Here is a 57,671-nt window from a genome sequence, read left to right on the forward strand (position 1 = left end):
TATAGTCTACCTGCCCATATATCAGCGTTTTTCTATCCTTCTCCCATTCAAAAGCAGATAATGTAAGTCCCTTTTCTCCTGCATCCCATAACTTGCAAACCTGAATTTGACAAGTACCTTATAGCTTCATATTTTCAAACCTATTATATCAATTTTTTCTTGATTTAATCATAAAAAATGCTATACCAGCAACTATTATGTATCCGAACAATGAAATAACAGATGATTCAATTCCAAATTCTCCACCTGTGATGGCGAAATCTTTTGAATTAAGTACATATGTCATTATAGAATATTTATCCATTTTTTCCCCAATAGCTAATCCTCCACCAATAATCACAACGTTCCAGATAGCATGAACTATTCCACTATTCCAAACTGAACCACTTTCTATTGCAATCATCGAAAACATAACGCCTACCATCGTTCCGGCGATAATTACTAATAAACAACTGCCTATTGAAAAATCCTGTCCAAGAACATGTACAATACCAAATAACATTGATGGAACAATTACAGCCACCTTAATATTCCATCTTTTCTTTAATGCATTAAGTATAACTCCTCTAAACACCATTTCTTCAACAAATCCAGCCGCTATTCCGGTAAATGCAACCCCTGCACTTAAAGTAATGAACATCTGATTTCCATTCATATTTGAGGATACATACTTACCGTTGAATATTAAAAGATAACTTCCTTTTATAACAAATGGTAATAATACAGCTATTAAAATCCATCTTATTTTAATAGCAAATTTAGGCATTCCGAAATCCGAAGTCGGCAATTTAATAATTTTGCTAATAAACATTTTCAGAATAAGATATGTCAATCCAGCATATATAATTCCAGCGATAATATTACAAATGCCAGTTGGAATTTTTATTATAACAAACATACTTGCAATGGATTGTGCAATAATCTGTGTGATTATTAAAATAAATATGGCAACAAATGATGTGCTAATTGCTTTTTTTGTACTCATTTTATTTCTCCTTTATAACTTTCGATTTTCTCAATTCTCCAAACTTGAATTTGTAAATATCATTTTACATTTTTATATGAAATCACAATATGACTTGGTGCAAATAATACTGATGCAATAATCAATAGCACTGACCTACTCATAATCCCACTAAATAAGAACAACATTGAAGGAATAATAGAAAGTGCTAATGCTCTGAAAACGCTGTTTTTCTTAAAACATATAATCCAAATAGCACAATAAAGCATTACCAATATGGTATCTACAATCAGATATAGTGCAAATGCTTCGTCAGACCACCACCCGAACCAAGTTCCCGGAATATTGATTATCATGAATCCGAAACAACCCAATCTCCCTACTTGTTCTGTGACCTCAACATATTTATTATTCCACTTATTATCAAATCCATCTTTGCACTTAATCGCAAATACAACATTGGGTATCATAATGACTGCAATAAAAATCAGCCCAAAAACATTAAACCATTCCATATTATCTACCATCACAAACTCTGATTTGTATTTCTGTTTGTTTTAAAAATGGGCAACTCCGATTGGAATTGCCCACTCATTGCACTAATTATGCGATTTTTTCTTGCTTGCACCGATTTCTGCATCAATTGATGTAAGTTTGATGTAAATCGCTGTTTTTTTAGTTTTTTATCAAATGAAGTACGTCCCGTCTATTCGGTAAAACGGTACATCTTTACATCATCTTAATAGAGCTTTGCACCTGCTGGAATGTGGTCATCAACCATCAGAAGATGGAGCTTTTCTTCGCCTTCTTCTTCGTGGATAGCACTGAGGAGCATACCGCAAGAGTCAATGCCCATCATAGCTCTCGGTGGAAGATTTGTGATAGCAATAAGAGTCTTTCCAACCAGTTCTTCCGGCTCATAAAAGCTATGAATACCGCTTAAAATGGTTCTGTCTGTGCCTGTTCCGTCATCAAGAGTAAACTGTAACAGTTTCTTTGACTTCGGTACTGCAACACACTCTTTAACCTTTACTGCACGGAAATCTGACTTGCTGAATGTATCAAAATCAACAAATTCCTCAAATAAAGGCTCTACCTTTACCTTAGAAAAATCAATCTTTTCAGACTCAGTTTTTACATTTTTTTCAGGTGCTTCAGAAGCTGTATTATTTACATCATTTTTCTTATTTACACCATCTAAGGACTTCATTGTCGGGAACAGAAGCACATCACGGATAGCCTCAGCTCCTGTCAGAAGCATACACATACGGTCGATACCGAATCCGATGCCTCCTGTAGGCGGCATACCAATCTCCAGTGCATTCAGGAAGTCTTCATCTGTATGGTTTGCTTCCTCATCTCCGGCAGCAAATGCCTCTTCCTGTGCAGCGAAACGCTCTCTCTGATCAATTGGATCATTTAACTCAGAGTAAGCATTTGCCATCTCCCAACCATTCATAAAGAACTCAAATCTCTCTACATAGTTTGGATTTTCCGGTTTCTTCTTTGTAAGTGGAGAAATCTCTACCGGGTGATCCATAACGAATGTAGGCTGGAGCAAATGCTCCTCTACATACTCCTCGAAGAAGAGGTTCAGGATATCGCCTTTCTTATGTCTCTCTTCGAATTCTAAATTATGCTCTTTTGCAAGTTCTCTTGCCTGCTCCAGAGTCTCAACTTCATTCCAGTCAACTCCGGCATATTTTTTAACTGCGTCTACCATCGTGATACGCTCGAATGGTTCTCCGAGATCCATCTCGATTCCCTTGTAAACAATTTTCGTTGTTCCAAGTACTTCCTGTGCAACGTGACGGTACAGATTCTCTGTCAGATCCATCATTCCGTTGTAATCTGTATATGCCTGATATAACTCCATCAGAGTGAATTCTGGATTGTGTCTTGTGTCAAGACCTTCGTTACGGAATACACGTCCGATTTCGTAAACTCTCTCAAGTCCACCAACAATCAGTCTTTTTAAGTAAAGTTCCAGAGAAATACGAAGCTTCAAATCCTCATTCAGTGCATTAAAATGAGTCTCAAAAGGTCTTGCTGCAGCTCCACCGGCATTTGCAACCAGCATCGGAGTCTCAACTTCCATAAATCCCTGTCCGTCCAGATAACGGCGAACTGCACTGATAATTCTGGAACGTTTAATAAATGTGTCACGAACCTCCGGGTTCACAATCAAATCTACATATCTCTGGCGGTAACGTGTATCTGTGTTTGTCAGTCCGTGGAACTTCTCTGGAAGAATCTGCAGACTCTTAGACAGAAGTTTTACTGCAGATGCATGGATAGAAATCTCACCGGTCTTAGTCTTGAATACTTCACCTTCAATACCGATGATATCTCCGATATCCAGTTTCTTGAAATCCTTATATGACTCTTCTCCGATACTGTCTCTTGCAACATAAGACTGAATATTTCCACTGAGGTCTAAAATGTTACAGAAAGAAGCTTTTCCCATAACACGCTTCTGCATCACACGTCCTGCTACGGATACGTGTTTTCCTTCCATCTCCTCAAAATTTTCTTTAATATCTGTTGCATGACAAGTCACATCATACTTTGTGATCTCAAATGGATTCTTTCCGTTTGCCTGTAAATCTGCAAGTTTCTCACGACGAACCTTTCTAAGCTGATTTACGTCAGGTTCCTGTGTATTCTTCTGCTGATCTCCCACTGCGATTCTCCTCTCTTCCTTTTCTTATACTGTACGTGTAATATCCAGTACTTTGTACTGCATAACTCCAGCCTGTGTCTCCACTTCTACAACATCTCCAATCGTCTTGCCGATCAGGGCATGTCCAACTGGTGACTCGTTTGAAATCTTTCCTTCCAGACTGTTAGCCTCTGTTGAACCTACCAATTTGAATTCGATTTCTTCGTCAAATGTGATGTCATATGCCTTTACTGTACATCCTACGTTAATCTTATCAAAATCAACTTCATCTTCTACAACGACTTCAGCGTTCTTGAGAATTGCTTCCAACTCCTCGATACGAGCCTCAATATCACGCTGCTCATCTTTTGCAGCATCATACTCCGCATTCTCTGATAAATCTCCCTGTTCTCTAGCTTCTTTTATCTTTGCAGCAACTTCCTTACGCTTAACAACTTTCAGATTCTCTAACTCCTCTTCAAGTGCTTTTAATCCTGCATAAGTAAGTAATTTCTTCTTTGCTTCCATGGTATTCTTTTGCTCCCTTTCTTGAAAATAAAGATACTTTCACAATTTCATTATTATACAAAACCAGCCGACTATTGTCAATCATTTTGCACGATAAAGTATACGCAGTCTATAGTCTTTTTATGATGTTGCAATTACAAATTCTTTCTATTTTATTAACATCTTCAACAATTCTTCCAGCTCTTCGTAAGATTCTACCTGATTGATCTGTGCGCGGAACTTCGCTGCACCTTTCATTCCTTTTACATACCATGCCACATGCTTACGCATTTCCCGGATTCCAAGGTACTCTCCTTTGAATTCCAACTGCATTCTTGCATGCCGAAGCATCATATTCCGAATTTCTTCTTGTGTCGGTCTTGGTGGAATTGTTCCGGTTCTGTCATACTCAGCCAGTTCTCGGAAAATCCATGGATTTCCCTGAACACCACGTCCTATCATCACGCCGTCACAGCCTGTGATCTTCCGCATTTCCGCTGCCTTTTCGGCAGACGTCACATCTCCATTTCCAATAACCGGAATATGCACTGCCTCTTTCACCTGACGGATAATATCCCAATCCGCCTCGCCGGAATAATACTGTTCTCTTGTTCTTCCATGAACTGCAACTGCTGATGCCCCAGCTTCCTCTGCAATCTTCGCGATTTCCACCGCATTTATATGATCATCATCAAAACCTTTTCGAATCTTAACCGTCACTGGTTTTTCAATCGCTTTCACAAGCTGTGATACGATTTCAAACACCAGCTTCGGATTCTTCATGAGCGCAGACCCCTCTCCATTCTTCACGACTTTTGGAACCGGACACCCCATATTAATGTCCAGAATCTGAAACGGCAGGTCTTCAATTCTCTTCGCCTGCTCGCTGATAATCTTAGGATCTGAACCAAATAACTGTAATGATACCGGATACTCCTGCGGGTGGATCGCAAGTAGCACTTTTGTATTTTTATTCTTATATTGCAGTGCTTTCGCACTGATCATTTCCATACATAAAAGCCCCGCCCCCTGTTCTTTACAGAGCAAACGAAAAGGCAGGTCTGTCACGCCTGCCATAGGAGCCAGAATGTACGGATTCTCTAATTTTAAATTTCCTATTTCCAATTTGAGACACCTCTTTAATTAATTAGGGACACCCTTTTACTAATTGGGGACGTAGTACTTTGGCATTTTACTACGTCCCCCATTATTATTTTAACGTTTATTTTTCTCGTAAATCATCCGTAATCCTTTTAATGTAAGCTGTGGATCGTATACGTCGATGATATCTGTCTCATTTGCAATGATCTTACCGAGACCGCCGCTTGCTACAACTTTTGCATCTACATATCCAGACTCTTCTTTTATCTTCTTGACGATATACTCTGTCTGCCCAATCTGTCCGAATACAATTCCGGCCTGCATACAGGAAATGGTCTCTTTTGCTAAAATTGATTCTGGTTTCTTAATCTCGACTGCCGGGAGCATTGCTGCCTGATTCCACATTGCCTGTGCAGAGGTGCGGATTCCCGGAGCGATAACTGCTGCCTCAAATGTTCCATCCGCTCCTACTACATCGTAAGTTGTAGCAGTTCCATAATCAATCACGATGACTGGTCCGCCGTGAAGTGTATATGCTGCCACTGCATCAACAATACGGTCTGCTCCGACCTGTTTTGGATTTTCAGTCTTTATCTTCAGCCCAGTCTTGATTCCGGCGGAAACTACGATTGGCTTGATTCCGAAATATTTGATCATGGCACTTCCAAGAGAATGCATAATGTCTGGCACAACTGATGCTACAATACAGGCATCAATATCTGACTTTTCAAATCCTTGATGCCAGATCAGTTCATTTAACGCAATTCCATACTCATCAGAGGTCCTCTGTATCTTCGTAGTCATGCGAAATGTTGCTGACAAATTCTCACCGTTAAATACTCCTAATGTAATGTTTGTATTTCCAACATCGATAACTAACAGCATCTATTCAATCTCCTCTCCCAGAAAAAATACTCGGTAATACAACTGCAGTGCTTCTAACAGATCCTGCTTTTCTCTCTGGATCTGCTTGATTTTCAGATGGCTTCCGATATCATCAAATGTTGGATCAAAGTCCTCGGAAGTCACTTCGAAACACAATTCTCCGTCTTCTTCAAATACGAGTGTCAGAATCCCGCCTACATCATTTACATACAGTACGCACATGATCTTCAGCTCATCCTTTACATGATCCGGAAGTCTGTCAAAATCCGGGTTCAGATAATATTTTTCTTCATATGAATTCGCGCCACAAAGCACGACCTTATCCTGATACATAAACTACTCCTTTTTTATAATTTCTAAGCCGTGTAACACCAGGCAAAATCCTGTCAGACTTCTCACGTCACACAAGCTTATGTCCTGGGATTATACGTACCCATAAATCCCTCTTACAGATACTTCTCCTGCAAATATATGTTTTTCTTCGCCTTTTTGTGTGCGTACGATTAATTCTCCTGTCTCGTTGATTCCATATGCATGGGCATTATATTCATTTCCCGGCTCCAGAATCCGTACTTCTTTTCCCCGGTTTACAAGCATCTCATTATAACTCTCCTGTAATCCGGACAAATCACCATTTTCCATAAAAAGTGCATAATTTTTTTCAAAATGCTTCATGACAGCTGCAATCAGTGCGGAACGTTTTACCGGTGCCCCTGTCTCAATCATAAGGGAGGTGGCTTTCTCTTTCAGTTCCTCGTCAAATACTTTCTGATTGACATTGATTCCTACACCGATGACCACATAGTTGATATAATCAATCTCCGTGCTCATCTCTGTCAAAATTCCGCAGACCTTCTTTTTATTCATAACAATATCGTTCGGCCATTTGATTCCAGTCTCCATGCCGGTCACTTCCCGGATACCTTCTGCCACACTCTGTGCCATAACTAATGTCAGCATCGGTGCCTTTGTCGGTATCAGATCTGGTCGGAGCAGAATTGTCATATAAATGCTGATTCCTTTTGGGGATTCCCACACACGGCCTCTTCTCCCTTTTCCAGCCACCTGACGATCTGCCACAAAAAGTGTTCCATGAGCACCGTCTTTCTCACCCAGCTCTTTTGCCCGATTATTCGTAGAATCAATCTCATCAAAATAAACGATATTCTTTCCTGCCCATTCTGTATCCATAAGGCTTCGAATCTCCGCCTCCGACATAATATCCGGACTTTCGAGAAGGCGGTACCCTCTATTGCGCACCGCCTCTATCTCATAACCTTCTTTTTTTAATTGTTCTATCGCTTTCCATACAGCCGTTCTGGACACATGGAATCTGTCGCACATCTGCTGCCCGGAGATGTAATCATCACTTTCTTTTAATAAGCGTAATATTTCTGATTTCATCTTTTATCTCTTCTTATCTTTTTCTATATTCAGACATTTCTCGAATGCCTTGTCATTTCATTGATCTTATGCTTATCTCTCGCCGAGTGTCGCTACCATAACTGCTTTGATCGTATGCATACGGTTCTCTGCCTCATCAAATACTTTTGACTGGGAAGACTCGAATACTTCGTCTGTAACTTCCATATCTGTCAGACCATATTTCTCGTAAATCTGTTTGCCGATCTTTGTCTTCAGATCATGGAATGCCGGCAGGCAGTGAAGGAAGATTGCTTTCTCTCCTGCATTCTCCATAACTTTCTTTGTTACTTTATATGGTGACAACTCGCGGATACGCTCCTCCCAGACTTCGTCAGGCTCTCCCATAGATACCCATACATCTGTGTAGATAACATCTGCGTCTTTTGTTCCGCTCTCTACATCTTCTGTCAGAGTGATGGTTGCTCCGCTTTCCTTTGCATATCCCTGGCAAGTTTCAACAAGCTCTGCATTTGGGAAATAATTCTTAGAGGTACATGCTACAAAATGCATTCCCAGTTTCGCACATGCGATCATAAGAGAGTTACCCATATTGTATCTTGCATCACCCATGTACACCAGTTTTATTCCTTTTAAATGTCCGAAATGCTCACGGATCGTCAGCATATCTGCCAGCATCTGTGTCGGGTGATACTCATTTGTCAGTCCGTTCCATACTGGAACTCCTGCATATTTTGCAAGGTCTTCTACAATCTCCTGACCAAATCCACGGTACTCAATTCCATCGAACATTCTTCCGAGAACTCTTGCTGTGTCTTCAATACTTTCTTTCTTGCCGATCTGTGATCCTGTCGGATCAAGATAAGTTGTTCCCATGCCCATGTCATGTGCTGCCACTTCAAATGCACAACGTGTTCTTGTACTTGTCTTTTCAAAAATCAGCGCTACATTCATGCCTCTGTATTTATCGACCGGAATACCTTTTTTCTTCTTATCCTTGAGATCTGCCGCAAGATCCAACATGTATGTGATCTCCTCTGGTGTAAAATCTTTCAGTGTCAGAAAATTTCTTCCCTTTAAATCCATCTCTCTTATGTCCTTCTTTCTGTATATTTACAAGCCGTCTCTTATCCGGCTTGCCGTCATTCTGTCATATTTATTATTTCTGTGTATCATCAACTGCGACTTCTTTGATGCTCTTCACCAGTCCTGCGATTCCCTGGATCTCAGATGGAATAATAATCTTTGTAGCCTTTCCATCTGCAGCTTTTTCAAATGCTTCCAGGCTCTTCATTGTAAGAACTGCCTCGTCTGCTCCTGCTTCTTTCAGGAAGCGGATACCGTCTGCATTTGCCTGCTGTACTTTCATAATCGCCTCAGCCTGACCTTCTGCCTCACGGATCATAGCCTCTTTCTGCGCCTCTGCACGTAAGATTGCAGCTTGCTTCTCAGCCTCAGCATCCAGAATTGCAGATTCTTTATGTCCCTCTGCAACAAGAATCGTAGATTTTTTCTCTCCCTCTGCACGTAAGATTGCTTCACGTCTCTCGCGCTCTGCTTTCATCTGCTTTTCCATGGCATCTTGAATAGCTGCCGGAGGAATGATATTCTTAAGCTCTACACGGTTCACTTTGATTCCCCATGGATCTGTTGCCACATCCAGAGATGCCCGCATCTTCGTATTAATCGTTTCGCGGGAAGTCAGTGTCTGATCCAGCTCCAGATCTCCGATAATATTACGAAGAGTTGTCGCTGTCAGGTTCTCGATCGCCATGATCGGATTTGCCACTCCATAACAGAACATCTTCGGATCTGTAATCTGGTAAAATACAACGGTATCGATTCTCATTGTTACATTATCTTTTGTGATAACCGGCTGTGGCGCAAAATCTACAACCTGCTCTTTCATATCCACTCTTCTTGCAACACGATCCACGATCGGAAGTTTAAAGTGAAGTCCGGTTCCCCACGTTGCCTGGTATGCGCCCAGTCTCTCAATCACAAGTGCCTGCGCCTGTCTTACGATCTTCACACAGGAAATCAGTAATACCATAACAATAATTAAAATAATCACTAAAAATGTTCCCATTACTGCTGCCATCATATCTTCGTCTCCTCTCCATTTCTTACAATCAGTTTCACTCCCTGAATACCTTCAACTACTACAATTGCATTCTTTGGGATCTTTCCTTCCGGGGCATCTGTCTTCGCAGCCCACTCCTGCCCGCGCACCTCCACACGTCCTTTTGACGAAAGTGTGTCAATCTCTTCAATTACAAGTGCTTTCTGTCCGATCAGAAGCTCTGCTCCGGTCTTTTGTCTCTCCTGGTTAAAGTACTTCATTGCAAGCGGTCTTGTCACTGCCAGAAGTGCCAAAGATACAATTGCAAATATTATAATCTGCACTCCTAGTCCCAACCCCAGTACTGCCACAAGAAATGCAACTAATGCTCCTCCTGCGAACCAGATAGTCGTAAGCCCCATCGTAATGATCTCGATAACCAGAAACAGTACAAATAAGCTTAACCAGATAACCGTCGTCTGCATAATCTGACCCTCCTTCATTCAAAATTCACAGCACATAGTACTGACACAAATCCTTCTATCACTCTATGCTTTCCAAAGCTGTCCTTTTCCATATCATTTTCCATGTCATTTTGAGGAAAATCCCAGCTTAACGGCTTAGTATCATATTACTATACTTTGCATAATAAAGCAACGAATCCCTCTCGGCATTCGTTGCTTTTTTTCTCATCATTTATTTATCTTATCGTCTCTGTCTTGCTGCCTCGAATGTCAGAATTGCCGTAGCCACTGCCGCATTCAGAGACTCTACCTGTCCCTTCATCGGAATACGGATATACACCTGTGCCTGATCTGCCACCTCATCACGGAGACCATTTCCTTCATTTCCTATCAGAAATGCACTGGCTTTGCGATAATCCTCTTCATCGTAGGAATTTTTCCCTTCCAAATGGGCCGCATAAGTGCAGATTCCTGCTTCTTTCATCTGCTTTACTTCCTCTGCCAGATCATCCACATAGCAGAATGGTACACGATAAGCCGCCCCCATCGTAGAACGGACTACCTTCGGATTGTACATATCTACACAGTCCTGACTCATTACAATCCCCGTCACTCCTGCGCCCTCTGCTGTCCGTACAATGGTTCCCAGATTTCCAGGATCCTGGATCTGATCCAATACAAGAAGAAGTGGTAATTCCCCACCTTTTTCCTTCACAATCTCAGTGATGCTGTATTGTTTCTGACGCACCAGGCAAAGAATCCCCTGCGGCGTCTTCGTGTCAGACACATATTCAAAAACAAAATCTGCCAGAATCTCCGGCTGCACTTTCGTTCCTGCCAATACCTGTTCTACAGCCTTACGCTCCCGATTCCAGAACTCTTCCGATGCATAGACTTCCACCAGACGGTCTTTTGGCACTTCCCGGAACATGCGGATACCTTCTACAAGGAAGACACCTTCTTCATCTCTGAGCTTTTTCTTCTTTTTTAAATTCACCAGTCGTTTGACTTTCGCATTCGACGTACTCGTAATCATATCATTTTCCTCTTAATTCAGAATACTCTGAACCGCTTCATCATTCAGATTCTGCTTTGTTACCCACACATATCCTGTATTGACAAATGCTTCATTTCCCATATTCAGCGCTGCTCTTGCAGAAGCAATCGTTGCCGCATACCCCATACCGAACGGATTCTGTACAACAAGTCCGTCAATCTTTCCTGCTTTCAATGCTTCCATCGAATCATCATTCACATCATATCCGACTATGAATGGTGATACATTCTTTCTCTCCATCTCATCGAGCACCAGTTCCATAGCGTCACTGTTACTTGCAAAACATCCCTTTACATTCGGGTGTTTTTCAAACAAATAATCAATCACTTCCTCTTCCGTAATATCCGCTGCCTGCTTGTCCGTTGCTAACTCCTGTATCATCTGGTTTTTGTAAGTGTCAATCTGATCCATATGGTATGTCTCTACAATCGTGATATTCGGATATGTGCTCTGAATCTGGCTTACAAATGCATTTTCCCTTGTCTGGGCTACCTGCGATTTCGAGTCCTGCATAAAAAGCATGACTTCTCCGGATTCCCCCATTGCCTCCGCCAGTCGGTTTGCTGCTTCTGTTGCACTTGCACTGTTATCTGTTGAGACAAATGCACTGATTCCCGGATAATCACTGCTTGAATCAAATGTTACAATTGGTGTCCCATTCCAACCGGCTTGATCGAACTGCACTTCGCATGCTTTGGCGTCTGCAATAGAAATTGCCAAAGCTGCCGGATAACGGGATAACTCCTCATCCAGAATATTAACCTGCTCATCCACATTGTCCTTATCAGATGGGCCGCTATACACGACCTTGACTGCTTTTTTCCCTTTGTAGCCAAGCTGCTCATTGATATCTTTACCTGCCTGCTCGGCACCTTTTTTTACCTGCACCCAGAAATCGTCATTTGTCCCTTTTCCAATAATGGAAATGTAAGCGCCTTCTTCAAGCGATAATCCTCTGGCATCTCTGTATGCAGAAGGTTCGATCATGTCCAGCTTTGCCTGATATTCCTTCGTCTTTTCTGTCTCCGTATCATCTTGTGCCGCATCTTTTGAAGTATCCTGCGTCTTTGTATCATTTGCCTTATTGCTATCTGTGTCTGATGTATTTTTCGCACATGCAGTCAGCACCATAGCTGCACTAAGCAGTGCGATGATCATCTTGCATCTTTTCTTCATAATACCAATCCCCTTAACAATTGTCATGCATCTTATTTTCCACTTAAACACTATACACCATATTTGCGAAAAAAGCTTGAATTTTTTTTTAAAGAATTTCTTAAATATTTCTCTCACATGTCTTATTGATTATTTTTTTCACAATATACTGCTTGTATAATTGATTTTTTTGTATTATGATAGTAGCAGACGAAAATGTCTATGTCTATTCAACATATTTATTAAAAAGGAGGTAATTACCCATGGCACACGTAATTGGAGACGATTGTATTTCATGTGGAAGCTGCGAAGCAGAATGTCCAGTAAGCGCTATTTCTGAAGGAGATGGCAAATACGAGATCAACGCTGATGCTTGTATCGACTGTGGTGCATGTGCAGCACAGTGCCCAGTAGGAGCAATTTCCGAGGCATAAGATTCCACACATATAAGATTTAAACGCAAAAAGAATGTTCCGGTTCAGGAACATTCTTTTTTCTTGCCCCACGTTTTGACTTTTTTTGCACTTTTCATATGCTATTCTTGGGACAGGCAAAGGGAATCTATCCTTTTGCAAAGAAATCTTAATTGAATAAGGGGGTTTTATTATGGGCAATGCTCTGGAACAACTAAGAAAAGAGACCCGGGACGATGCCAGGCTTTACGGCTGTATTAGAGAACTCTATGAACAAGGAGTCCCTTTTGAAGAACTAAAAGCCGTCATTCCTGATATCCGGCGCACTCGTGAGCAGTTACATATGAAAAGAATGCTGGAAAACAATAACGAAGTCTTGATGCAGATGTTCAGTCGGGAAATGTCTTTTCTGTTGGATGCAAAGGAACGGCAAGAGGAAGAACAGTTCAAAAAAATAGACCAGCTCATCAGACAACAGCAATCCTATCGGAAAGCTGCAGCTGAAGCTGGTCCAATCGGCAAATTAAAACGGCTATTCCTGCCTGCTTAAATTTGCAAACTTCGTGTATTCACCAAGCCAAGCCAGATTAACGGTCCCTACCGGACCGTTTCTCTGTTTTGCTATAATAATCTCGGCCTGTTTCTTAAATTCGGAATCTTTATTATAATACTCATCACGATAAATAAACATTACAACGTCGGCGTCCTGCTCGATAGCTCCGGACTCACGGAGGTCAGAAAGCATCGGGCGTTTATCCGGTCTTGACTCTACCGCACGGCTGAGCTGTGACAATGCAATGACCGGTACATTTAACTCTCTTGCAAGAGCCTTTAGTGAACGTGAGATTTCAGAAATCTCCTGCTGTCTGGACTCGGATTTCCCACCTACACTTCCACTCATCAACTGCAAGTAGTCAATGATGACAAGCTGAAGATCCTGCTCCAGTTTATATTTCCTACATTTTGAACGAAGTTCGGATACGGAAATACCTGGTGTATCGTCAATCACAAGGTGTGACTTTCCGATAATTCCGGCTCCTTCGATTAGCTTCTCCCACTCGGAATCTTTTAGATTACCGGTTCTGAGTGCCTGTGCATCTACCTGGGATTCCAGAGAAAACATACGGTTCACCAACTGTTCCTTTGACATCTCAAGACTGAAAATGGCAACACCTTTATTTTTCTTAAATGCAACATACTGGGCAATATTCAGTACGAACGCTGTCTTACCCATAGACGGACGGGCCGCTACAAGAACAAGATCTGACGGCTGAAGGCCGGATAATTTGTAATCTAAATCAATAAATCCTGTCGGGATTCCTGTAACAGTTCCTTTATTCTTTGAAGCTTTCTCGATTCGTTCCAGCGCATTTAATACAACATCTTTGATTGGAACATAATCTCCGGTATTGCGGTGCTGTAATAATTCAAATACCGATTTCTCCGTCTGTTCCATAATTACCGGAAGAGATTCTTTCCCGACATAACAAGTATTTGCAATTGACTCGGTCAGCTTGATAAGTTTTCGCATCATTGCCTTATCTGCCACGATCTCCGCATAATATTTTACATTTGCAGAGGTCGGTACTGCATTGACCAGATCCCTTACAAATTCCAGACTGGAAATCTCCGGCGGTACATCTTTTTCTTTCAGACGTTCCTGAAGTGTGACCAGATCGACCGGCTTTCCTTCATTAAAAAGTTCCACCATGGAATCAAATACCACTCCGTAAGATGTCTGATAAAAATCCTGACCACTGATGATCTCTGATGCAGTGGTAATCGCATCCTTGTCCATCAGCATCGCTCCGACTACTGACTGTTCCGCTTCGACACTGTGGGGCATGACCCGCTTAATGAGTGCCTCTTCCATGTACGGTTTCCTCCTAAGCTTCCTCTGTAACTACAACTTTCAGCTCTGTAGTTACTTTTGGATGTAATTTAATCGGCACATTGTGTGTTCCAAGAGATTTGATCGGATCTTTTAACTGCACTTTCTTTTTATCTACTTCCAGCCCAAGCTGAGATTTTACCTCTGCTGCAATTTCTTTGGAGGATACAGAGCCAAATACTTTTCCGCCTTCTCCAGTTTTGATGGAAACCTGGATCTTACCTGCCTCGATCTTCTTTCCTAATTCTACAGCAGCCTCATAGTGTTCCTGTGCTACTTTATCATCATTCGCCTTCTTAAGTTTCAAATCATTTAAATTCTTACCATTAGCTTCTACACCTTTTCCTGTCTTCAGGATAAAGTTTCTTGCGTATCCGTCACTTACCTCTACTACATCCCCTTTTTTCCCAAGGGCTTTTACGTCTTCTTTCAAAATAACCTTCATGTCTATATATCTCCTTCTTTTATCATATTATCCAGAACCTGCTTCAGACATGCAACAGCCTCGTCCATATCCGTATGATTGAACTGCGCTCCCGAAGCATTCATATGACCGCCGCCTCCTAACTTTTCCATAATGACCTGAACATTAACTTCATCGATGGAACGGGCGCTCACATAAATCTTTCCATTATATTCTGTCAATACAAAGGACGCTTTAATCTCACTGATATCCAAAAGTTCATTTGCCGCCTGTGCTCCGATGATCGTCGGACTCTCCACCTGAAGATCTATACCTGTCGCAATGGCAAATTTTTTCTGATATACCTCTGCGTTGCTGATAATTGCAGCTTTTGCGCGGTATCCTTCCATATCATCCCTGAACATCTTACGCACAAGTGTGATATCTGCTCCGGATCTTCTGAGAAATGCTGCCGCTTCAAATGTACGCACTCCGGTACGATTCATAAAACTGTTCGTATCGATCATGATACCGGCATACATACTGCTTGCCTCCAGATTCGGAATCTGAATATCATCTACAATGTACTGCAGGATCTCAGATACCATCTCACATGCTGACGAAGCATAAGGTTCAATATAAGACAATAATGCCTTATCAATACTATCACTGCTCTGACGGTGATGATCCAGTACGACAATCGTCTTTGCCAGATACAAAAGTTCTTCACATTCTACCATCTTCGGGCGGTTCGTATCCACAACTACGACCATGGAATTCTCATCCGCCAGGTTCAATGCCTGTTCTGATGTCAGGAACAGATCGTCCGGGTAAGACGGATTATCAATATACATATTATAGAGCGGCCTAAGAGATGCTGACACCTCATTGATCACCACATTTGCCTTTTTTCCAAGAGCATTTGCCGCTCTGCAGATACCGATAGCTGCACCAAAAGAATCTACATCTGTCAGTGTATGTCCCATGACAAATATCTTGTCATTGACTGTAATATACTCTCGCAATGCTTCTGCTTTAACACGGGCTTTGACACGCGTGTTCTTTGCAGTCATCTCACGCTTGCCGCCATAATATGTAATACCATGGCAGTCTTTGATAACAGCCTGATCGCCGCCTCTGGCAAGAGCCAGATCAATGGCAACACGGGCATAATTATAACTTTGGGAATAATTACCCGCACTGAGTCCCAGGCCAATACTCAGTGTCAATGGAATCTGATTACCGATATTGACTGTTTTTACATCCTCAAGAAGAGAGAATTTGTCATCCTCCAGTCTCTTGAACTCTTGCTTCTTCAAAGCAATAAAATATTTGTCCGTCTCGGTTTTCTTTACGATTCCGTCTGCTTTTGCAATATACTGGTTGATCTTGCGATCCACCAGCGCAACTAAAAGTGACTGTCTGACTTCCTCTACACTATTCATGACTTCATCATAATTATCAATATAGATCAAGCCTGCAACCAGCCGCTGCTCTTCATTTTCCTTAATATACCGGTTCAGTTCCGTCACATCCTGAAGGTAAACCGCAATAAAATACTCTCGCTCTGCCGGCAATTCCAGGAGTTGCTCTGTCTCGCTGAATCCTTCCACAGACACACGTCTTAATTCCGCCTTATACTCACGGTCCTCATAGTAGACATCCATCTCTACCACGTCATTTTCTTCTTTTGGGAAAATGCTCCGGTTCAACTCTGGTATATATCTGCTCAGATACTTATCTTTCTGCGCTGTATCTCCAAACAACCGTTCAAACTGATCATTCATCCACAAGAGCTGTCCGTCCTCCAGAAGAATTGCATATGGAACAGACAATTCTTTTAAAAGCGTATTCTGTACAACACCATACTGAGCTGCAAATTCAATCAGATCTTTCATGATCAGTGATCGGCTGTATACATACAAAATCCCAATGCCGACTATATAAATCAGCATAAATATCAACATGAGTGTACCGGCTTTGATATCAATGCAATAGATCCACAAATTCAATAAGAGAAGCATGATCGCCATCGCGATCGGCCAACGCATGTAGTTCTTCAGTCTGCCACTGATATGCGCCCCTCGCTTCTTGCTCAAGCCTTCATCCATAGTCTTTATCCTCTATAACCCTCCGGGTTCTGTGACTGCCAGCGCCATGCATCTTCGCACATCTGTTCCAGACCTCTCTCAGCCTTCCAGCCAAGTACTTTCGCAGCTTTCGAAGGATCCGCATAGCACATTGCAATATCTCCTTCACGTCTCGGTTTGATTTCATATGGAATTTCTTTTCCACATGCCTTGCTAAATGCTTTTACCATATCCAATACAGAATAACCAACACCTGTTCCCAGATTGATGATATCCAGTCCCGGATTCGAGAAAATGTATTTGATTGCTTTTACATGACCAACTGCCAGATCCACAACGTGAATGTAATCACGTACTCCTGTGCCGTCCGGTGTATCATAATCATCACCAAATACTCCTAATTTTTCAAGTTTTCCAACTGCCACCTGAGAAATGTATGGCATCAGATTGTTCGGGATTCCTTTCGGATCTTCCCCGATCCGTCCGCTCTCATGTGCTCCGACCGGATTAAAGTAACGGAGTAATACTACATTCCATTCCGGATCAGCAGCCTGAACGTCTGTCATGATCTGCTCCATCATAGATTTTGTCCAGCCATATGGATTCGTACACTGTCCTTTCGGGCAGTCCTCTGTAATCGGCATTGTCTCCGGATTACCATATACAGTTGCAGAAGAACTAAATACAATATTCTTCACGCCAACTTCGCGCATGACTTTCATAAGTGTCAGTGTTCCTGTAATATTATTTTGATAATATTCCAGAGGCTTTCTTACAGATTCTCCGACTGCTTTAAGCGCTGCACAGTGAATAACTGCATCTACCTGCTCTTTTTCAAACATGGCTTTTAAAGTTTCAGCGTTCAGAATATCTCCCTCGTAAAATGTGATTGTCTTACCTGTAAGCTCTTCTACGCGCTTCATAGACTCCTGGGAGGAGTTGCAGAGATTATCATATACAACTACCTCGTAACCCTCCTTCAAAAGTTCCAATGCAGTATGACTTCCAATATATCCTGCTCCACCTGTAATTAATATTTTTGCCATCTTAATCTCCTCCATATAAGAATTGATATCTTACCTTCCATTACTTTGTAATGATTTTTCCACTCAATATCAATGCCTGCTTTGTGAACTGATATCAAGAAGTTTCATTTTTGTCTTATTATAGCACTTCCCAATTGCTTCGGCAACTTTACATATTTTAAGCCGGGTACAATCCTTCTTCTTCCATCTTGCGGATTGCTTCCATAACAACCGGTTTGTCTTCTTTGTATGTAACTCCATACCATTTGTCTGCTGATTTCAGAACTGCAACTGTCGCACGATTCTCTCCTAACAGGTCGCTGACTACTCCCGGCAGATAATATTCACATTTCATAGGGTTCTCTTTCAGTCCCTTCTCAAGGAATGCCGGGAATCCTTTCTCGATCTCATCAAGAATACTTTTTGAGAATCCCCACATATTCATAGAAACCGTTGTGTCATCGTCTAGATGTGTCCATGTAGCACCGTCATCTTCTGTAAATGCTATTCCGTTCTCATGATGCTCAATACGTGTTCTTTCACGAATTCCGATCAGTTCCCCAGCCTCGTTCATCTCACACACACCACGGGATACATATCCATTTTCTGTAACAGTGTTGCAAAGCTTGTAGCCTACCATAGTGTAACGGAACTTATCATCATCTTCATGGCTATTCAGATAATCATAAATGAGCTGGAATGCCTCTCTTCCATAATAATCATCTGCATTGATAACTGCAAACGGGCCATCGATCATGTCCTTACAGCTATAAACGGCGTGTGCTGTTCCCCATGGTTTCACACGTCCTTCCGGCACCTGAAAACCTGCCGGAATATTATTGATTTCCTGATATGCATAAGACACTTCCATGTATTCTGACACACGGTCACCAACTGCCTCGCGGAATAAGTCTTCCTGCTCTTTCTTAATGATAAAAATTACCTTCTCAAATCCAGCGCGTTTTGCATCAAAGATGGAAAAATCCATAATGATGCGTCCTTTCGCATCCACCGGATCAATCTGTTTCAGTCCACCGTAACGGCTTCCCATTCCTGCCGCCATAATTACTAATACTGGTTTCTTCATAATTTATTACATACCTCCTGTTTGAACTTTCGTAATTACGATATTCTTTTTGACATAACAATACCCACTTACAGAAATCATACCATACTTTTGAAGTCACGTCTATTTGTATATATTTCTGTCAGAAGCTTTTTGTATAATACTTTTTTGCATAGTAAAAAATAAAATTTTCTACTATGCAAAAACCGCCACATCCTTATGGATGTGACGGCAAATATTAACTACTGATTAATCCTGCACGTATGGCATTAATGCAACGTGACGAGCTCTCTTGATTGCTACTGTAAGAGCTCTCTGATGTTTTGCACAGTTTCCTGTAATTCTTCTTGGAAGGATTTTTCCTCTCTCAGAAACATACTTTCTTAACTTTGCTACATCTTTGTAATCGATCTCGTTATTCTCTTTACCACAGAATACGCATACTTTTTTTCTTCTGCGTCCTGGATTTCTTCTTTTGAATCCGCCCTCTGGACGAGCTGCTTTATCGTAAGCCATTTTATTTGCCTCCTAATACTTTGAATCTTCTAAATTCAACGAACCTTAGTTAAATGGGAGTTCTTCATCAATTCCATCTGGAATATTCATGAAGCCGTCACCTGCATCAGCTGCCGGCGTCGGAGCCGGTGCCTGCTGGAAACCACCTGCATGGGAAAAACTTCCCGCGTTGGCATCACTTGTAGCTTTGCTCTCAGCAAATTCCTGTTCTTCCACTACAACGTCTGTTGTATATACCTTCTGTCCATCTTTGTTCGTGTAGCTTCCTGTCTGGATACGTCCGGTCACAACAACCTTCAGTCCCTGACGAAAATACTTCTCAGCGAACTCAGCGTTTCGTCCAAACGCAACGCAACCGATGAAGTCAGCAGTCTGTTCATCACCATTACGTTTGAATCTTCTGTCTACTGCCAACGTATATCTCGCAATTGCCAGAGAATTCTCTCCACCCTGTGAATATCTCACTTCTGGATCTCTGGTCAGGCGTCCCATCAAAATAACTTTATTCATATAATTACCTCTTCTTCCTGATTATGCTTCCTGTCTTACGCATAAATATCTGATGACATTGTCCATAATGCGGATTCTCTGCTCGATCTCGCCTGGAACATCAGCCTCAGCATCGAAGTGGATGAAGTAGTAATATGCTTCTTTCATTTTCTGAATCTCGTAAGCTAATCTCTTCTTACCGCTCTCATCAACGTCAGAGATCTTGCCACCGAAACGCTCTACTAAAGCCTTTACTTTCTCGATAACCTGAGCTCTCTCGTCATCTTCGATTTTTGCACTGACAACAACAGCTAATTCATACTTATTCATGTCGTCCTGCACCTCCTTCTGGTCTTTTGGCCCCCGCCCGCTTATGTGGGAGCAAGGAATTCCACCCTTAAATGGGCAGAAAAATATTGTATCACGGTTATCTACTATATCATATAAGATTCCCGATTTCAAGCCTTTTTCTTCAAATCTTTTGTATTTTTTTCGACCAGTTTCCGTCCTGTCATAATCTGATGTCCGCATCCCATGCATTTCAATCGGAAATCCGCACCTACACGTAATATCTCCCACTCTTTGCTTCCACAAGGATGTGGTTTTTTCAGTGTTACTATGTCGCCGACTTCATAATTATATCCCATGCTGTCCCCTCCCTTGTAATCTGCCGGGTCTTCAACTTTTTCTATTTTCTGTTCCATTATACTGTTCAGACATTTCTTAAATAAATTACTTTGTCTGTCCCATTTGATTTTCTTGTTCTTTTACTCCAATCACTACAAATCGGTGCTCGTCGCTGGCGCTTGTACATGTTGATAGTGTCACAACTGAATCTGCAGTCGTCACTTCCACACCCGTATCATAAATCGCGATCCGCTTCGTCATATCCAGGTAAGACCGATATGCTTCGTCGTTCTCGAAGCCTGTCAGATACACATCGTCTGTATCCTTGACTGTCGCCGCACTGTAAATATGATATACAATCTCTCTTCCGTCCGGCGTGTAAATGTAAAAATACGGGTTTGCTTCCCAGAAAGATTTATCTTTATATTCATCTAACTTTCGAAACATAGAACCGTCCTTCATACGATGCCCATATATGATTGAATTACGATCATTGAAATTTGCATTATTGTCCGCATTCAAAAAAATCGTTCCAAGTGTATTATCATTTTCCGAAAATGTTTTGTGTAAATATTTTTCATTATCCGTTGTCTGAACAATCGGATAATTAATAATTGATGGCTCCGGGTAAAAACGGATCCACCCGACTGTATCCGGATTGATTCCTTTTAATTCATCAAAATCAACAGAAAAGCCTTTTTCCGGCTCACTGTCTTCTTTATTGATTGCAATGCTCTGAATCTTCTTATATTCATCACGGCCTTTTGCATAACCTCCGACAATCTTCACAAGTTGAAAGGCTGAAACGCAAAATACAGCCAGTGCCACGATCAGGATGATATTGGATAACATGCCGGCTTTCTTTTTCTTTTCTCTGCGGCCACGATGTGGTCTTCTTCTATTCTTACTCATACGCTGCTCCTTTTCTATTCCTCTATAGTAGCACATCTGCGTTACCTGCTTCAATTATTTTATAATTTTTTAATTTGCAGTTTATTGACTTTCTTTTGCCTGCGCGTATGATATTTACATAGGAGGACGATACTGATGAAAGAAAAATTACAACGCTTTATGTATGGAAGATATGGATTAGATTCCTTTGGGAAATTTACAATTATAGTCTCTTTAGTACTGATGCTTTTGGCGAACTTTGTACCTGCAAGACTGGGAAGTGTATTATCCCTGCTGTGCTGGGCACTTTTGATCTACACATATTTCCGTATGTTCTCAAGACAAACTTATAAACGTGCCTGTGAGAACCAGGCTTATCTGGCAAAAACAGCGAAAGTTCGACATTTCTTCGCCTCACAGAAAAGTATAATGGCACAGAGGAAGACACATCACATTTACAAATGTCCGACTTGTAAACAGAAAATACGTGTACCAAAAGGCAAAGGCCGTATTGAAATCCGCTGTCCGAAATGTAACACAACATTTATCAAGAAGAGCTAAGTAAAGGGGCTTTTTATGTTTGGATATATTGCAATCAACAAAGCTGAAATGAAATTCAAAGACTACGATGTGTACCAGGCGTACTATTGTGGTCTTTGTCGTCGTCTGAAAGAATGTTACGGAAAGCGTGGTCAACTGACACTGTCCTACGACATGACATTTCTCATTGTCCTGCTCACCGGGCTTTACGAACCAAAGACTATAACCGGTGAGATTCGCTGCATTGCGCACCCGCTTGAAAAACATCCGACAAAAATCAACGAATATACAGATTATGCAGCTTCCATGAATCTCATTCTTTCCTATTATAAATGTAAGGACGACTGGACCGATGAGCGAAAGAAAAAAGGATATATTGCTGCAAAAGCGCTGGAGCCGAAGATCAAAAAGATTGAAAGTAATTACCCGGAAAAAGTCCGGCTGATCCACTCAAAATTAGAAGAAATCAATCAATATGAAAAAAAAGGTGAGACAAATCTTGACCTTATGGCAGGACTTTTCGGTGATATCATGGCTGAAATCTTTGCCTGGGAACCAGATGCATGGGAATTATCTCTTCGAAAAATCGGATTCTTCCTTGGCAAATTCATTTACCTCATGGACGCCTATGAAGATGTAGAAAAGGATATTGAAAATAACAGCTACAATCCGCTAAAGGAAGCATTTTTGCAAAAAACTCCAGAACAGTTCGCCACAGAATGCCGCACTCTTCTGACCATGATGATGGCCGAATGTTCCAGAGAATTTGAACAGCTTCCGATTCTGCTTCACGCAGATATTTTAAGAAACATCTTGTATTCCGGGGTGTGGTGCAGGTATACTATGGTTACGTCCAAACGATATGAAAACCAGAATAAGGAGAACAATCATGAATGATCCATACAGCGTCCTTGGCATTTCCCGCGGCGCTACTGATGACGAAATAAAAAAAGCATACCGGGCACTAAGCCGAAAATATCACCCGGATGCAAATATCAATAACCCGAATAAAGATCAGGCAGAAGCCAAATTCAAAGAAGTCCAGCAGGCTTACCAGCAGATTATGCATGAACGCGAATACGGCACTACCGGTTCCTATGGAAATGGTTACGGAAGCTCTTCCGGCGGTTACGACGGAAATAATCCTAATGGCGGCTACGGTGACTTTGGAGGATTTGACTTCGGCGGATTTGACTTTGGAGGATTCGGAAACTTCCGCGGTTACTCCGGTCAGTATCAGCAGAGACGATCCGGCGCGACCAGTAACGAAGGTGACCTTCATATGCAGGCCGCTGCCAATTTCATTAATAATGGCCGCTATCAGGAAGCAATCAATGTTCTAAACGGAATTGATAACAAGACTGCGCAATGGTATTACTACAGTGCCATCGCTAACTCTGGTATCGGCAATAACGTCATTGCCCTACAGCATGCACGCGAAGCAGCTCGTATGGAACCGAACAATATACAGTACACCACCCTCGTACAACGACTGGAAAATGGCGGAAACTGGTACCGCCAGCAACAAGGGCCTTACCAGACAACCTTCTCAAGCAGCGGCGACTGGTGCGTAAAACTATGTATCGCCAACCTCGTCTGTAACCTATGCTGCGGCGGAAGCGGACTCTGCTGTGGTGGAAGCGGAATGAACGGCGGACATTACATATAGAATAATAATTGGGGACGTAGTAAACCTTCAAGGTTCTACGTCCCCATCATTGATTTAGGGTGTCCCTTTTTTACTTTTCTATTTTTTTCAATGCTTTCTTAAACCGGTTACTGAACAGGATCATGGTGAATGTTACTGCGAAGAAATCGGCGATTGGTTCTGCCAGATATACTCCCATAGTTCGATCTGCACTCCAGATGTGTGGAACAATATAAATCAGTGGAATCAACAGTACGAATTTCCTCATTACTGCTACAATAATGGATTCTGGTGCGCAGCCAAGAGAGGTAAATCCCATCTGGCATGCGATCTGGATTCCAAACATAAACATTGCTGCCATATATACACGAAGTGCTGTCTTGCCAAATGCAAGCAGTGCTGCGTCTGATGTGAACATGCTGACGAAAATCTGTGGAAAAAGTTCTACACATAACCACAGAATCACTGCATATCCAACGCTTACCTTTAACAGCAGGCGAAATGTTCCCCGAACGCGGTCTACATTTTTTGCTCCATAATTATAGCTGAGTATCGGCTGTGCTCCCTGTCCAAGTCCCTGTAGTGGCAGCATCGCAAACTGCATTACACTGGTCAGGATCGTCATGGCTCCAACTGCAATATCCCCGCCATATTTTAACAAAGATGAGTTGAAGCACACCGTGATAATACTTTCACTCGCCTGCATAATAAATGTTGCGAGTCCCAGCGCAAGACTTGGTAATATAATTCTTGCTTCCAGCTTCATATTCTTTCTTTGTATCTTTAAAAATGTCTTCTTTCCAAATAAGAAGCTGACGACCCAGATACAGGAGCATGCCTGTGATATGATTGTTGCAAGCGCTGCGCCTCGCACGCCCATATGTAATCCAAAGATAAAAATCGGGTCAAGCACAATGTTGATCACTGCACCAATCAGCACAGATAACATTCCTGTCTTTGCAAATCCCTGCGCAGTGATAAATGCATTTAACCCAAGTGTCAACTGCACAAAAATCGTTCCCACTGCATAAATGTTCATGTAGGCTGCCGCATATGAAATCGTATTCTCACTGGCTCCAAATGCCAGTAGAAATGTGCGATTGCCAAGAAGCAGCACAATTGTCAGCACGATTGCCACCAAAATCTGTGTTGCGAAGCAGTTGCCAAGTGTCTTCTCCGCATCTTCCTTATTATTCTGTCCCATATAAATAGACGCTCTCGGCGCGCCACCATTTCCTACCAGCACTGCAAATGCTGACACGATCATAATAAGCGGCATACACACGCCGACACCCGTAAGAGCCAAAGCTCCTACCTTCGGGATATGACCGATGTAAATTCGATCCACCACGTTGTACAGCATGTTAATAAGCTGCGCTGCCAGCGTTGGGATTGCCAGCCGGAGCAGAAGCTTTCCAATCGGTTCTGTCCCTAAGAAATCTTTATCTTTTTCCATAATTTTCACACCTTTTATTCGTAATAATAACGTTGGAGAAAAGTCCAACCATAATGTCAAAAGACTGCCTCGTGACATCAATATTACAAATTATACTATCTGTAACGCCATTGTCAATAACGTCAAATTATGAAATTTTTCGAAAGTCTTTTTGCCGATAATTTTAATGATAATCCTGACTACTTCAAATTGATTCGAATTTTCGAAATATTTTTTCATTTTGGGGTTGACGAAACCGGAAATCTTTGTTATTCTAAATAAGCATTCGATATGGCGCCATAGCCAAGTGGTAAGGCAAAGGTCTGCAACACCTCTATCACCAGTTCAAATCTGGTTGGCGCCTCTAAAAAAGAAACCTTGATTACAAGGTTTCTTTTTTTTGCGTGTATGGCAGGAATAAATAAGACTTCCATAAGATTTCCTTAAGAAATTTTCGATTTCTTTAAGACCACGCACATACTTTAGACACATTTCCTCTGTATACTTAATGACAGATAGTTGAGAGAGACATCCATCAATATCAACTATCTCCCCCTCATAAAGTGCAAAACGCACTTAACTCTCATTCCTTTAGATAACTATAAAAACAACGGCAAGAAGCCCACAGGTCGCATGACCCGTGGGCTTCTTACGTTGCCAAGCATACGACAAAAAGGTCCGGTGGACCTTTTTTAGTTACCTTTATCCGTGATATTCGCCATTATACTGAATCAGCGTTACATCATCCACATTTTCAATCTTACGGATTTTTTCCGTAAAGTCCATCTGATTCTGTCTGCAGAATACTTCAACTGCCATCTCTGTCTTTTCTTTCCGCATCGTCTTTGATTTGATAAAATAACGAATTTTTCCAAAGTTGCGTATGATTTCATCTCCGGCATCATCTCCGGTATAATGAATTACTACAATATAAATCTTCCCATTCTGCTGTCTGTGATAAAACAAATAAATCATAACAATCATGATCACTGCCGCCAGTACCGCAAGCACATACATACCTGCACCGGCTGTAATTCCTGTCGTTATCGCCCAAAACAGATAAAGAAGATCCATCGGGTCTTTGACTGCTGTACGAAAACGTACAATAGATAATGCACCAACCATACCAAGGGAAATCACAATATTCGTACTGATTGCCAGTGTGACCATACATGTAAGAACCGTCATTCCTACAAGTGTGATTGCAAAGCTTCTGGAAAAAATCACTCCTACGTAAAATTTTCGATAGACCAAGTAGATTACTCCGCCAAGGAGCAACGCTATGGCAAGTGCCGTAAGCATTCCCGGAACATCGAATTTATCGAATACACCGGATTCCAGTACTGATTTTTTTATTACATCCTGTACACTCATTCGTTTTTCTCCTGTATTTTAATTTTCTGCCCAATATTCAAATCCATTCAGATACCGGGTCTTTTCATAACACAATACGTATTTTGATACTGCTGTAAACTCTGCTGACTGCGGTGGCAGAAGATCTCGTATGATTTGCGGAAGCAGCTCTGTAAATTTCACTTCCATTACAAGCTTTCCAGGCTCCAGAACCGGCAGTGTAGCAAGTGTCGGATCGAATATATCATACCCTCCCACAGCTGCCCGCACGTCGCAGTCAAACGTAATCCTCACCGTTCCTGTATCCATGATCCACGGCACCCGGTCATAATCTACAATAGTCCGAGGCCTCATCATATTACTGACACATTCAATATAAAACTCCCTGCACAGAGAATATGGACTGTGCAGCAAAAATTCATATTCCCCCTCCAGGATTTTTTCCACCTCTTCTCTCGTAAGTGGTGCGCTTTCCTTGTAAATGTAACTGCCGAATTTCTTTTTTCGCTCCAGCTTGATGGAACGGTCGCTGTAATCATAGATTCGGATCCGGTACTTTTTACGCATCAGTACGCCGGATTCTTTCTCCTCATAAGCACTGTTCCAATAATCATCAAAGTACAGGCTCCGGATCATATAGCCCCCATCTGAAGCATGTGGATCTTTTTTCAGTAAATGTTTCATACGGAGTTCCAATAATTCCTTCTCACTCGTGCTGATCAAATATTTCCATTCATTCCGAAAATGTTCTGCCGTTCCGGCATGCTCCGGTAGCTCAGCATTTTTTAACAGCTTCATATGTTCTGCAATCCTGGCATGACTGATATTCTTAATTTTCTTCATAAATATCTTCCTCAATACGTTGGTCTGCTGTCACATAGAAGCATTTCATACCATAATTCTTGCCATTGTCGGTTACATAATAATCAAATGCGTCCTGTGTCTTTCCAGATGAATCAGTTGCACGTACCCGTACAAAGTACTGGCCTGCTGCCGGAACACTTGTCTGTACTTCCGGAACTGCCACTCCTTCCTGCCGGAAGATCACATTCTGGAACTGGTAGTCTGTCGCAAGTTCTACGGTATAAGTAATATCTTCAGCATCAAAATCATAAGACACATCCCAGTTCAGATTCAGCGCATTATCCTGAATAGCCGGGGTTCCAATGTAGAATGGCTGTGGTTTTTCCAGACTTTCCAGATACAATTCATAGTTCTTCTCCACTTCTTCCGGAATTCCTGCTTCCACTGTATCATACTGGGACTGTGTCAGAGGCGCATTCATTTGATCCGGCATGGAATAAAGATATGGTCTCACCACATTTTCATACTGGCTGATCATCGTGCTCAACCGTTCTTCGCTGAGATAATCCTTCATCTCAATTATTGCCTTATCTAATTCTTTCCGAAATGAATCTGATTTCAGACATCTCTGGAACAGTACATTTCCCCAGTAATTACTGACTCCACACTCCCAGCTGCCCTGGTCGGACCAGCCGCGGAGCCCGTATTCCGATCGCATGAAAAATCCATCATTGTCCCAGTCGATAAAATACCATGTATCTGAATTTTGCGGACTGTACAGATACATATTCCGGCTCTGAGTATCCACATTTCCAGTCAGAATCTGGAACGCCATCCAATATACGATATTTTCCTCGTCAAAATACTGTTCCAGCACCTGATTAATAGGGATCGAATAATCATTTACTGCATCCAGCATATGAATCAGCTTTGTGTGGTCGGAATCACCTTTAATCTCCAGCCGCTCTTCAAATGCTTCCTGGTTATATCCCGGATCGTCTGTCGTTTTGATCACATCTTCTTCCCGGTAAAACTCAAAGAAATTGACTTTATAAAGCTGACCTTTTGAATCCAGACCATGCGTCTTAAGCGCTGTCTTATTCAACTGTTCCACCTGCGTGTAAAGGCCATAATCCTGAAAGGCATCGGAACTTCCATCTGTGTTATCTTTGACATACAAATGTACGAACTGCGTGCGAAGTCCCATCATCTGAGGAATGCCCTTGATCAAATCGTAAGCCATCTTATTGCGGAAACGCATTCCTTCTCCTTGATGCTTATTCAGGTTGATGACCCGCTGTCCACGCCACGTTCCTTTATTCTTTTTTAACTCAATCTTATAATTTTTCTGCGCATTACTGCTGGAGGTCTGTCCGCGGATCTGAACCGTTGCATTGGGAACTTCTTCTGCATATCCCACATTTCCACTGGTCGGTCCATTCTCATCCCCGACTTGTAAAAGTCCTGCCACCTGATAACGGTCCACTCCCATATTTTCATAATCTTCTACTGAATAGCTATTGATCTCACTCCAGGAGTGATCTGTATTCTCTGAAGCATTTCCCCTGGAGACAGTAAGATACATCGTCACTACACTGGTCTCATCATCGTCTGCATACAGCGTGTCCTTATCCCTTAGATGCACACTGTTAATATCTTCTTTCTCCGCCTTTTTCACTGTCTGCGTTTCTGTCTTAATGCCAGAGGTTGCTTCTTCTTTTTTCTCTGAACAACCGCCCGCACAAAGTGATAAAGCAAGCGACAGTACACATACTGCCGATATGAGTCTATTTCTTTTCACCTGGGTCTTCTCCTCCTTCTAGTTTTTCTTCCAAAAAAGTCCCCAATCGTGTAAATCGTCCTGACTTATCTTCCTCTACAATTGGCTGAACACTTAATATGTAGTAAGGAAGCCGTTGGGTAAAATATCCGAGCCGCAAAGCAGTAATCAGGAAAAACACTGCACTTCCCAGCAAAAATCCAAATCCATAATACACCTGTGGAAATAGTAGTGACAATAGGGTAAATACGGTTGTACACCCGGCAAATGCTGCGGACGCTGCAAATGCCCCTTTATAATCCGTAAAATATAACAATAAAAGAAGCATGGTATTGGCAATTGCATAGATTCCATAGCCGACACACAAGGTCCGGAAATACCCTTCCATCAGATCATTAAATCCGAGAGGCAGATATTTTAATAAAATCCCTCCGATGGAAATAGCAAGCGCCGTTGTCAGCAGTTGTTTTACCGCCGTGTACTTCAACTCCATATTCAGCACTTCCCGCATTTCATTTCCTGCCTGCATAATATCCTTAATCGCACCTTTATCGTTGAACAGGCTGTAATAATTACGATACTTTGGATAGAAATTCACTTCTACCGAAACGACAAAGTTTACTGTCGTGATCAGAATCGTAAGAAATGCGATCAATGCCGGCACATCATGGTACGGCGCTCCGTAAAATAATCCTTTCACCTGCACCCCAAGTGGTCCTGCCCACATAATCACTAGGTGGGTAAACAATCCCAGATTCACAAATAATCCAGTAAATGCCAGTGGCTGAAATTCATCTACCCACCGCAGAAATAAAAATGCACTGGTATCACTAGATGGAAAATACCGGTACAAAAGCACCACGTCCCATAGAAGCATGATCCCATAACCGACACAGACTGCAATCATCAATGCTTCTATATGTGGCATACCGATGATAAGCAATAAAAATCCAACGACAAAAGAAACAACAAGTGCTGCACTAAATGACAGTAGAATCCCTTTGTAATCTTTGATTGCGGTCAGGTAACTCATAGCATTCCAGGTTACGATCAATTCACCAAACAACCCAAAACACAACAGTTTATCCACAAGTCCCACACCGGAAAAGATTAAAAATATTCCGTACAGAATTCCTCCGGCTATTAACATAATTCCAGTAGAACCCCAAAAAGAAGGAAGAATTGCCTCAAGCTTCTCTTCATATAACATATCTGCCAGAAATCTGGTCACGACCATAGAAAGAAAACTGGTCACAGTCAGGGAAGCCAGTAACGAGTATGTAACCATACAGATCAACAGTTCCCTCTCAAATCTCGTTCCACCCGTCTGATTGCACAGGAACATGATTCCAAGAAGCAGTACGATTCCAAGGATCATCGGTCCGGCGCAGATAATACCGGCATATCCGTAAGCTCTTGCGGTTGCAGCAAGACCACTCTTTTTAAACAGCTTTTTCAGTTCAAATCCGATTCCAGCCATAAGCAGTCTCCACCTCCCCGTACAATTTTTTATATTCCTTCATCATCCTTTCGTGGCGGTAATATTTATTTACACGGTTCTGTCCGTTTGCTCCCATACGAAGTCTTAAGCTTCTGGATTCACACATCTTATCCATAGCAGCTGCGAGTCCCTGCCGGTACATCGGCGGCACACAGTACCCTGCCGGTCCAAAAAAATCTCCTTCTTTTCCTTCCAAAAGCTCTCTGCAGCATCCTACATCCGTTGTTACACATGGTCTTCTTGCCGCCAGTGATTCAAGAACCGACAACGGCTGTCCTTCCGAGATACTGGTCAGAATCGTAAAATCCAGTTTTTCCATATATTTTACAATATCAACTCGTCCTGTAAAAATAACATTTTCAAGCTTTAATTGTTTCACAAGCGTGTAACATTCCTGGGCATATTCTTCATCATCCACACCACCCATGATATGTAATCTTACATTTTTCCGCCTTGCACATAGTTCAAAAAAAGCATAGATCATTGTCTTGATATCTTTAATCGGTGCCATTCTGACCACTGCCCCAATATCTACCTGACCATCCTCTTCTTTCAGCGGAATCTGGGACAGGCGCTCATAATTAATTCCATTTTCAATCACTCTGCATTTCTTCTCATCGCAGCCCATCTGTATCTGTGTCCGCATGGCATTCGTAAACAGCGCCGTAACCTGAAATGCCCGGCTGTATATAATGTCCGACAGCATATAGAAAAATGAAATCCACTGCTTTTTGTATGTAGCCATGACCCATTTTGCCCGGATAATCTCTTCTTCTCGCTCTCTTGTGTAAATCCCATGCTCTGTAAGAAGCACTTTTTTCTGATAAACATAACCGCCAAGACATGCCAGCATGCCGCCATAACCAGTACAGATCGCATGGTAGACATCTGCCTGTGGCACTTCACTTCCAAGAAGATACAGTACCGGAAGCAGCATAGACCGCATCGTGTGAAATGCATCTGCAAACGCAGTATACGGATATTTCTCCAGACAGCTTTTTTCCAGAATCTCCAGGAATTCTTCACTTTTTAAAAATGACATTGGATTGATCTTCTTATCGTGATACAAGCGAAACAGTACTTCCCAGTCCGGTCTCCCACAATCCATCAGCTCACGAAGGCTGTCTTGTTCTTCCCTGGTAAATATATGTAGAAGTTTCCCGGTATCTTTCACATGCAAAGCATCATCTAAGAATACTTCCTTTACTTCCACCACATTTTCCGGGAGTTCATACACAAACTTTCCTTTATCTTCGGCATGTGCTCCAATGACCCACAAGACAAATTCATGCTCTTTCATCTCTTTGATATACTGATGCATCCATGTGGATACACCTCCGTGCACATATGGATAACACCCTTCCAAAATCAAACAAATTCTCAACGTAATGTCCTCTTATTTCTTCTCAATCGTAACTTCATCATTCACTGCATGCAGCAGATAAAGATTTCCTGTTACATGCTCCAGTTCTCCACCTGTAACTTTGCCCGGTATCCCATTGTTGAACCGGAGCATCAGATATGCTTCATCATAAAAATGATTCAGCTTCAGTTCCACACTTTTATCTGTCACATTTTTCTCATACGTCAGTGCACCATATCGTTCAATCGCCCCGGACAATTCTGATCCGGTCAGATTGCGAAGTTCTGGTGCTGAATCATAGAGCCAGTCCATATACTCCTCCAACCGGTTCTTTAATTTTTCCCAGCCAAGTTTTGCCCCACGGTCTTCATCCAGCAAGTCATCCGGATGCATAAAATGACTGTTCACAAAATGCATATTTAATTCAGACACTGCTGCCATCTGCATATAATCATCAAGGATGGCTCCGGAAATGATTCTTGGCTGTTCTACAATACCGTCATCTGCCACTTCAAATTCCTGTGTATAAGCACATTCTCCGGCAAAATAATTACTAGCTATCGTCTTAATCTGCGGAAACTTTTGCGCCAGCATCTTCCGCCCCTGCTCTGACAACACATTTGACGGAGGAACATAGACCGACATCTGCGTTCCCGGGAACATTTTTTTACCAAACCGCATAAGTTCTGACATAGCAGACTCCATTGCTTTTTCATTCTTCCATGTTTTATACGGAAGAACATCTCCATAATCTGTATCACCCAGACACAATGGCTGATGGTTGTAACCGTGATAACCTAATTCACCACCCTGATGAAGTACCATATTTCCAAAATATTGAAAACGCTCATTGTCCGTCTGCTTCGTGATCTCTCCGTCAGTTTTATCTTCATAGTTCTCAATCATCACTCCAGTATACTTAAGTCCATATTTGGATGCAAGATTCAGCATATCCGGCCACCAGATATTCGAATAAAATTCTTGAATACTTGTCCCATAATCTCGTTTGACATATGTCCCGTCACCACTTGGTACCGGCGATGGAAAATCATCCAGATAAAAGGCCGATCCATTGATCACCGGATAGACTCCTATATCTGTCAGGAGACTGTAAGACGCTGCATAAAAGCCTCTTACCGCTTTTTCATATAACCCAAAATTATCTACTACAAACTTTCCGTCGCCGTATGTATTTTCCCATATTAAAGGAATTCCTCCCGGCTCTTTTGCCCACGCATAGACCTGTGCCTTCTCGCTTAACTCAACCTGTCTCGCAGAATCAAATCCATCCGTGATTGCATAGCTTTTTCCTCCGCCAATCAAAAAATCCGAATCAAAATAAATGCTGTCCACAAAACTATTTTCATATCCAGAAGAGAGAATTCCCAATTTCTGCTCAATCAGTGACGCATACGTGTCCTTTTGCGGTGCCATGGCAAACATGGCACTTCCGCCGCTTTTCACCCAATTGCTGATTTCAATAATACCTTCCTTTAATGGCTCCAGGTCGCTCATCAGTACAACCACTGTCTCATAGGAATCCAGATTTGGAAGCGTGTCGGTCTTAAGATCTGCCACATCTGTTCCTACTTTCATATCCTGAAAAATCCGCTCAAATTGTTCCCACGCAAGCTGGCTGCTCTCCTGCTGGCTGTCCATAATGACCAGGCAAGTCTTTTTTAATTCTTTTACTGCTTCTTTTTCCGTCACAATCTGGTTCTCACTTAGATATGCACTCTGGCTTTTGCTTCCTTCATAATGGATGCCAGAGCGTTCCGCAAAAAGCACAGCCCCCATCAACATGAATATTCCCCATATTACCAGCATTCCTTTAAATGGAAATGCTTTCATACTCTTTATGAATCGATCCAAAGAGCCAGATCCTCCCTTCCTTTTGAAGAAAGATAAATGTGCTCTTTCTTCATCTTATCTAGTGTTCTTTTCAGTTCTTCTCCCTGCTTCTGTTCTACGCAATATTGAACCTTCAAAATCCAATACGCTTCGTGTCGGTGCCATTTTTTCTCTATAATTTGTAAAATCTCATGTGCTTTTTCAAAATCTCCAAGCTTCATCAGATTCTTGACCATGCATACGCAAGTGTGCAAATCTTCCTGATGTTTTAACTTCTTTTCCAGAAGCTGTTCATATCGCTGCCTCTGTACTCGTTCTATCTGTTCTTCCAGAAGTCCCTGGCTTAAATATTCCTCCATAAATTCGCAATACTGCTCCATAACTTCCGGATCTTCCGGCGAAATCTGATGAAGCCTCTCCAACTCCTGAAGCTTTGAATCATACTCTTTCGACAACTCTACCATGGCAGTGATGGCATAATGTACAACCTCCACGTCTTCGTTCATACGCGCCTGTTTCAAAAGCTCCACATACTCCTCTGGATTGTCATTTAGAACATTCATGATCAACTCTCTTCGAAGTTCCGGCTCATTTACGATCAGCGCTTCCTCCAGCGGAACAATATTTCCCTCCTGTTCCGTCCCGGACTGAAAGATATTTTTGTAAATTTCTTCATTTACCTTCATCTTCTCTACGCCTACTTCTTTTCTCTGATCTGATTGTATCCAGATTTGAAAATGCAGGATAAACACACACAAAACTCCCCACACCGGAACAAAAACGACCGGGAACATGAGATATTTCTTTACATTTATAATATGAGTACAGATTCCTACCCATACAAGAATACAACAGATGATGTGCAAAAGAATCAGTACTATTCCAACTACAATCTGAATCATACTTCTCCTCCACCTCGTGCAATCTGGGCGATACCGGTCTCATAGGTGATGATTCCGGCTTTTTTAAGCCGCCCGCTTACAATTGGAAGTGATTCCTTGTCCGTCTGAGACAGAATCAGGTATAATTCTCCTTCTTCAGAAATCCCCCATACGTCATTCGCACGGATCAGGTGCTGCAGGATCTGATCTGCCTCCTCTTTTGACTTGCCTGGATGTTCCAGCCGCAACAGAATATAGGACGCCACCATCTCATCTTGCATCGCATGAAATGTTTCCAATCGTTCCATAAAATAGGATGTCTTCAAAATATGTGTTCCTTCCACATACTGCATATTCTTCGCAGCCTCCTGATACTCCAGTGCACGAAGCAGTGCCACTTCCACCAATCCACAGAGAATTTTGAAAAGATTCATATAATAAAGCGTCATCTGATCACTGCGGACTTCCTTAATACAGACAATCATCACAAGTTCTTTGTTTTTCCTGATTCCTGCCATGTAAGCCGGATAATCCGGGAGAAGCTCACGATTTACCCACACATTTCCATCTTCCAGCTCCGAAATAGCTGCCTGATACTTACTGATCCGTATAGAATTCGGAAACTCACTTCTAATTTCTTTCGATGCAATCTCCAATCGTCCAAACTCACTGTTTTTTCCAAGGGAGTACACAGCAACTGCATGGTTCTCCAGCATATCCTCCATCACATGTATCGTTTCTATAAAAAGCTCCTGTGGAAGCACCGTATCAAGCTTTCTTGTAATATCAAAAATCTTTCCAAAGCTGTCCCGGCTCCCCATAATCTGCTTCTTGTACGTTCTCTTGTCATAGAGCGAATCCTGATACATATCTCGCATGAACAAAAACTTTTCCTGGATCAGTTTATTTTCATCCGTAACAAATTCTATATTTTCTTTATTTTTCATCCGTACATATCCACAGATTGCTCCTACTGCAAAATAAAAGATAAATGGGATCCAGTTGGACGGTTCATAGAACAATGTTGTCCACCCTACCCCTTCTCTTTCATAGGCTGCCAAAAGCGAAATCGTCTCAAGAGCTGCAGCCGCAATCCCGTAGTTAATTCCGTACAAGCTTCCAAAAAGCACAATAAATACAAGCCGCAGATCAATCATCTTAAACTGCGCCTGATTTCCGGCAAGATGATTCAAAAATTCAAACAGAAAAAATCCAATGACCAGTTCTACTATTTTTACTATTGGTCTGTGTTTATCAAGCCAGATTTTCCAGCGATCGATCCGCCGCTCCTTTTCTCCGATAGAGTCCAGATACTGATCATAGATGTCGGAAAAATCCTCCAGAAGTGAAATCTTTGGAAACCAGCCATACTTAAAACGTACGACTTTATCATCCGGTGGAATTTTTTCAACCGGGGTAAGTCCTCTATTCTCGATCCGTACACTTGCATCTATCTCTTTTATTTTCTGTTCCAGCTCCCGAAAAGTATTTGAAAATACATTTGGTACATTCAGATAGTGATATTCCTCGTCCCAGTTATCACTCATTTTCTCCAAAAGTTCTGCCAGATCCATGGAGTTCAAAAACTGGAGTGGCTGATCAGGTGATTCCTGAATCTCCACCGGCTCCCCACTACGGATAGCTGCAAACATTTTATAAAAATAATCTTCCTTATAAACTCCGGAATACAGATACGGAATTCTTACGATTTTGACCGGAATCTGGTACATTTTCCCATACTGACAACACAGATTCTCGGCTCCACGGACAAGAAGTGTCTTTCCGGTCGTAGCTGCATACCCCGCCTCCGGACCAGTTAGATAGATTACATGGATCTCTTTACTGCGTTTACAATAACTTAACACTTTTCGAAGCTTCTCTGCTTCACCTTCCATCGTTCCATGAAATGTAATATAATTAGAAAAATAAACCATAAGTTCAAAATCATAAGTGCGGAAAATATCTTCCAGCTCTTCATCTCGCTCTGGAAATGGGCGCACGATCAAATGCTTTTTCCGCTCTGTCTTCAACAAGGAATTCCCCATTATAAATACTTCGCTCTCGGGGAAAGCTTCCTGCACAAATTCTTTTGTTATGTATCCGGTATTCCCAACTAATAGTACTCTCATATCTTTTCTTCCTAACGTTCCCTGATATATTTTTCATTATACCACGCTGTTTTTATTCTGCCACAAAAAACATATTCTCATATACATTTCCATATATCTTTTTTATATAATCGAAACCCACAAATTTAATAAGCATGCTTATTATTGTCTTGCAAACCTTTTTCAGATGTTTTACCATAGAATTAACAATTAAGTATTTTCAAAACATTTCTCAATAGCACGAAAGCATCCCGAGAGGAAACTGTTTTTATACTTATCATAAAGGAGGTTTTTTCTATGCGGTTTTGGACAAGACAACATGAAGCTGTCTGGGATGAGCTTCAAAAAACAGGTCAATATATTGTAAAGAAAGAATATATCGAGGAAAAAAATGATACCATTTCCGAATTCTATCTAAAATTGTATGAATGGTACACAAAAGCTGCAAGAAAATATATTGACATCCCAGAAGATCTGAAATATCCAGTCTGGCTCAGTGTTAGTGAGGATATGATGTTACAGCCGACCGAACACGCAATCATATTCGAAGTCGAGATTCCAGAGGGAGAATACCTGATCTGCAATTTTGACAAATGGGGCTATCGCGTCAATTATTTCTATGTGCCGCTGGATGAGGCCGATGAAAAGGCCCACATGGAAGAGTTAAAAAAATATGGAATCGCCTCCGAAGATTCATTAGTTACAACCAGTAAAGGAAACTTCTACCCGCTGCTCAGGCAGAAAATTATCAAAAGCTGGGATCGAATTTTTACGATTCAGCCGGATGATCCGTCCCTCATGGTCGGAACCTGCTGGAAGTTAAAGAAAGAGTGGATCAAGGAGGTACGTTTTTATGACGAAGAATAATATATCATCAGCCTCAGACACTATCACGATGTATTGCACGCAGCCTGACCTTGTCTGGGATATTGTAGATAAAGATGGCGTAAACTATGTAAAACAGGCTTATATCACAAAGAAATATCAAGACACTGCCTGGATTTTTGACACTGCTTACAAGTTTTTCCGCCAGAAAGCTGTAAAGATCATTCCAAAGCCACAAGAGGCTGAATCACCAATCTGGATGTACCGTGATAAAAAATGGGCAGTTCCGAATGCTGGCTGCCGACGTATGCACCTGGAAATTCCCAAAGACGAGTTGATTCTTTTTGACCGGAGAACATGGAATAAAATTCTGAACATGGAATATGTTGGAACTGATGAAGAAATCGCCGCCTTTGAGCAGGAATATAAGCGTCAGGGCGTCCGCGACCCACTGGACATTATGAAGTCCTCATTTTATCCGCTTCTGGCTCAGAAAATCAAGAAAAGCTGGCAGCATCTTTTTACGGATCCACTTCCGGAAGAGACTTACTGGCAAGGCGCTGTCTGGTATCTGAAAAAAGATTGGGTAGTCGGGGAAGAATAATGTTATACTATAAGCAAGAGCTTTACTTGCAAACTGTGCAGCAGAGATGGATGTGCTCTGCTGCATGTTATTTTTTATATGGAGGTGACCTGCCATGGCAAAAGAGCAGCTTGCTGTGATTGAAATGATCACAAATATGATTCTCGGCAAGACCAACGGGGTTAGTAAAGTTGATTTCACACCACAGAAAATCCCGTTTCCGGAAAACCTTCCGTATGAACAGGCTTTCCTGCGCGCTACACCGGAGAGCCAGGGTGTCTCTTCCGAGAAACTGATACATTTACTAAGTAACTTATCTGCATCTCCATACACGGATATGCATCACTTTCTTGTACTGCGACATGGAAATGTAATCTGTGACTGCAGCTTTGCGCCTTACCGGAGCGGCATATGGCACATTTCCCATTCCCTGTGTAAGAGTATTACCAGTATGGCAATCGGATTGCTAATCGATGAGGGGAAACTTTCTTTAGATGAAAACATATACAATATCTTTCCCGGAAAAGTCAATCCACTGATTAAAATCTTCCGACCGGAAGTCACAGTACGGCATCTACTGACAATGACAAGTGGTGTAACATTTAACGAGTCTGGGATTGTCTCTGGTAATGACTGGCTGGAAAGTTATCTGAATGCACCTGTATCAGGGAAACCTGGCACAGAATTTCAGTATAACAGCCTGAATACTTATGTATTATCTGCAATTGTCAGTGCACGCACGGAGATGACACTGGAGGAATACTTGCGGCCACGTCTATTTGAGCCTCTTGGCATCACCCGCTATCTTTGGGAGACCTGCCCAAAAGGCATCACAAAAGGCGGCTGGGGACTTTTTATTTGTCCGGAAGACATGGCAAAATTAGGGCAGCTCTATCTAAACCACGGCATATGGCACGAAAAGCAGATCATTCCGGCCGACTGGATCCGCGAATCGACCACAAAACAGGTTGACAGTATCGAAGGAACTTACGGATACGGATACCAGATCTGGATGGAGAATCGTCTGAACAGTTTTGAATTCAATGGTATGCTCGGACAGAATGTGATCGTGTATCCTGACCTTGACATGGTCATTGTCACCTGTGCGGGAAACAATGAACTCTTCCAGAATAACGTCATGCTAGATCTGATACGTGATGCATTTCCACAGGAATATCAGGCATCTGAATATGCTCTCCCTGAAAATCCTGCCGAGTATCACAAACTGACACACCTGGTTCACTCACTTTCCCATGGACCTTCCTGCATGCCGCAGATCCGACGCGGCGGCTGGGCAAAGAAAAGCGGATATTCCAGAAGCCATGCAATATATCCCAAATATGTCCGGTTGCTAAAGGATTTAGACGGAAAATGCTACAATATAAATCCCGCAAGTGTTGGCCTGTTTCCACTGATTATTCAGGTATTCCATAATAATATGACAAACGGAATCAGACAGATTTCTTTTCAATATGACAAAATCAACTGTCCAGACAAATTTTATATTCACTTTCTGGAAGGAGAAGAACATTGTACGCTGACTGTAAGTTTTGATCGTTATATCGATAACCTAATTACACTTCATGGAGAAACTTACCTTGTAGCTGTAAAATGTGAGTATACTACTGATGCAGATCACGCTCCGGTTCTTGTTCTTGATATGGTCTATCTGGAAGAAGCCATGAGCCGAAAGCTTTATTTACATTTCAAAAGCAACGAATTAATGGCACATTGGTCCGAGTCTCCTGGGAAAGAGCTTATTTTAGAAGGTCTGTCTTCCATCACAGGGGAGATGACGAAGCTTCCACTTTACGGGCGCTTTCTCGAAGGAAGCGGAATGCAGTTCCTGGAACATATAATGGCCGATACCATAGAACCAACTGTACATGGAACATTAGCTGCATCCGATACTGAAGACGTGGATATTTGATATCTGACATACCATTCCTTGAAATTGTAGCTGTTCTGATTATTATCTCATACAAAAACGCCTCGCAAAATGTGAATATTTTACGGGGCGTATATTATGCATTCCTGTTTTATTAAATTATGAGGTTATTATCTTCTTCTCTGTCTTCTGATTACTCTGAGAGAACCTACGATACAAACAGATGCTGCTAATAGGATGAACCATGCAATCAAGTTACTGTTGTCTCCTGTTTTTGCTGATTTAGAAGCTGGCTTCTTTCCTACGTCAGTCTTACCTGTATCTTTTGTATCTTTCTGTGCTACTGTCAGAGTTGTCTCTGTGGAACCATCTGTGAAGTTCACTTTAACAGTATGCTTTCCTGCTGAAAGGCTGCTCATATACTTCTTTGAAAATGTGATGATTGTGGAACCACTCTTACCAAATTAATTATCCTAATCCCACCTAACATTATACCCATTTTCCTGTCCTATTTTTGTCTCCGGCGCGAGTTGTCATTTATACGGCGCGAACTGCAATTTGATTTTATTGAAAGAAAAGTGTTTCTATATTAAAATATATTTATAGAAAAATGAACTGGAGTGAGAATATGCTGAAAATAGGCATCTGTGATGACAGCAAGATGTTCCTGATCTGTGCTGAAAAATTAATTCGGAAATGGTCCGATGAACGCCGAATCCCGGTAAAGATATACACTTTTAATAACGGTGATAAGCTAGTCGCTGCCAATACAGAAGAACGGCTAGATATTATTTTTTTGGACATTATCATGCCTCTTTTAAATGGTATGGATGCTGCCAGGGAACTTCGTCAGCGGGATAAGTCCGTTAAAATCATCTTTCTGACTTCATCACCGGAATTTGCCTTAGAGTCTTATGAGGTCAAAGCTCAGGGATATGTGCTGAAACCAATTGCCTATGATAAGCTCAAGGAACTTTTGGACGAATGTGCCCAATCATTTGCAGAAGAACCAAAGAACATGGTAATCAAAACTGTCACCGGTTATCAGAAACTGTATTTTCATGAAATTGAATACGCAGAAGCTCAGAATAAGAGAGTTTTCTTTCATCTGCGCTCCGGCAATATCATAGAGTCCGCAGAACCATTTCATTCCTTTGAGGAGCGTTTCTCTTCGCAGGATGGATTTTTCAAATGTCATCGAAGCTACCTTGTGTATCTGCAAAATGTAGATCATTTTACCGCAGCTGAGATTACTACGAAATCCGGGCGGAACATTCCGGTTTCCAGAGGCTACGCAAAAGCTTTCAAAGAGGCCTATTTTGCCCAGATGTTCCAGGACTCCTGATATATAGATATGTTTTCCACGATTTGTACACCGGATCTGGATTTTATCCACATATTTTCGAACAAAAGAGGAAACTACGATGCTTGTAAATATTTTAAGCCTGATTCATAACACAACTACATTATTGTTCGGTGTCTACGCATCTGCTGCATTTCTCGGCATCCGCATGAACCGGAAGAATATCCTTGCCTTGTTAACTTTTTCGTGTATTACAGGTGTTTTTTATGTGCTTTCTTTTGTATTGCATGGAACCAGTTTCACGAAACAGGTCTATCCTTTCATTATTCACATTCCGCTTGTATTGTTTCTTACTTTTTATTACAAATATAAAATGGCCAACTCCATTTTGGCTGTTCTGACTGCATACCTCTGCTGCCAGATCAGTAACTGGACTGGAATTACAGCAATGACATTGACCAGTCAGGAATGGATCTATTACAGTGTCCGTATCTGTGTGACCATTATCGTATTTATCCTGCTTGTCCATTACGTTTTCGACATTACTGCACAGCTTCTGCAGAAGCCGGCTCGTTCACTGGCTATCCTCGGATTTATGCCTTTTGTCTATTACATCTTTGATTATATGACAAGTAAATATACTTTACTTCTTTATTCCGGCTCAAAGGTAGTTGGCGAATTTCTCGGATTCGTGCTCTGCATCACTTATCTGATGTTTTTGTTTCTTTATTTCAAGGAATACGAAGCCAATAAAGAAGCAGAACAGCGCAACCAGATTATGGAAATGAAGCGGATCCAGTCTGAAAAGGAACTGGACGCAATTCGTCGCTCCGAACACGCTGTCTCTATTCTGCGCCATGATATGAGACATTTTTTATTAAGCATTTCTTCTTATATTGAAAATAACGACAATGAAAAAGCATTGGAATATATTAACGAAGTCATCCATACTTCTGACAAAACCGTAACACAGCGATATTGTAAAAATGAAATTATAAACTTAATTCTATCTTCTCATGAGAGTGAACTGGAACATAACTATATTCATTTTGAATACTCTATACAACTTCCGGAGACTCTTGCAGTCTCTGACGTGGATATGACTGCAATTCTTTCCAATGCTTTGGAAAATGCAATCCATGCAGTCCTGAAACTTCCGGAAGCGAGACGTAAAATCAAACTGGATATGCGTCTGAATGAAGAAAAATTATTGATTTCTCTGAAAAATACTTATGCAGATAAGCCGGAATTTATGAATGGACTTCCATATACTTCCGAAGCCGGACACGGGTTTGGAACAAAAAGTATCTGGTATGTTGCTGAAAAACTGAATGGAAGCTGCCAGTTTTCGGTGACAGATACTTACTTTATTCTGCGCGTTATTCTATAACACATGATTTGCGTTTTTTATTGGATTTTGCTATGATACAAACAACAAAAACATATCCATCAGAAGGTGGGCATATGCGAGTCGCTTTTATTGATGATGATCCAAATGAATTAAAAATACTTCATACATATTTTAATGACCTGACTGATTCATCTACAATTTCCATTGATGATTTCTCAAGTGGAGAAGAATTTTTGTCCCGCTTTACTGCCGGACTTTATGACCTTGTAACCCTTGATATTTTCATGGGAGATCTGACCGGTGGCGATGTTGCCCATTTGCGCTTCTCTGATGTCACAACCGCCATCCTGATTGTTCTGCTTACAATTGTTCAGATATGGCTTGGTATTTGGGCTGCCTTTTTCTCCCACGGAAATACCGAACTAATCAGCGTTGCCAGCACAGCACTTTATGCCATCTTTTACTTTTTTGCAGTAAATGTGCCGGTGCATTTCTGATTTACTCAGTTGTATCTAAGCTTGTACTGGAACAGCAGAAAATTATAGAATTACAGACTAGAAACCATCAGCTGTCCACCCAGACTCTCGATAATACATTTTCCGGTTCCCTGGATATCGATCAAGAAAGACATTTCGTTTCCTCCAAACATGAGGGCCTTGGTCTTGGAACTGAATCCATCATATGGATCAGTCTGCGGCTGATTGCCAGACCTAATCCTGTTTCCTGCCTTCTTGCTATCTCAGATTCATCTGCCTGCTCAAAATTCTGGAAAATGAGTTTTTGCTTTTCTTCCCCGATGCCAATTCCATCATCCTGCACTGAAAAGTAGAGGCTGATTTTTCCTTCTCGTCACAGATTTCCAACATATTTTTCCGAACCTTCCCATGGAGTATATACAAGGTGGAAGGGGCTATTATCTGTTATTATAAGTTTATACCATGGACTTCGCAACATATTAACAAACTTTCACGAACTGAAAAAGTCTACTAAAAAAGGTCCACCGGACCTTTTTATCGTATGCTTGGCAACAAAAAAGTCCGCCATTTTTGTACTCTTACAAACTGGCGAACTTTCCTACATTTATATTTATGAGTTGGGGCAAAAGCCCCAACTATGATGCCTACGGATTGTTCCGTGCTTTGCACTCCCACAATCCTAGCATCATATTTACAGTCTTACACCATCTTTTACGACTGCCTGCAGATCCAGATTATCCTTCAGAAGTACAATATCTGCCTTCTTACCTGCCTTAATCGAACCATACTGATCATCAATTCCAAGACTCTTCGCCGGATTAATAGTTGCGCAGGCAATAGCTGTCTCAAGTGGAATCTGCATTTCTTTTACAACTGTTCTCATACAATCCGCGAGGTTCGTTGCTGAACCTGCTATTGCACCATCAGATACTAATGTCGCACGTTTTCCTACGACCTTGACATCCAATCCGCCAAGTGTATACTGTCCGTCCGGCATCCCGGTCGCACGCATGCTGTCACTAATCAGAATCATACGGTCAGCCCCCATCATCTCAAACGTTGCTCTGACCATAGCCGGATGAATATGTATCCCATCACAGATGATCTCTGCCATCACATGCTTACCATCATAAACAGCACCAACCACTCCCGGTGCGCGATGATTAAATGCCGGCATCGCGTTATAGAGATGTACTGCATGGTTTGCTCCCGCGTCAAATGCTTTCTTCGCTGTATCATAATCAGCATTCGTATGAGCCAGAGAAATGTTAACTTTCCCTTTCATTTTCTCGATAAATTCCAGATAATCTTCATTATCTTCCGGAGCAATTCCAATAAATTTCACCAGTCCGTCGGAAGCTTCCAGAAACTGCTCTGCAATTTCTACATTACACGGAATAATATTTCTCTCATCTTGTGCTCCTTTTTTTACTTTACTGATAAAAGGACCTTCCATGTTAATTCCCACAAGATCTGCTGCTTTTGGGCTTGTCCCGTTTTTCTTATATTTTGCTGCAACACTTAAGATCTGTTTCAGTTCTTCCACCGGAAGTGTCATGGTCGCCGGAGCAATAGCGGTCACACCAATGGAGGCCTCATACTGTGCGATCCTTTCAATCGCCTCTTCATTTCCATCGCAAAAGTCATCTCCTTTACAGCCATGAAAATGAAGGTCAATCAGGCCCGGAATTGCATATGCACCATCACCGTCCAATACCTCTTCCTCACCAAACTGTGGCTTTTCCTCTTCTGCATATACTCTCCGGATCTTGTCCCCGTCAAGCATAATTCCACCTTTTACAAATGTCTTCTCTTCCGTGTAAACTTTCACATTATCTATGATCATATTTTCTTTCCTTTCTATTCAAGAATGCCTCAGCTTATTTAACGCTACCTGCCAAAGTGGGAGTTATCTCACATCTGATATAGTTTCTTTTCCCTGTTTTCTCTTTCTTCCAGTGCTCGAAGTGTACTGTCATGCATCTCTTCTCTTAAGTACTTATTCTGTTCCATGTAATATGCATAGATGATATCCAACATAACAAGAATCGGGAACTGAGGTGAAATTACATTTCCATGATTCAGATGTTTCAGAGATGGTAATAACACGACCTCCGTACAGTAATTTTCAAAACCTTCCCGATTATTTGTCGTAAACAGTACCGTCTTGGCACCCCTCTTATACGACTCTTCCAGCAGATATGTCACTTCCTCTGTCTCCCCACTGATACTGAATCCAAATACAAGGCATCTTTTGTCCTGAAATACCGATGACATACGCATCATATCTGAATCTGTCATAGAGTCCACATTTACACCGATTCGCATAAAGCGGATTTCCATCTCTTTTGCTGAAAATCCTGAACTTCCGCGCCCACACACAATCACCTTTTCAGCCTTATTCAGATAACCTATAATCCGGACTACCTGACTTTCATCCACCAGACTATATGTTTTATTCAGAAGTTCCTGATATGCATTCAGGACCATACGTGTATTCCCGGTAATCTTTTCCTGTTTCTCTACAAATGTCTCCTCATATTGATAAATGAATTCTTTGTATCCGTGATATCCACACTTTTGTGCAAATCGTGTCAGTGTTGCTTTTGAAGTATACAAAAGTTCTGCGATATGATTTACAGAAAAGTCCATCTTTTTCTGATTGTGAATAAAAAAGTCTGCAATGGTCTTTTCTGTTGTCGTAAATTTGTCATAGTTTGATTCAATAATCGGAATTACTGATTTTACATAATATTCCATCGACACTCATCTCTCCTACATCAGATGTCTCACGTTACAGAAATGATAAAATGCTCCCAACATTCCCGCATCATTTTGATGTTTCGCAAATGCAAGCTTTGTGTGTTTGGCAATACTGGACACAAGATACTTGTCCATAGCTGCCTTAATCCGGTCTTTTAAGAATTCTTCCTGTGCCATAATGCCACCACCTAGTACAACAATTTCTGGATTAATGACATAACAAATGTTAGCAATTCCTTTTCCAAGTACATCGCACATCTCATCAATTGCACGATTACACAATTCATCACCTTTTTTTGCTTCTTCAAAAATGTGATAGCCATCCCAGATATCTTCTTGCTCGCCTTTCCATTCTGCTACCTTCTTTGTCAGTATACTTGCTGCTCCAAGTGTCTGAAAATCGCTGTCATCCATATGCATATATCCAACTTCACATGCACTATTGCTAAAACCATGAAATACTTTCCCGTCAATCACAATACAACCGCCAATTCCAGTACCAATCGTCAATACCAGTGCTATTTTTGCTCCTTTTGCTGCACCAGAACGGTTCTCGGCAAGGCCAGCACAATTTACATCATTTTCTACCTCACACGGAACCTGAAACATCTCTTCCAGTGTCTTCTTAAACTGTGTTCCTGCATAATTAGGAATCAACGGCGCTGAATAGAAGATGGATCCCTCTTTGGTATCTACCATTCCTGCTGTCGAGATACAGATTCCGCTAATCTCCTCCTGCGCCTCCTGCTTCATTTCTTCCACGATTCCTGTTACTTTCTGCAAAATGGCCGGACCACCCTTCCATGCTTCTGTCTTCATAGATCTTTTACATATAATCTCTGCATCTTCGTAAAGGATTCCATATTTTATTGCAGTTCCACCAATATCAATGCTTACATACTTATTCATCTTGCAATCCCCGTTCACATTTTTATGACATCTCTATTCTGTGATATCTATTATATCTGATTCGCTTTATCTTCTCAACTTTCACATTGAAAATCCGTCAATTCTTTGCTTTCATACACAATAGTCTGCAAAAAGGGCAAACCAGCCATTTTCTGCGGTTCACCCTTCTTGTCCACAGGTCATACGACCTGTATTGTTGTTATATTTTCACTTTGAAAATAGCCTTTTTAATTGTCTCAGGCTCTCCCACCTGTACCGCTGTTCTATGTCCGTCACTTGGATAACAGATCAGGAAATCACCTTCTCTTAAGATAACAGATGCATTTTTTTCTCCGTCCATTGGAAGAAAATCATCTTTCTCAACAAATTCCTTAAGTTCCATGTTCTGAATAAAGTTCAAATCAATCTGCTCTGTTCCCTTTAACATTACATGAATATCGAGATAATTCTTGTGAGCCTCCCAGAAACGCTCCTCTGGTGTCGTTGTTGTATACTCTACCACATTTACAAACAACCTGTCTCCGTCAATCTCGTGACATCCTTTTTCATAAGAAAGAATATCGTTATTTTTTGCATATTCAAAGCACTCTTTTACAGCTTCCTCGAGATATGGAAACTCTTCTAACTGATTGATATTTCCAAAAATCATAGTGATTTCTCCTTATTTGTTATAAATTGTTGTATTTGCAGCCGGCACACTTGTGTCACCTTTTACTTTTCTCCAAATCATACTTGCCGGAATACCTATTACAAGTGATACAGCGATAGAGATAATCGAATAGCTCCAAATTGTTACATGGTCAGCAGGTACGAAATATTTTACATAGACCATAACTCCTGATGATGCAATAAATGCTGCAACTGCTCCAAATGTATTGGCAACTTTTGTGAATGCTCCAAGGATAAATGTTCCGATCAAGATACCAAGTACCAGTCCCATGAATCCATTGAACCACTCGTATGCTGATTTCACTCCACCGTTTGCAAGTACCATTGCAACGACAATTGCAAAGATACCAACGAGGAGAGATACTCTCTGTCCAATCTTAGTCTCTTTCTCAAATCCAAGCTCTTTCTTAGAAAGATTTGCCTGAATATCCAGCGTCCAGCTTGATGCTACAGAGTTCAATCCTGTTGACAGTGTAGACTGTGCTGCCGCATAAATAGCAGCTAACAGAAGTCCTGTCACGCCGACCGGAAGCTCAAATGCAATGTAGGATGCGAATATCTGATCCTGTGCTGCTGCCGGTGGAAGTGCATTCTGCTGATAAAATACATAAAGTCCTGTACCAATCAGATAGAATACTGTTGCGATAAAGATAGATAATGCTCCGTTCGTAAGCATCATTTTATTCAATTTCTTTGTATCTGTTGTAGTTGTAAATCTCTGTACAATATCCTGACTTGATACATAAGATCCCATTGTATTAAACCCTGCACCAACAATCATGATAAATACACTGTCTTTAAAAATATTTGCATTGAAGATTGGCTGATCTACTGCAAGGAATTTGTGCTCAGCCGTAAATGCGTGCGCAATCGCGCCAAAACCTCCATCCAGATGCACAAGAAGGAAGACCAGGGCAAATGTTACACCGATCAGAAGGACAGAACCCTGAATAAAATCTGTCCAGAGTACGGACTTCAGACCACCTGTGTAAGAATAAATAATAGCGATCACACCCATAATGATAATCAGTAAGTTTACACTGATTCCAGTCAGGCTTCCAAGTACCATACATGGCAGGTACATAATGATAGACATACGTCCGATCTGGTAAACAATGAACATCACTGCTCCCAGTACACGAAGTCCTTTACTTTCAAATCTCAGTTCCAGATAATGATAAGCTGTATCAATGTCCAGTTTACTGTAGATCGGCAGGAAAAATTTAATCGTAATCGGGATTGCAAGCAGCATACCGAGCTGTGCAAACCACATGATCCATGTTCCTGCATATGAGTTTCCTGCCAGTGACAGGAATGAAATCGGGCTTAATAAAGTTGCGAAAATAGATACGGAAGTAACCCACCACGGCACGGTTCCGTCACCTTTAAAATACTCTTTTCCTTTCATTTCCTTCTTAGCGAAATGAAGTCCGGCAAATAATACTGCTGCCAGATAAACTACTAAAATAATCAAATCAATATAGGTAAATCCCTGCATCCTTTCTTCCTCCCTATGTTCCTTTGGGCAACGATGTTACGACTTATAAATATTTCTTTTTCGCATCACAGATCATCTGTGCAGCTTCTTTTACAATGTCCATATCAGCATCAATCAATGCCGGAAGCGGCTCTCTGACTCCGCCGAGTTCCAATCCTTCATTAATCTTGAGAATAGCTTTGATCACTGCATACATGTTTCCATGTGCAGAACACATTTTGTAAATAATCTCATCACATGCATACTGGATTTCTCTTGCCTTTTCCATCTCGCCTGCTTTTACATAATCATCCAGTTTCAAGTATAACTCAGGCATAACACCATAAGTTCCACCGATTGCTCCTTCTGCTCCGATGACACGTCCGCTCATGAACTGCTCATCCGGTCCGTTGAAAATAATGTAATCAGGACCTGCAGCCTGTTTGAACATCTGGATATCCTGAACCGGCATAGAAGAATTCTTTACACCGATAACATTCGGATTCTTTCTCATCTCAGCAAACAAGCTCTGTGTAAGAGCAACACCTGCAAGCTGTGGAATGTTGTAAATAACGAAGTCTGTATTTGGTGCTGCTGCACTGATATCATTCCAGTACTTGGCAATTGCATACTCTGGTAAATGGAAATAAATCGGAGGAATTGCAGCGATTGCATCTACCCCAAGGCTCTCTGCATGTTTTGCAAGTTCCTGGCTGTCTTTTGTGTTATTGCATGCAACATGTGCGATAACTGTCAGCTTTCCTTCTGCAGCTTTCATTACATTTTCAAGCACAATCTTGCGGTCCTCTACGCTCTGGTAAATGCACTCTCCTGAAGAGCCATTTACATACACACCTTTGACGCCTTTTTCAACAAAGTATTTTGTCAGTGCCTGAACAGCCTCCGGACTAATGTTTCCGTCTTTGTCATAGCATGCATAAAATGCCGGGATAACACCTTTGTACTTATCAAGATTTCTCATAGTTACTTGTCTCCTTTTTCTTTTTTGATTTTTGATTTATGTGTGAATTAATTAAGCTTCCAGTTTTTTCATCTCTTCTACAAAAGATTTTGTGATAAGTTGCGGTCTTGTAATAATTGAACCAACTACTACGCTATATGCTCCAAGCTCAATCACATGTCTTGCTTTTTCAGGAGTATTAATATTTCCTTCTGCAATGACACGATGCTTTGTTCCGGCAACAATCTTTCTTAAAATTTCAAAATCATTTGCTTCAATCTTGTCACCTTTGCTTTGCTCTGTATATCCGACCATCGTTGTTCCGATAAAATCAAATCCAAGTTCATCTGCATGAATTGCTTCTTCAACAGTAGAACAATCCGCCATCCAAAGCTGATCCGGATATTTTTCTTTTGCTTCTTTGAAGAATTCATCCAGTGTCTTATTTCCCGGTCTTTTTGAAATGGTAGCATCCATCGCAATAATTTCCGGCTTTACTTCCATCAGTTCATCAATTTCTTTCATGGTAGGAGTAATATAAATGTCACTGTCTTCGTAATCTCTCTTCACAATACCGATAATTGGAAGATCTACCTGTGACTGAATCTCTTTAATGTCCTCTTTTGTATTTGCACGGATTCCAAATGCTCCACCTTCTTTTGCAGCCAAAGCCATGCGTCCCATAATGAAAGAAGAATGCAACGGCTCATTTGACAATGCCTGACAAGATACAATTAATTTACCTTTCAGGTTTTCTACCTTCTGATTCATCTTTAATGTCCTCCTTCGTTCTAGTTGCAGTATAAGTTCTTCTGAAACTTTTTTCAATATGTTGTGTGTATTTCGAAACTAGTTTCATATATTTTGACTGAAACTCAATTTTTCACAAATTTTATGCATCTTCTTTTGTAAGCATTGCACAAACCAATGGTAATTTTTTCAGACCTTGAAACTAGTTTCTATATTTGCTTATAATATTGAAATAATGAAACAAATCAGTATACTTAATATCAGAAACAGGAATTTTACATTACAGAAAACACATTTTATAACAACAAAACAAATGCATCTGAAATTTATTTATCAGAATGTAAAGTAAAAAAAGAAAAGTGAGGTATAGCTATGGTTATTTACAAAGCAAAAGATTATCAGGACATGAGTAGAAAAGCTGCAAATATTATTTCAGCACAGATTATTATGAAACCAAACTGTGTGCTTGGACTTGCCACAGGTTCTTCCCCAGTCGGAACTTACAAACAATTGATCGAATGGTATAAAAAAGGGGATTTAGATTTTTCACAGGTAACGAGTATCAATTTGGACGAATATAAAGGTTTAAGTCCGGAAAATGATCAAAGCTACCGTTACTTTATGAATACCAATCTGTTCAATCATGTAAATATCAATAAATCCCACACATTTGTCCCTAATGGTCTGGAAGCAGATTCTAAAAAAGCGTGTGATGATTATAATGAAATTATCCACAGCCAGGGAGGTATTGACCTCCAGCTTCTTGGACTTGGTCACAACGGGCACATTGGTTTTAACGAGCCTGGAGCTGCTTTCGAAAAAGAAACTCACTGTGTTGATCTGACAGAAAGTACAATTGAAGCCAACAAACGCTTCTTTGCTTCCGAAGACGAGGTGCCACGCCAGGCATATACCATGGGCATCAAGAATATCATGCAGGCAAAGAAAATTTTGGTCGTAGTCAGTGGTAAGGACAAAGCTGAAATCTTAAAGAAAGTACTCTATGGAGCAATCACTCCGGAAGTACCGGCTTCCATCCTTCAGTTACATAATGATGTAACAATCGTTGCTGATGAAGCTGCACTGAGTGAGATTGATAAATAATATCTACTGGACACCGGACATTGCAGTGTAACTTATAAAATGCATTTAGCTTTTGTTAAAAAAGGGAAGCTGTGATACACATCCATGTACCACAACTTCCCTATATTTTCATCTTCATTTAATTTTAATCAATTGTCCATTTAAGCAGCTGCTCTTTCACCTTTTCAAATATCTGCATTACAACTACTAACACAATTACCATAAAGATAAATCCAACCCAGGTATTGGCAAATACACCAAGTTCAGAATTCTTTTTTACAAAATAGCCCATGCCTGAACCGCCACCATACATTTCGGCAAATACAAGCATTACAAAAGAACTTCTCAGTGAATTTACAAAACCGGCCAGAATAGATGGACTTGCTGCCGGCAGAATTACTTTCATGAACCGCTTTACACCTGTCAGTTCCAATGTAGCTGCCTTGTCCAAATAGCGCTTATCAATGGTCATGATTCCTGTGATTGTAGCAAATAATGTTGCCCAGACAATATTATATACAACCAAAAATATGGAAGCTGATAATAATGTTGGTGACAACAACAGTACAAACGGCGACAATAAGGCAGATAACAATTCTTGTTATCTGTAAAAGTATCTATATTAACTTCATTCATTTTCGGAGCCTATTATAACATCAGGCAAGATTCCAAAGTGATGAACAACAAACTGATGAAAACTGTTAAAGGATTGTGATGAATTTCACTTAATATACTAGCATAAATATTAAGTATATGTTAATATATCTGTAAAATAAAACTTTTCTGTCAGACAGTGTTCATCTGAACTATGAGAGGAAAGTATATGACTAAAAGAAATACAGCAAAAAAAACGCAAACATTGAAAGCCCAGACTGCGGGGAAACAGAAACTTAAGACGCAAGTAGCAGAATCACGGAATTCTGATGATTTTATTATGTTTCCGACTGCGGATTTCTGTTTTAAAGAATTAATGCAAAATGAAAAGGTTCGCAAAGGTATTATATCTGCAATATTGAGTGTTGACCCAAAAGATGTAGATAGTTCCAAACAGCCCCTGTCTATCAACCATTTATTTTTCTTTCCGAATAAATATATTATTACTTTGTATACTAAAAAACCTGTAAGCATAATACTTACAGGTTAACTAACTCCCCGAGTAGGGTTCGAACCTACGACCCTTCGGTTAACAGCCGAATGCTCTACCACTGAGCTATCGAGGAATAACAAATATATAATAAACCCAAGTAACAAAAATTACAAGGGTTTTTTTCATATATCTTCAAAACTGCATATAAGAAACTTTTTAACATCTTTACCTATCCACCTTACTTGGTTATGCCCTCGACCTATTAGTAACAGTCAGCTCCATGTGTTACCACACTTCCACCTCTGTCCTATCTACCTCGTCGTCTTCAAGGGGTCTTACAACTTTCGTTGGGATATCTCATCTTGAGGGGGGCTTCACGCTTAGATGCCTTCAGCGTTTATCCCGTCCCGGCTTGGCTACTCTGCTATGCTCCTGGCGGAACAACAGATCAACCAGCGGCCAGTCCATCCCGGTCCTCTCGTACTAAGGACAGCTCCTCTCAAATATCCTACGCCCACGCCGGATAGGGACCGAACTGTCTCACGACGTTCTGAACCCAGCTCGCGTACCGCTTTAATGGGCGAACAGCCCAACCCTTGGGACCTACTTCAGCCCCAGGATGCGATGAGCCGACATCGAGGTGCCAAACCACTCCGTCGATGTGAACTCTTGGGAGTGATAAGCCTGTTATCCCCAGGGTAGCTTTTATCCGTTGAGCGATGGCAATCCCACTTTATACCACCGGATCACTAAGTCCTACTTTCGTACCTGCTCCACCCGTCGGTGTCGCAGTCAAGCTCCCTTCTGCCTTTGCACTCTTCGAATGGTTTCCGACCATTCTGAGGGAACCTTTGAGCGCCTCCGATACCCTTTCGGAGGCGACCGCCCCAGTCAAACTCCCCACCTGACATTGTCCCCCGACCTGTTTAAGGCCGCTGGTTAGAAACCCAGTACTGCAAGGGTGGTATCCCAACAACAGCTCCACGGCAACTGGCGTTACCGCTTCAAAGCCTCCCACCTATCCTGTACATGCAATACCGAATCCCAGTATCAAGCTGGAGTAAAGCTCCATGGGGTCTTTCCGTCCTGGCGCAGGTAACCAGCATCTTCACTGGTATTTCAATTTCACCGGGTGCATTGTTGAGACAGTGCCCAAATCATTACGCCTTTCGTGCGGGTCGGAACTTACCCGACAAGGAATTTCGCTACCTTAGGACCGTTATAGTTACGGCCGCCGTTTACTGGGGCTTAAGTTCAAAGCTTCGCTTGCGCTAACCTCTCCCCTTAACCTTCCAGCACCGGGCAGGCGTCAGCCCATATACTTCACCTTTCGGTTTTGCATAGACCTGTGTTTTTGCTAAACAGTTGCTTGGGCCAATTCTCTGCGGCCACCTCTCAGTGGCACTCCTTCTCCCGAAGTTACGGAGTCATTTTGCCGAGTTCCTTAACAATGCTTCTCCCGTCGGCCTTAGGATTCTCTCCTCATCCACCTGTGTCGGTTTACGGTACGGGCGCGATACAAACAATAGCGGCTTTTCTTGACGCATGGCTCACACTCTTCCCTACTCTTAATTCGGTACGCATCACATCTTCGGATTGCCGTACGGATTTGCCAGTACGACTCCTACCTTGCTTGCGCCGGGCTTTCCATTCCCGGCTTGTGCTCTCCACACGTGTCCCCACAGTTCTGTTATATCGCGGTACAGGAATTTCAACCTGTTGTCCATCGGTTACGTCTTTCGACCTGGCCTTAGGCCCCGACTTACCCAGAGCAGATCAGCTTTACTCTGGAAACCTTAGATATTCGGCCGGAAGGATTCTCACCTTCCTCTCGCTACTCATTCCGGCATTCTCTCTTCTATACAGTCCACAGCTCCTTATCGGTACTGCTTCTTCCCGTATACAATGCTCCTCTACCAATGTACAAGTACATTCCTGAGCTTCGGTAGTGTGTTTCAGCCCCGGACATTTTCGGCGCAGGACCTCTCGACTAGTGAGCTATTACGCACTCTTTGAATGTATGGCTGCTTCTGAGCCAACATCCTAGTTGTCTTCGAAATCCCACATCCTTTTCCACTTAACACACATTTTGGGACCTTAGCTGCAGGTCTGGGCTCTTTCCCTTTTGACTACCCAACTTATCTCGTGCAGTCTGACTCCCATACACCATCTACGCGGCATTCGGAGTTTGATATTCTTCGGTAAGCTTTGACGCCCCCTAGGAAATTCAGTGCTCTACCTCCGCAAGACTTGTATGAGGCTAGCCCTAAAGCTATTTCGAGGAGAACCAGCTATCTCCGGGTTCGATTGGAATTTCTCCCCTATCCACACCTCATCCCCACCCTTTTCAACGGATGTGGGTTCGGACCTCCATTGCCTTTTACGGCAACTTCATCCTGGACATGGATAGGTCACCCGGTTTCGGGTCTACTCCGACTGACTCTTCGCCCTATTCAGACTTGGTTTCCCTTCGGCTCCATCCCTTAAGGACTTAACCTCGCCAGCCAGCGTAACTCGCCGGACCGTTCTACAAAAAGTACGCGGTTCCACATTTAAAGTGGTTCCACAGCTTATAAACATATGGTTTCAGGTTCTTTTTCACTCCCCTCCCGGGGTCCTTTTCACCTTTCCTTCACAGTACTATGCGCTATCGGTCACTAAGGAGTATTTAGCCTTACGGGGTGGTCCCCGCATATTCAGTCAAGGTTCCACGTGTCTCGACCTACTCTGGATACCGCCATGCCAATCGACCTTTCACTTACGGGGCTTTCACCCTCTCTGGCCGGCCTTCCCAGGCCGTTCTGTTAAGTCTTTTGGATCAATTCCGCGGTCCGAACCCCGGAGTGCACGCACTCCGGTTTGGGCTCTTCCGGTTTCGCTCGCCGCTACTTCCAGAATCACATGTTGTTTTCTCTTCCTCCGGCTACTTAGATGTTTCAGTTCACCGGGTTCCCCTCCTAACGTTATGTATTGGCGTTAGGATACCTGAGGTTTGCTCAGGTGGGTTTCCCCATTCAGAGATCTCCGGATCATAGGATATTTGCTCCTCCCCGAAGCTTTTCGCAGCTTATCACGTCTTTCATCGGCTCTTAGTGCCAAGGCATCCACCATACGCTCTTATTAGCATAACCAACTTGCTCTCATCCACGGGAATGAATGATTGCTTACACATGCATAGCGTTGCATGCGTTGGCTTCTAGGTCAATTTTTTGGATTCGTTTTCTTCGAATTGTGTAGTAATTATTACTCTGTTTATAACAATTACCTCGGATGTCTTGATTAGATATTTAATATCTTATCTATATTTCTTATATGCGGTTTTCAAGGTACATTGCGAAACGAATATTTTCTGCGTTGAATGCTTGCATTCATAAGCTGTGAAATATTCTGTTTCATAGCGTGCCTGCACGCGACCGAAAGAACGAAGTTCTTGAGGTGCAATGTAAGCATTTGACTGTTTTATCAGCCATCAGATAGTTGAATCTCTTCAGCTCTCTGATCACTGGTAAAACCAGTTATTTTAACAGCACTGCCCTGCTGATTGGGTTGGCGTTGATAAGTTGTTGCTCATCTTTGCCTGTATCTATAATCAATCTCCCGAACATAATGTGGCGAATCCACAAGGTGTTCTAACATTGATGTTTATTTCTTTTCCAGAAATAAACTTTTTTATAGCCCGGCAGCCACCTACTCTCCCGTACCGTCTCCAGTAAAGTACCATCGGCCGCTTAGGTCTTAACCATCGTGTTCGGGATGGGAACGGGTGTTACCCCTAAGCGCATCGCCACCGGAAATATTTATTAAGCTTTTTACAGCCTTAATAACTAAATAACAGACAACAACCCTTACTTTTTCCGTTTTAGTTGGATTGATTCGGCTGCTTTGCAACCTACTTTATCCATCTTCCTTAGAAAGGAGGTGATCCAGCCGCACCTTCCGATACGGCTACCTTGTTACGACTTCACCCCAGTTATCGGTCCCACCTTCGGCAGCTCCCTCCTTTCGGTTGGGTCACTGACTTCGGGCGTTACTGACTCCCATGGTGTGACGGGCGGTGTGTACAAGACCCGGGAACGTATTCACCGCAGCATTCTGATCTGCGATTACTAGCGATTCCAGCTTCATGTAGTCGAGTTGCAGACTACAATCCGAACTGAGACGTTATTTTTGAGATTTGCTCGGCCTCGCGGCTCTGCCTCCCTTTGTTTACGCCATTGTAGCACGTGTGTAGCCCTGGTCATAAGGGGCATGATGATTTGACGTCATCCCCACCTTCCTCCAGGTTATCCCTGGCAGTCTCTCCAGAGTGCCCATCCTAAATGCTGGCTACTGAAGATAAGGGTTGCGCTCGTTGCGGGACTTAACCCAACATCTCACGACACGAGCTGACGACAACCATGCACCACCTGTCACCGATGTTCCGAAGAAAAACTTCCATTACGAAGCGGTCATCGGGATGTCAAGATCAGGTAAGGTTCTTCGCGTTGCTTCGAATTAAACCACATGCTCCACCGCTTGTGCGGGTCCCCGTCAATTCCTTTGAGTTTCATTCTTGCGAACGTACTCCCCAGGTGGACTGCTTATTGCGTTAGCTGCGGCACCGAATAGCTTTGCTACCCGACACCTAGCAG

Annotated in this window: 56 protein-coding genes, 2 tRNA genes and 3 rRNA genes (2 of these 61 cut by a window edge); 14 read left to right on the plus strand and 47 right to left on the minus strand. The window is 41.8% G+C overall.

Annotated features, from left to right (window positions below; translation table 11 throughout):
- The 14 genes from NQ560_RS13880 to NQ560_RS13945 form a co-directional block, all read right to left on the minus strand.
- Position 1: a 1-nt sliver of a hypothetical protein gene (locus tag NQ560_RS13880; protein WP_005330841.1), read on the minus strand. 188 nt of this gene lie to the left of the window's left edge; a 1-nt sliver of its 189-nt coding sequence is all that appears in the window; only part of the start codon is in view: it crosses the left edge, with 1 base visible at position 1; its stop codon lies beyond the left edge, outside the window.
- A gap of 147 nt (positions 2 to 148) precedes the next feature.
- Complete coding sequence (locus NQ560_RS13885) at positions 149 to 985, minus strand: CPBP family intramembrane glutamic endopeptidase (protein ID WP_005330836.1); 837 nt, start codon at positions 983 to 985, stop codon at positions 149 to 151.
- Positions 986 to 1,044: 59 nt separating this feature from the next.
- Complete coding sequence (locus NQ560_RS13890) at positions 1,045 to 1,491, minus strand: hypothetical protein (RefSeq protein WP_005330834.1); 447 nt, start codon at positions 1,489 to 1,491, stop codon at positions 1,045 to 1,047.
- A 212-nt stretch (positions 1,492 to 1,703) separates the two neighbouring features.
- Entirely contained in the window at positions 1,704 to 3,647 is a 1,944-nt protein-coding gene (gene lysS / locus NQ560_RS13895; protein ID WP_005330831.1) for a lysine--tRNA ligase, read from the minus strand.
- A gap of 24 nt (positions 3,648 to 3,671) precedes the next feature.
- Positions 3,672 to 4,154, minus strand: a complete 483-nt coding sequence (gene greA / locus NQ560_RS13900; RefSeq protein ID WP_005330829.1) for a transcription elongation factor GreA — start codon at positions 4,152 to 4,154, stop codon at positions 3,672 to 3,674.
- Between the two features lie 147 nt (positions 4,155 to 4,301).
- On the minus strand, positions 4,302 to 5,258 hold the full coding sequence (dusB, locus tag NQ560_RS13905; protein WP_005330827.1) for a tRNA dihydrouridine synthase DusB: 957 nt from the start codon (positions 5,256 to 5,258) through the stop codon (positions 4,302 to 4,304).
- 90 nt (positions 5,259 to 5,348) lie between these two features.
- Positions 5,349 to 6,119 (minus strand): type III pantothenate kinase, encoded by a 771-nt coding sequence (locus NQ560_RS13910; RefSeq protein ID WP_005330825.1) that lies wholly within the window; start codon positions 6,117 to 6,119, stop codon positions 5,349 to 5,351.
- Positions 6,120 to 6,452, minus strand: a complete 333-nt coding sequence (locus tag NQ560_RS13915) for a DUF6145 family protein (RefSeq protein WP_005330822.1) — start codon at positions 6,450 to 6,452, stop codon at positions 6,120 to 6,122.
- Between the two features lie 90 nt (positions 6,453 to 6,542).
- Entirely contained in the window at positions 6,543 to 7,523 is a 981-nt protein-coding gene (locus NQ560_RS13920) for a biotin--[acetyl-CoA-carboxylase] ligase (protein WP_005330820.1), read from the minus strand.
- A gap of 72 nt (positions 7,524 to 7,595) precedes the next feature.
- A complete protein-coding gene (gene argF, locus NQ560_RS13925) occupies positions 7,596 to 8,588 on the minus strand; it encodes an ornithine carbamoyltransferase (protein ID WP_005330817.1) in 993 nt (330 codons plus the stop codon).
- A gap of 73 nt (positions 8,589 to 8,661) precedes the next feature.
- Positions 8,662 to 9,606, minus strand: coding sequence for an SPFH domain-containing protein (locus NQ560_RS13930; RefSeq protein WP_005330816.1), 945 nt, complete (start codon positions 9,604 to 9,606; stop codon positions 8,662 to 8,664).
- On the minus strand, positions 9,603 to 10,049 hold the full coding sequence (locus tag NQ560_RS13935) for an NfeD family protein (protein WP_040015254.1): 447 nt from the start codon (positions 10,047 to 10,049) through the stop codon (positions 9,603 to 9,605). Before NQ560_RS13935 ends, NQ560_RS13930 begins: the two co-directional genes overlap by 4 nt.
- Before the next feature lie 220 nt (positions 10,050 to 10,269).
- Positions 10,270 to 11,064: a 23S rRNA (guanosine(2251)-2'-O)-methyltransferase RlmB gene (rlmB, locus tag NQ560_RS13940; protein WP_005330812.1), complete on the minus strand. Its 795-nt coding sequence runs from the start codon at positions 11,062 to 11,064 to the stop codon at positions 10,270 to 10,272.
- Positions 11,065 to 11,076: 12 nt separating this feature from the next.
- Positions 11,077 to 12,261 (minus strand): substrate-binding domain-containing protein, encoded by a 1,185-nt coding sequence (locus tag NQ560_RS13945; protein ID WP_040015261.1) that lies wholly within the window; start codon positions 12,259 to 12,261, stop codon positions 11,077 to 11,079.
- Positions 12,262 to 12,503: 242 nt separating this feature from the next.
- Between NQ560_RS13945 and NQ560_RS13950 the strand changes: the two genes are divergently transcribed.
- Complete coding sequence (locus NQ560_RS13950) at positions 12,504 to 12,674, plus strand: DUF362 domain-containing protein (RefSeq protein ID WP_005330808.1); 171 nt, start codon at positions 12,504 to 12,506, stop codon at positions 12,672 to 12,674.
- A gap of 172 nt (positions 12,675 to 12,846) precedes the next feature.
- Positions 12,847 to 13,203 carry a hypothetical protein gene (locus NQ560_RS13955; protein ID WP_005330807.1) on the plus strand — a complete coding sequence of 119 codons (357 nt, stop codon included), beginning with the start codon at positions 12,847 to 12,849 and terminating at the stop codon, positions 13,201 to 13,203.
- Here the strand turns inward: NQ560_RS13955 and dnaB are convergent.
- The 10 genes from dnaB to srtB all read right to left on the minus strand — a co-directional run bounded on the left by dnaB (position 13,186) and on the right by srtB (position 21,708).
- A complete protein-coding gene (gene dnaB / locus NQ560_RS13960) occupies positions 13,186 to 14,526 on the minus strand; it encodes a replicative DNA helicase (RefSeq protein WP_005330805.1) in 1,341 nt (446 codons plus the stop codon). The two genes, NQ560_RS13955 and dnaB, sit on opposite strands and share 18 nt — an antisense overlap.
- A gap of 13 nt (positions 14,527 to 14,539) precedes the next feature.
- Positions 14,540 to 14,989 (minus strand): 50S ribosomal protein L9, encoded by a 450-nt coding sequence (gene rplI / locus NQ560_RS13965; RefSeq protein ID WP_005330803.1) that lies wholly within the window; start codon positions 14,987 to 14,989, stop codon positions 14,540 to 14,542.
- A 2-nt stretch (positions 14,990 to 14,991) separates the two neighbouring features.
- On the minus strand, positions 14,992 to 17,058 hold the full coding sequence (locus NQ560_RS13970; RefSeq protein WP_005330801.1) for a DHH family phosphoesterase: 2,067 nt from the start codon (positions 17,056 to 17,058) through the stop codon (positions 14,992 to 14,994).
- A 5-nt stretch (positions 17,059 to 17,063) separates the two neighbouring features.
- Positions 17,064 to 18,083 carry a UDP-glucose 4-epimerase GalE gene (gene galE, locus NQ560_RS13975; protein WP_005340596.1) on the minus strand — a complete coding sequence of 340 codons (1,020 nt, stop codon included), beginning with the start codon at positions 18,081 to 18,083 and terminating at the stop codon, positions 17,064 to 17,066.
- Positions 18,084 to 18,240: 157 nt separating this feature from the next.
- Complete coding sequence (locus NQ560_RS13980) at positions 18,241 to 19,149, minus strand: nucleotidyltransferase family protein (protein ID WP_005330796.1); 909 nt, start codon at positions 19,147 to 19,149, stop codon at positions 18,241 to 18,243.
- A gap of 228 nt (positions 19,150 to 19,377) precedes the next feature.
- Positions 19,378 to 19,644: a 30S ribosomal protein S18 gene (rpsR, locus tag NQ560_RS13985; protein ID WP_005330794.1), complete on the minus strand. Its 267-nt coding sequence runs from the start codon at positions 19,642 to 19,644 to the stop codon at positions 19,378 to 19,380.
- Between the two features lie 45 nt (positions 19,645 to 19,689).
- Positions 19,690 to 20,154: a single-stranded DNA-binding protein gene (locus NQ560_RS13990; protein WP_005330792.1), complete on the minus strand. Its 465-nt coding sequence runs from the start codon at positions 20,152 to 20,154 to the stop codon at positions 19,690 to 19,692.
- Positions 20,155 to 20,175: 21 nt separating this feature from the next.
- The gene (rpsF, locus tag NQ560_RS13995) at positions 20,176 to 20,463 is read right to left on the minus strand and encodes a 30S ribosomal protein S6 (protein WP_005340598.1); all 288 of its coding nucleotides are present in this window, start codon (positions 20,461 to 20,463) and stop codon (positions 20,176 to 20,178) included.
- 128 nt (positions 20,464 to 20,591) lie between these two features.
- Positions 20,592 to 20,780, minus strand: coding sequence for a DUF951 domain-containing protein (locus tag NQ560_RS14000; RefSeq protein ID WP_040015260.1), 189 nt, complete (start codon positions 20,778 to 20,780; stop codon positions 20,592 to 20,594).
- An 85-nt stretch (positions 20,781 to 20,865) separates the two neighbouring features.
- Positions 20,866 to 21,708 (minus strand): class B sortase, encoded by an 843-nt coding sequence (gene srtB / locus NQ560_RS14005; RefSeq protein ID WP_005330786.1) that lies wholly within the window; start codon positions 21,706 to 21,708, stop codon positions 20,866 to 20,868.
- A gap of 99 nt (positions 21,709 to 21,807) precedes the next feature.
- Between srtB and NQ560_RS14010 the strand changes: the two genes are divergently transcribed.
- Genes NQ560_RS14010 through NQ560_RS14020 form a run of 3 tightly spaced genes read left to right on the plus strand, consistent with a single transcriptional unit; the run spans position 21,808 to position 23,860 of the window.
- Positions 21,808 to 22,212 (plus strand): hypothetical protein, encoded by a 405-nt coding sequence (locus NQ560_RS14010; RefSeq protein WP_005330784.1) that lies wholly within the window; start codon positions 21,808 to 21,810, stop codon positions 22,210 to 22,212.
- Positions 22,213 to 22,227: 15 nt separating this feature from the next.
- On the plus strand, positions 22,228 to 23,088 hold the full coding sequence (locus tag NQ560_RS14015) for a DUF5685 family protein (protein ID WP_005330782.1): 861 nt from the start codon (positions 22,228 to 22,230) through the stop codon (positions 23,086 to 23,088).
- Positions 23,081 to 23,860: a J domain-containing protein gene (locus NQ560_RS14020; protein ID WP_005330780.1), complete on the plus strand. Its 780-nt coding sequence runs from the start codon at positions 23,081 to 23,083 to the stop codon at positions 23,858 to 23,860. The genes NQ560_RS14015 and NQ560_RS14020 overlap by 8 nt, the downstream gene beginning before the upstream one ends.
- A gap of 70 nt (positions 23,861 to 23,930) precedes the next feature.
- Here the strand turns inward: NQ560_RS14020 and NQ560_RS14025 are convergent, their stop codons facing one another.
- The gene (locus NQ560_RS14025) at positions 23,931 to 25,295 is read right to left on the minus strand and encodes an MATE family efflux transporter (RefSeq protein WP_005330778.1); all 1,365 of its coding nucleotides are present in this window, start codon (positions 25,293 to 25,295) and stop codon (positions 23,931 to 23,933) included.
- Between the two features lie 272 nt (positions 25,296 to 25,567).
- On the opposite strand from NQ560_RS14025, the gene NQ560_RS14030 reads away from it, so the two are divergent.
- A tRNA-Cys gene (locus NQ560_RS14030) sits at positions 25,568 to 25,638 on the plus strand.
- Between the two features lie 338 nt (positions 25,639 to 25,976).
- On the opposite strand, the gene NQ560_RS14035 is transcribed toward NQ560_RS14030, so the two are convergent.
- Genes NQ560_RS14035 through NQ560_RS14070 form a run of 8 tightly spaced genes read right to left on the minus strand, consistent with a single transcriptional unit; the run spans position 25,977 to position 36,936 of the window.
- Positions 25,977 to 26,648, minus strand: coding sequence for a DUF4956 domain-containing protein (locus NQ560_RS14035; RefSeq protein WP_005330772.1), 672 nt, complete (start codon positions 26,646 to 26,648; stop codon positions 25,977 to 25,979).
- Between the two features lie 18 nt (positions 26,649 to 26,666).
- Complete coding sequence (locus tag NQ560_RS14040) at positions 26,667 to 27,470, minus strand: polyphosphate polymerase domain-containing protein (protein WP_005330770.1); 804 nt, start codon at positions 27,468 to 27,470, stop codon at positions 26,667 to 26,669.
- The gene (locus NQ560_RS14045) at positions 27,457 to 29,232 is read right to left on the minus strand and encodes a CotH kinase family protein (RefSeq protein WP_005330768.1); all 1,776 of its coding nucleotides are present in this window, start codon (positions 29,230 to 29,232) and stop codon (positions 27,457 to 27,459) included. The genes NQ560_RS14040 and NQ560_RS14045 overlap by 14 nt, the downstream gene beginning before the upstream one ends.
- Entirely contained in the window at positions 29,219 to 30,691 is a 1,473-nt protein-coding gene (gene pelG / locus NQ560_RS14050) for an exopolysaccharide Pel transporter PelG (RefSeq protein ID WP_005330767.1), read from the minus strand. Before pelG ends, NQ560_RS14045 begins: the two co-directional genes overlap by 14 nt.
- The gene (pelF, locus tag NQ560_RS14055) at positions 30,672 to 32,096 is read right to left on the minus strand and encodes a GT4 family glycosyltransferase PelF (RefSeq protein ID WP_040015253.1); all 1,425 of its coding nucleotides are present in this window, start codon (positions 32,094 to 32,096) and stop codon (positions 30,672 to 30,674) included. The genes pelG and pelF overlap by 20 nt, the downstream gene beginning before the upstream one ends.
- Positions 32,097 to 32,108: 12 nt before the next feature.
- Complete coding sequence (locus NQ560_RS14060; protein ID WP_207635661.1) at positions 32,109 to 33,947, minus strand: DUF2194 domain-containing protein; 1,839 nt, start codon at positions 33,945 to 33,947, stop codon at positions 32,109 to 32,111.
- Positions 33,932 to 34,828, minus strand: a complete 897-nt coding sequence (locus tag NQ560_RS14065) for a tetratricopeptide repeat protein (protein WP_005330762.1) — start codon at positions 34,826 to 34,828, stop codon at positions 33,932 to 33,934. Before NQ560_RS14065 ends, NQ560_RS14060 begins: the two co-directional genes overlap by 16 nt.
- Positions 34,825 to 36,936 (minus strand): NAD-dependent epimerase/dehydratase family protein, encoded by a 2,112-nt coding sequence (locus tag NQ560_RS14070; protein WP_005330761.1) that lies wholly within the window; start codon positions 36,934 to 36,936, stop codon positions 34,825 to 34,827. The genes NQ560_RS14065 and NQ560_RS14070 overlap by 4 nt, the downstream gene beginning before the upstream one ends.
- Positions 36,937 to 37,212: 276 nt before the next feature.
- On the opposite strand from NQ560_RS14070, the gene NQ560_RS14075 reads away from it, so the two are divergent.
- The 3 genes from NQ560_RS14075 to NQ560_RS14085 all read left to right on the plus strand — a co-directional run bounded on the left by NQ560_RS14075 (position 37,213) and on the right by NQ560_RS14085 (position 40,253).
- Positions 37,213 to 37,782, plus strand: a complete 570-nt coding sequence (locus NQ560_RS14075) for a DUF3841 domain-containing protein (protein WP_005330759.1) — start codon at positions 37,213 to 37,215, stop codon at positions 37,780 to 37,782.
- Entirely contained in the window at positions 37,769 to 38,344 is a 576-nt protein-coding gene (locus tag NQ560_RS14080) for a DUF3841 domain-containing protein (RefSeq protein WP_005330758.1), read from the plus strand. The genes NQ560_RS14075 and NQ560_RS14080 overlap by 14 nt, the downstream gene beginning before the upstream one ends.
- A 94-nt stretch (positions 38,345 to 38,438) precedes the next feature.
- Positions 38,439 to 40,253, plus strand: a complete 1,815-nt coding sequence (locus tag NQ560_RS14085; protein ID WP_005330757.1) for a serine hydrolase domain-containing protein — start codon at positions 38,439 to 38,441, stop codon at positions 40,251 to 40,253.
- A gap of 128 nt (positions 40,254 to 40,381) precedes the next feature.
- On the opposite strand, the gene NQ560_RS14090 is transcribed toward NQ560_RS14085, so the two are convergent.
- The gene (locus NQ560_RS14090; protein WP_005330756.1) at positions 40,382 to 40,630 is read right to left on the minus strand and encodes a hypothetical protein; all 249 of its coding nucleotides are present in this window, start codon (positions 40,628 to 40,630) and stop codon (positions 40,382 to 40,384) included.
- Positions 40,631 to 40,839: 209 nt separating this feature from the next.
- Between NQ560_RS14090 and NQ560_RS14095 the strand changes: the two genes are divergently transcribed.
- The 3 genes from NQ560_RS14095 to NQ560_RS14105 all read left to right on the plus strand — a co-directional run bounded on the left by NQ560_RS14095 (position 40,840) and on the right by NQ560_RS14105 (position 43,362).
- On the plus strand, positions 40,840 to 41,556 hold the full coding sequence (locus tag NQ560_RS14095; protein WP_227275493.1) for a LytR/AlgR family response regulator transcription factor: 717 nt from the start codon (positions 40,840 to 40,842) through the stop codon (positions 41,554 to 41,556).
- Positions 41,557 to 41,635: 79 nt separating this feature from the next.
- Positions 41,636 to 42,904, plus strand: a complete 1,269-nt coding sequence (locus tag NQ560_RS14100; RefSeq protein ID WP_005330754.1) for a sensor histidine kinase — start codon at positions 41,636 to 41,638, stop codon at positions 42,902 to 42,904.
- 74 nt (positions 42,905 to 42,978) lie between these two features.
- Complete coding sequence (locus NQ560_RS14105) at positions 42,979 to 43,362, plus strand: response regulator (protein WP_040015252.1); 384 nt, start codon at positions 42,979 to 42,981, stop codon at positions 43,360 to 43,362.
- A gap of 121 nt (positions 43,363 to 43,483) precedes the next feature.
- On the opposite strand, the gene NQ560_RS15810 is transcribed toward NQ560_RS14105, so the two are convergent.
- From NQ560_RS15810 to NQ560_RS14145, 8 genes are all read right to left on the minus strand, one after another.
- Entirely contained in the window at positions 43,484 to 43,684 is a 201-nt protein-coding gene (locus NQ560_RS15810) for an ATP-binding protein (RefSeq protein WP_005330752.1), read from the minus strand.
- 348 nt (positions 43,685 to 44,032) lie between these two features.
- On the minus strand, positions 44,033 to 45,187 hold the full coding sequence (gene nagA, locus NQ560_RS14115) for an N-acetylglucosamine-6-phosphate deacetylase (protein WP_005330751.1): 1,155 nt from the start codon (positions 45,185 to 45,187) through the stop codon (positions 44,033 to 44,035).
- Between the two features lie 68 nt (positions 45,188 to 45,255).
- The gene (locus NQ560_RS14120; protein WP_005330750.1) at positions 45,256 to 46,101 is read right to left on the minus strand and encodes a MurR/RpiR family transcriptional regulator; all 846 of its coding nucleotides are present in this window, start codon (positions 46,099 to 46,101) and stop codon (positions 45,256 to 45,258) included.
- A gap of 15 nt (positions 46,102 to 46,116) precedes the next feature.
- Entirely contained in the window at positions 46,117 to 47,013 is an 897-nt protein-coding gene (locus NQ560_RS14125; RefSeq protein ID WP_005330749.1) for an ROK family protein, read from the minus strand.
- Between the two features lie 199 nt (positions 47,014 to 47,212).
- Entirely contained in the window at positions 47,213 to 47,662 is a 450-nt protein-coding gene (locus NQ560_RS14130; protein ID WP_005330748.1) for a NanQ anomerase/TabA/YiaL family protein, read from the minus strand.
- Positions 47,663 to 47,674: 12 nt separating this feature from the next.
- Complete coding sequence (locus NQ560_RS14135) at positions 47,675 to 49,180, minus strand: sodium:solute symporter family protein (protein ID WP_005330747.1); 1,506 nt, start codon at positions 49,178 to 49,180, stop codon at positions 47,675 to 47,677.
- Positions 49,181 to 49,223: 43 nt separating this feature from the next.
- Positions 49,224 to 50,141, minus strand: a complete 918-nt coding sequence (locus NQ560_RS14140) for a dihydrodipicolinate synthase family protein (RefSeq protein WP_005330746.1) — start codon at positions 50,139 to 50,141, stop codon at positions 49,224 to 49,226.
- A 51-nt stretch (positions 50,142 to 50,192) separates the two neighbouring features.
- On the minus strand, positions 50,193 to 50,891 hold the full coding sequence (locus NQ560_RS14145; protein ID WP_040015251.1) for an N-acetylmannosamine-6-phosphate 2-epimerase: 699 nt from the start codon (positions 50,889 to 50,891) through the stop codon (positions 50,193 to 50,195).
- 351 nt (positions 50,892 to 51,242) lie between these two features.
- On the opposite strand from NQ560_RS14145, the gene nagB reads away from it, so the two are divergent.
- Positions 51,243 to 51,974, plus strand: coding sequence for a glucosamine-6-phosphate deaminase (gene nagB, locus NQ560_RS14150; protein WP_005330740.1), 732 nt, complete (start codon positions 51,243 to 51,245; stop codon positions 51,972 to 51,974).
- Between the two features lie 124 nt (positions 51,975 to 52,098).
- Here the strand turns inward: nagB and NQ560_RS14155 are convergent, their stop codons facing one another.
- Positions 52,099 to 52,548, minus strand: coding sequence for an ABC transporter permease subunit (locus NQ560_RS14155; protein WP_330666810.1), 450 nt, complete (start codon positions 52,546 to 52,548; stop codon positions 52,099 to 52,101).
- 228 nt (positions 52,549 to 52,776) lie between these two features.
- Here NQ560_RS14155 and NQ560_RS14160 point away from each other — a divergent pair, with 228 nt between their 5' ends.
- Positions 52,777 to 53,097, plus strand: a complete 321-nt coding sequence (locus NQ560_RS14160; protein WP_052302903.1) for a hypothetical protein — start codon at positions 52,777 to 52,779, stop codon at positions 53,095 to 53,097.
- Between the two features lie 4 nt (positions 53,098 to 53,101).
- Here NQ560_RS14160 and NQ560_RS14165 read toward each other — a convergent pair.
- The 4 genes from NQ560_RS14165 to NQ560_RS14180 all read right to left on the minus strand — a co-directional run.
- Positions 53,102 to 53,173, minus strand: a tRNA-Asn gene (locus NQ560_RS14165).
- Between the two features lie 109 nt (positions 53,174 to 53,282).
- Positions 53,283 to 56,171, minus strand: a 23S ribosomal RNA gene (locus NQ560_RS14170).
- Between the two features lie 543 nt (positions 56,172 to 56,714).
- A 5S ribosomal RNA gene (gene rrf / locus NQ560_RS14175) occupies positions 56,715 to 56,832 on the minus strand.
- A gap of 119 nt (positions 56,833 to 56,951) precedes the next feature.
- Positions 56,952 to 57,671: ribosomal RNA gene (locus NQ560_RS14180) — 16S ribosomal RNA — on the minus strand (it continues 811 nt past the right edge of the window).
- Together the 16S, 23S and 5S rRNA genes with 1 tRNA gene alongside form the textbook arrangement of a ribosomal RNA operon.

Origin of the sequence: Dorea formicigenerans (assembly GCF_025150245.1) — a bacterium.
In the GTDB taxonomy this organism is placed as follows: Bacteria; Bacillota; Clostridia; order Lachnospirales; family Lachnospiraceae; genus Dorea; species Dorea formicigenerans.

Bases quoted from the DNA above. Each gene is read 5' to 3' on its own strand.
- NQ560_RS13885 (WP_005330836.1), bottom strand. From the start codon at position 985: ATGAGTACAAAAAAAGCAATTAGCACATCATTTGTTGCCATATTTATT.
- NQ560_RS13945 (WP_040015261.1), bottom strand. From the start codon at position 12,261: ATGAAGAAAAGATGCAAGATGATCATCGCACTGCTTAGTGCAGCTATG.
- nagB (WP_005330740.1), top strand. From the start codon at position 51,243: ATGGTTATTTACAAAGCAAAAGATTATCAGGACATGAGTAGAAAAGCT.
- NQ560_RS13930 (WP_005330816.1), bottom strand. From the start codon at position 9,606: ATGATGGCAGCAGTAATGGGAACATTTTTAGTGATTATTTTAATTATT.
- NQ560_RS13915 (WP_005330822.1), bottom strand. From the start codon at position 6,452: ATGTATCAGGATAAGGTCGTGCTTTGTGGCGCGAATTCATATGAAGAA.
- rpsR (WP_005330794.1), bottom strand. From the start codon at position 19,644: ATGGCTTACGATAAAGCAGCTCGTCCAGAGGGCGGATTCAAAAGAAGA.
- NQ560_RS14135 (WP_005330747.1), bottom strand. From the start codon at position 49,180: ATGCAGGGATTTACCTATATTGATTTGATTATTTTAGTAGTTTATCTG.
- NQ560_RS14015 (WP_005330782.1), top strand. From the start codon at position 22,228: ATGTTTGGATATATTGCAATCAACAAAGCTGAAATGAAATTCAAAGAC.
- argF (WP_005330817.1), bottom strand. From the start codon at position 8,588: ATGGATTTAAAGGGAAGAAATTTTCTGACACTGAAAGATTTTACACCA.
- NQ560_RS14020 (WP_005330780.1), top strand. From the start codon at position 23,081: ATGAATGATCCATACAGCGTCCTTGGCATTTCCCGCGGCGCTACTGAT.
- NQ560_RS13920 (WP_005330820.1), bottom strand. From the start codon at position 7,523: ATGAAATCAGAAATATTACGCTTATTAAAAGAAAGTGATGATTACATC.
- NQ560_RS13935 (WP_040015254.1), bottom strand. From the start codon at position 10,049: ATGCAGACGACGGTTATCTGGTTAAGCTTATTTGTACTGTTTCTGGTT.
- NQ560_RS14130 (WP_005330748.1), bottom strand. From the start codon at position 47,662: ATGATTTTTGGAAATATCAATCAGTTAGAAGAGTTTCCATATCTCGAG.
- NQ560_RS14075 (WP_005330759.1), top strand. From the start codon at position 37,213: ATGCGGTTTTGGACAAGACAACATGAAGCTGTCTGGGATGAGCTTCAA.
- NQ560_RS14140 (WP_005330746.1), bottom strand. From the start codon at position 50,141: ATGAGAAATCTTGATAAGTACAAAGGTGTTATCCCGGCATTTTATGCA.
- NQ560_RS14085 (WP_005330757.1), top strand. From the start codon at position 38,439: ATGGCAAAAGAGCAGCTTGCTGTGATTGAAATGATCACAAATATGATT.
- NQ560_RS13980 (WP_005330796.1), bottom strand. From the start codon at position 19,149: ATGAAGAAACCAGTATTAGTAATTATGGCGGCAGGAATGGGAAGCCGT.
- NQ560_RS13910 (WP_005330825.1), bottom strand. From the start codon at position 6,119: ATGCTGTTAGTTATCGATGTTGGAAATACAAACATTACATTAGGAGTA.
- nagA (WP_005330751.1), bottom strand. From the start codon at position 45,187: ATGATCATAGATAATGTGAAAGTTTACACGGAAGAGAAGACATTTGTA.
- NQ560_RS13970 (WP_005330801.1), bottom strand. From the start codon at position 17,058: ATGGATGAAGGCTTGAGCAAGAAGCGAGGGGCGCATATCAGTGGCAGA.
- NQ560_RS14070 (WP_005330761.1), bottom strand. From the start codon at position 36,936: ATGAGAGTACTATTAGTTGGGAATACCGGATACATAACAAAAGAATTT.
- NQ560_RS13955 (WP_005330807.1), top strand. From the start codon at position 12,847: ATGGGCAATGCTCTGGAACAACTAAGAAAAGAGACCCGGGACGATGCC.
- NQ560_RS14040 (WP_005330770.1), bottom strand. From the start codon at position 27,470: ATGAAGAAAATTAAGAATATCAGTCATGCCAGGATTGCAGAACATATG.
- NQ560_RS14160 (WP_052302903.1), top strand. From the start codon at position 52,777: ATGACTAAAAGAAATACAGCAAAAAAAACGCAAACATTGAAAGCCCAG.
- NQ560_RS14010 (WP_005330784.1), top strand. From the start codon at position 21,808: ATGAAAGAAAAATTACAACGCTTTATGTATGGAAGATATGGATTAGAT.
- rplI (WP_005330803.1), bottom strand. From the start codon at position 14,989: ATGAAGGTTATTTTGAAAGAAGACGTAAAAGCCCTTGGGAAAAAAGGG.
- NQ560_RS14035 (WP_005330772.1), bottom strand. From the start codon at position 26,648: ATGAGTGTACAGGATGTAATAAAAAAATCAGTACTGGAATCCGGTGTA.
- galE (WP_005340596.1), bottom strand. From the start codon at position 18,083: ATGGCAAAAATATTAATTACAGGTGGAGCAGGATATATTGGAAGTCAT.
- NQ560_RS14125 (WP_005330749.1), bottom strand. From the start codon at position 47,013: ATGAATAAGTATGTAAGCATTGATATTGGTGGAACTGCAATAAAATAT.
- NQ560_RS14065 (WP_005330762.1), bottom strand. From the start codon at position 34,828: ATGATTCAGATTGTAGTTGGAATAGTACTGATTCTTTTGCACATCATC.
- NQ560_RS14120 (WP_005330750.1), bottom strand. From the start codon at position 46,101: ATGGAATATTATGTAAAATCAGTAATTCCGATTATTGAATCAAACTAT.
- greA (WP_005330829.1), bottom strand. From the start codon at position 4,154: ATGGAAGCAAAGAAGAAATTACTTACTTATGCAGGATTAAAAGCACTT.
- dnaB (WP_005330805.1), bottom strand. From the start codon at position 14,526: ATGGAAGAGGCACTCATTAAGCGGGTCATGCCCCACAGTGTCGAAGCG.
- NQ560_RS14090 (WP_005330756.1), bottom strand. From the start codon at position 40,630: ATGAGCAGCCTTTCAGCAGGAAAGCATACTGTTAAAGTGAACTTCACA.
- NQ560_RS14095 (WP_227275493.1), top strand. From the start codon at position 40,840: ATGCTGAAAATAGGCATCTGTGATGACAGCAAGATGTTCCTGATCTGT.
- NQ560_RS14025 (WP_005330778.1), bottom strand. From the start codon at position 25,295: ATGGAAAAAGATAAAGATTTCTTAGGGACAGAACCGATTGGAAAGCTT.
- rpsF (WP_005340598.1), bottom strand. From the start codon at position 20,463: ATGAATAAGTATGAATTAGCTGTTGTTGTCAGTGCAAAAATCGAAGAT.
- pelG (WP_005330767.1), bottom strand. From the start codon at position 30,691: ATGGCTGGAATCGGATTTGAACTGAAAAAGCTGTTTAAAAAGAGTGGT.
- srtB (WP_005330786.1), bottom strand. From the start codon at position 21,708: ATGTGCTACTATAGAGGAATAGAAAAGGAGCAGCGTATGAGTAAGAAT.
- NQ560_RS13950 (WP_005330808.1), top strand. From the start codon at position 12,504: ATGGCACACGTAATTGGAGACGATTGTATTTCATGTGGAAGCTGCGAA.
- NQ560_RS13890 (WP_005330834.1), bottom strand. From the start codon at position 1,491: ATGGTAGATAATATGGAATGGTTTAATGTTTTTGGGCTGATTTTTATT.
- NQ560_RS14000 (WP_040015260.1), bottom strand. From the start codon at position 20,780: ATGGGATATAATTATGAAGTCGGCGACATAGTAACACTGAAAAAACCA.
- NQ560_RS14100 (WP_005330754.1), top strand. From the start codon at position 41,636: ATGCTTGTAAATATTTTAAGCCTGATTCATAACACAACTACATTATTG.
- NQ560_RS14080 (WP_005330758.1), top strand. From the start codon at position 37,769: ATGACGAAGAATAATATATCATCAGCCTCAGACACTATCACGATGTAT.
- NQ560_RS14145 (WP_040015251.1), bottom strand. From the start codon at position 50,891: ATGAATCAGAAGGTAGAAAACCTGAAAGGTAAATTAATTGTATCTTGT.
- NQ560_RS13990 (WP_005330792.1), bottom strand. From the start codon at position 20,154: ATGAATAAAGTTATTTTGATGGGACGCCTGACCAGAGATCCAGAAGTG.
- rlmB (WP_005330812.1), bottom strand. From the start codon at position 11,064: ATGATTACGAGTACGTCGAATGCGAAAGTCAAACGACTGGTGAATTTA.
- NQ560_RS14105 (WP_040015252.1), top strand. From the start codon at position 42,979: ATGCGAGTCGCTTTTATTGATGATGATCCAAATGAATTAAAAATACTT.